Below are 57,671 nucleotides of genomic sequence, written 5' to 3' on the forward strand. Positions count from 1 at the left end.
TTTACCATGCTTAAAAGCGTCAAAATTTGGCTGATACTTTTACCGATAATACTTGTTATCGGAGTGATCCTTTATATGCAATCTTTCAATAACCAAAAGGAATTGGAAAATCAGCTGATCAGAAGTGTAGAAGCTTCTAAAAATGATATTTCTCGTGCCCTGTTAGATTACTACACCAGAGTGGATGCACACTTTTTAAGGGTTGGTTCTGCTGAGGCAGCAATTTATAAACTTGGAGAAAAAACAAAAACTGAGTCTAAAAAGCTTGCAAAGATTATCAGATTTGATCCTCACTTCTTCAATCCACGATTAATCAATCCAAATTCGGGTTTTATTAAATCCCTCACTTTCAAAAATGGATTAATTCTAAAAAATGGGTTAGTCATTAATATTGATAATCTTCATTCCGAATTCGATTTAAAGCAATTCAAAGAGACTTTTAAAATCTACACAACTACTAAGGAAGATATAAATACATCATTGGTGGTTGATTTAGAGATTCCTATATCTGAGCTTTTGCGTACTCAAAATACCAATAAAATTTTTGAGCATTTCTTTGTCACCTTTAATGATGGCACTATCCTTTACCCTCCAGAAGAGGCGGGAATCAAATTATTTTTACCCCAGGATGTAGAAATCGACAGTTTGGGTGTGACTAATTCAGGAACAGATATTTTGAAAATGAACTATTCTGGACGTAACACCCGAGGATATGTTTCACCTATTCCCATGGAAAATCAAAAGCTTTATGCTGTGGGATTGATCTCAGAAGAGAGCTATCAAAAAGTAGGAATGCGACTTGACTTTGGTAAACTGAGCTTGTTGATCTTATTCCTGCTGATTTTGATAGCACTCATTCCTATTTTGGGTGTGATGAATCTCTCTCCGGGAGATAATCTCACGCAGAGTAAAGTAACGCAGGTGGGGATCTCACTGCTTTGCTTGACCATTATCATAGGCTATTCCATGTCACAGTTTAAAAATGAGCCTAATCCAGTGGATGAACAAGCGACAATCGTTGATCAGTTGGAGAATGGCTTGAGTGAGACGCTAAGTGTATATAAAAACACCTTGGAAAAAATCACCAGTTATTCTCAACTTGACCACGTTCAAGCAAATTTCAATGAAGTAATTGCGTTCAAACCAAATGGATATGCGGATAAAATATTTTTTAAAACTGCTGATACTGCATTAAAACTCGTAGATTTTACTGACGTCAATTCAGCAATTGACCTAAATAAACGCGAGTATTTCACTTTTTATAAAGATCAAAAAAATCAAAAAGTCACTTTTCTAAATTCCCATTATAGTCGAACAGATGCTCAGCTGGAATCCGTTATTTCAAGAAATTTTGATATTGATTCCACAAAAACAGAAATAAAAGGCATCAATTCAATCACCTTCAAATTAAAAGCAGATTCTAGTTTTAGCAAGCAATATAGATTCTTGGTAATGAAAAAGGATGGGAAGATTCTGCTGAAAAGTGATAAAATATCCTCTCCGATTGCTAAACTTCAAGAAGGCATTAATCTGGAAAAATGGGCAGAAATCAGTTCATTAATGATCAACAATTCCAATTCCGATTCCCAAATCACCACTTATCTGTATTTCAATGGAAACTATTACGCAGGGATATTGAAGCGCGTTAAAACTTCTGAATTTGATGAAGATGTTTGGCTGCTTTTTTTAGTTGATGAGAATATCAGCTATGCTTTCGCTTCTCTGAGTTCTGCAGAGTCAATATCATTGTTGAGTTTTTATTTTTTAGGTTTGCTTTTTAGTCTTGTCATTCAGAAATATTCCAAAAGATCACTAGACAAGCAAGGAACCAAGGCCTTTTTATATTCTTGGCTCGAACCAAATTCCCTAAATCTCCCTCGCTTGAGCTATCTCACAATAGCATATATATTCTATGCTGCTGGGTTGGTTCTGGTGTACTATTTGGCGGATATCAGACATATGGATATGTTACTTTTGCTGATTTATTCCAGCTTCCTGATCTCCTTCGTCAATCTATCTACTTCTATCAGTTCCTTTACTTTTGATGACTTTACTGAATTCAGGGTTCAACGCTACTCGATGAGGGCGATTATCCTGGCAGGCGTTACTCTGGTTATTCTTTTTTATATAGTCTTTTTGAATTGGCAAATCATAAAACCAACACTCTTTCTAACCATTTTAGCATGTGGGATTATTGCAGGATGGTTTTTGATTGTTAAGCCAAAAGTTACTTTTGAAAGTCGTCCAAATAGCATCACTCTTCCTGCCTTTTTAGGGGTTTGGTTCCTAGTCATAGGCTTTATCCCAGGTTATTTCCTACAATCCAAAACTCAAATCTACGAACAAATCATCTGGGATACCCCCGCTAGCGGGATTGCCAGTAACACAAAAACAAATCAACCAGATTCATATTATAAAATGTATGAGATCGAGAGAAGAAAATTTCTCACATGGATTGCAGACCCTTTTGATCAAAAAATAGAAAATTTTATAGCTCCAGATCAAGGTGTTTTCAAAATGGCTATGAACAAAGCAGATATGAATAAACCCACTTTTGCTGGGTTAGTGTATAATGTGTTAATGATAATTACAATGCTTATTCTATTTATCCTTTTTGTAAACATCATTCAGAAAATCATTTTTTATCCATTTTTTAGTTTTCGGAAAAAACCCATTGATTTTTCCAAATCCAAACTATTCTTATGTTGCTCTCAATCAGGAGTTATCACAGAGATGATTGAGAAGGGGCTTAAAGATGTAAAAATTCAAACTATCAACCTCTTGGATGTCGACCTCTCAAAAAAAGATTTGCTAGATGATAGTAGTTCACATTTTCATTTACAAAATATTCACTGCTTAGAAAACCAATTAGCTGTAATCCCACTATTGAATACCCTCATCGATAAGGATAAGTCAATCATCATTAGTTCAGGCAAAAATTGGAATGAGCTTTTTATCTGTATCAAAGAAATCGAAAATAGGGTTATCTATGCAGAGACTTTTACAGAATTTGAATTCCATATTTTACCAATCAGGATAGCTGTTTTGAATTCTAAACCAAAATATATTCAAAACTTTCTGATGCATCGTGCTGAAAATGAAGATAGCATGCAAATGGAGATTGCTAAGTATGCAGACATTTGGTCTGAATTGAATTTCCAGGAAAAACTCATTTGTTACTCCTTTTCTTTGGAGAGATTTCTCAATAAATCCCGCAAAAATGGTGTGCAGGAATTAATAAGGAAAGGCATTTTGGTTCAATTGCCAGATCTTCATAAGCTGCAGGAGAATGTGCAGCAATCAACAGAAGTTGCCAAACATAACTCTGCTGAACAAGAGAATGAAACTAACCTAGAATGGCAGAAGTATGAGTTTTTCAGCAGGCTTTTTCAAACATATATTCTCACCCACGTAAGTAAGGAAGAGATAAAGAGTTTCCAGGATTTTGAAAGCAAAAATGGGAATTCGAAAATGATCCAAGTATCTGCAGTAAGTTTTGTACTGATTTGTTTTGCCTTGATTAGCATATTTGACAAAACTTTTCTTAACGAAATATATGCCTACCTAACCGGAACATTAGGATTGCTCGGTAGTTTATATGCAATTTTAAACAGAGGATTTTCTGGGTTTAAACTTGGCAAAAGTGATACTTCACCCTAGAATTAGACTGGCAGATAGCTTAGAAAGGATTGGTCGTCCATTTCAAATCTCCTTCACCGTATCCACCTGAGAGGCAATCCAAGCTGGTCTTGAAGATGCTAAAAAAGTGATTCCTACCATCGCCACGCTTATCCAGAGGAAGTCACTCCAAATCATTTTTACAGGATAAGCATCTACTACTGCGGAAGAAATCCCAAGCGAAACCAATCCAAAAGCTTGCTGCAACCAGCAAACCAAATAACCAAGAACTAGCCCAATCACTGCACCACTAAAAGCAATCAATGCTCCCTGTTTCAAGAAAATTCTTCTTATCAGTTTATCAGTAGCCCCCATAGCTTTTAGCACAGCTATATCTTTTTTCTTTTCGATCGCCAGCATACTCAGCGAAAAGAAAATATTGAAGGAGGCTATCGCCAAAATAAAGGTCAACGTGAGGAAGACGAACAATTTTTCCATCTTCACTGTACGGATAAGACCTGCGTGCTGCTCGTCTGCATTTTTAACCAAGAAATCATCGCCGAGATGCACCTCCAAGCGTCTATGAACTTCAGCATTGGAATAGCCTTTGGCTATTTTCACTTCAAGTGAAGTCCTTTTATCTCCATATTTCAGCAAGTCTCTGACAAATAAAAGTGGGGCAATCACGTATTCATCATCAAACTGCCGCTCACCTATACTGAAATACGCAACAGGATCTAGCATGCCAGATTCATAAAACTGAGAGGGGTCGATCGAGGCGGCACTTCGGGGAGCTTTTGGATAATAAATTTTCAGGGGGACATTGACATCGTCCAGATTCACCGAAAGAAAGAAACCAACACCCCTGCCTAAAATAGCAGCTGGATTCAGGGGTGTTCCCAACGTGGTATCACCCCAGAAATAGCCTCTGGAGAATCGCTCCTGATCCAGAAAATTATCGGAAACTCCTTTGATCCTGCCAATCATCTGGTTGCCATTGTAATCGAGCAATGCATTGTCTTCGATGATCTCCGTGAGAATCGCTACACCTTCTAGGTTTTTGATACTGTCAAGCCATTCTTCACTGGTCATAAAGCTTTTCCCTACCACAGCCTCTATTTTCAGCTCAGCATCGAAGCTAGCAAATAGGCCACGAATCAAATCCTCCAAGCCATTGAATACAGACATCACAATCACCAGCGCCATCGTGCCCACAGCAACTCCTATCATAGAAATTCTGGACAAAATGGTGATAAAATTCCGCTTCTTTTTGCTGCGAAAATATCTGGAGGCTATGAAAAAACTGAGATTCAATGATAGTTGGATTAATCCTCTTCTTCTTGGTCTTCCTCTTTGGGTGGAGCAGGTGGTATTGCCAAATTAGAAATCACCTTATCCATATACTGTGCATAGGCTGCAGAGTCATCTGGAAAAAAGGCTATTTCAGGGATCACACGAACCGATTTGCCAATTCGCTTGGCCAATTGATGTCTGATTTCCTTTTTGTGCTCATTGATGAGCTTATAAGTTGCTTCAGGATCAGCCAATAAAAAGCTTAGGTAAACTTTTGCCAAGCCCAGATCAGGACTCATCAAAACCCGCGTGATCGTCACCATAGCCCGTCCGACGAGGTGTTTTGATTCTTTTTGAAATATATCACCAAGCTCTTTTTGGATCAACTTGGAGTATTTTTGTTGTCTTTTACTTTCCATATGAAGTATTTGTGGTACAAATTTAGCGAAATAGTTGGGCAAGCTTTAATTTCGGGCAAAACCAACCAAACACTCTTCTCCCATTTACCTTGTTCAGCTTTTTTAAATTAAATGACCCCTTCAGGCTTATCGGCATAGGAATATACATTCTCCTGCTGACAATCGTCTATTTGACCCTTAATCCTTTCCCTATTACCAATCCTCAATTGATGTGGATGCTTCTGGGGGAGCGCTTGGGCCAAGGATATTTTTTGTATCAAGATATCATAGATGACAACGGACCTCTTTCGGCTGGATTCTTCACATTTATGGATTTGCTATTTGGGCGAAGCCTCTTTGCATACGAAATAGTAGGTAGATTATTAATATCCTTTCAGATACTGTATTGGAATTCCATTCTGATCAAGTTCAAGGCTTTTGATTTGAACACCTATCTGCCAGCAATCATCATGGCAGCACTATTTCACTTCTCGTTTGATTTACTCAGTTTGAGTCCAGCATTATTGGGAAGTACCTTCTTGATATTAGCGCTAGGACAGCTTTTTTCTCAAACAGTCCTACAGAAAGATACAAGTGAGTCCACCTTATTAATAGGAATTTATGCAGGTCTGGCCACGGGTTTTCATCCCAATTACATTGTCTTTTTACCTTATATGATTTTCACAGGAATTGCCATCAGTAGCTTTTCCTTCCGTCAATTGATGCTATCACTTGTGGGATACTTTTTGCCACTATTGTTGATTTCTGTATTCTATTTTTGGAATGACGGTCTGGAGGAAGCCATTCAAATATGGCCATTGACATTCCTGTCTGAGAAGTATGAATATCAGTCTCTTTTAAATTGGTTGTATCTTGGAATATTTCCATTATTACTGGCTGCGGCAGGTTATTTCATGGCTACAGTGCTACGTGGATCGACCATTAACCAGCAGAAGCAGCGGCAACTTATCCTCATTTGGCTACTTTTTTCGGTAGCTGAATTTTTCATTATCAAGAAGCAATCTTCATATCAACTGGTGATACTCATACCCGGACTCACGTATCTCATCACCCAGTTTTTCTTGAATACCAAAAAAGAGATTACATCGAAAATTGCCTTTTATCTTTTGGTTTTGGGCCTTCCGGCAGTTGCTTTTATGTACTGGCAGCAAAAGGTTACAGATTCGGAATACTTTGTAGCCAAAAGTGAAGCAAAATATTCAGGCGATATCCTGGTTTTGGGAGACAACCTCTCTCCTTATCTCAATGCCAGTCTAGGTGGTCCATTTCTTAATTATCGATTGAGTAAGCTTTATCTAGATCAAGATCGTGATTTGAGAGAAAAGGCAAGACTCTTCCAGATGCTTCAAAAACAAAAGCCTTCGATAGTTCTCGATCCAAATGGGGACTTCGAAAAATTACTCAAGCAATTTCCAGCTTTGGCGCACCAATACAATAAAACTTCATCGGGATTTTTTACTTTGAAAAAATAGAATTGATCAACTACTTTACACAAAAAAGGATAGGTGAACTGATATTTTAATCATTTGATTATCAGTTAAATAAACACTATTTTTAAGGGACAGTTTGTTTTTTTCTACACCTAATTAATTTTTTTATGGAATCGCTCAGCCAGTTGCCAGTAGAATTTTCATATACTGAAAAGACTCAGCTTAATATCAAATGTTCCGAAATATACCTTAAAAGCCAATTTATACTTTTGAGAGATTTTTGGGTAGAGAGTATCGTCAAAATTCTACATTTTTAACCAAGTAAACCATGGAGCGGCATTGCATCATCGGCGAACCCACGCTACTTTCCGAAGGACTTCAGCACTATCTTGAAATTTATAGAGAAGCAAACGTGAATCTAATATCCCTAGAGGATTTGAAAACCAAAGGAGTTGTCATTTTGACCGATGTACAGTTTCTATGGATAGGTGTGATTCAGGAAATCAAGTGGCTACTTAAACTCAGTCAAAAAATTGTCCGAAATCAACCTAAGATCAAATTATTTGTGTTTGGGGAATTTAAGGATCCGAGAAGCATCAAATCAATTTTCAAATCAGGTGCTTCAGGGTATCTTTTATCTAATTGCAGAACCCAAATTCTGAAAGAGGCAATTCACAAGGTCCATATGGGAATCCCTTTTCTGGATCCTCAATTGACGGAGATTTTTATTGACAACCTTCTTCAATCCCATCATTCGATTGCGTCTAAAAATCAATTGACCAAAAGGGAAAAGCAAATCCTCCAATTGATCGTGCAGGAATACACCACAAATGAAATAGCAAACAAACTTTTCATCAGTTTCTGTACTGTCGAAACCCATCGCCTGCATTTAATCCAGAAGATGGGAGTCCGGAATACTGCAGGATTAGTCCGAGAGGCTATTTCGTGCAACCTTGTCGACTGATATCCATGAATTCATGGAGTTTTCAAAATCCATGAATTCGTGGAATTTATTGCAGGAATTATTATTGAACTTTGACTAATCATTTCAATCATTACCTCAATGTCAATAAAATATTTGTTATCCATTTTCTTAGAAAAAGTGGAAAATCCTTCTATACTTTTGATGATTTAAGTTTTTCTTTCTCGGTTTCTTGAATTTACATGACTGTAAAGATCTAATATCCATTTCAAGTTTAAAAAATTGATTCCTTTTCAAGGATAATTCCAATCTAAGTTAATTTTAATTCATTTTGTTTTCAACTTCCCCTTGTCCTTAACACAATATTGTGATTAAGAAAAGCGAAGCTTTAATTTGATCTATTATTCATCGTTCAAAATATATATAATATATTTATCTCAAGCAGGATAACCCAAATAGGCAGTATAACTATGCTAAATACTACTAAATGATGAAAAAATTATTCAGGTTGGATTTTACTCTAGTAGCCATAATTGTCGAATGCGCCACGTGATACTGTACACACGAACTCTAAATTTTAATTCTTTTTTTGCACTTTGAGACAGAACATTAGAAAGCATGACATTAAGTAATCCCAAATCAAATTTGGAATAAAAAAGATAATTATCTTGAATCGGTTTAAAAATTTATTTTTAATGTTTGAAATCTAATTCAGTTATTTTAAGTACGAGATCAAACCCTTCTAAAATCCTTTAGATATATTTTACTACAACAACTACAAGAGCATCAATTATCCAAACCTATCTATTTGCATCTTTTTTTTCTAACCGGGGAATTATATAAAAATCACATTTCCCGTCCCATTTGAAAATGAAAGAACAGAGTTAGTTCCAGTTAATTTTTATGCTATATGAACATTTTCCATGAATAGTTCACTTCAACCACTGGTTTCCTGTATTATGCCCACTTTCAATCGACGGAAATTTGTTCCGTTTGCAGTTAAATATTTTTTAAGGCAGAATTATCCGAATAAGGAGCTCATTGTAATTGATGATGGTACTGATTCCATCGAAGATTTGATTCCGGATGAAAGTTCTATTCAATATTACCGTCTAAATAAAAAGATCACGCTGGGAGAAAAGCTTAACCTAGCCTGTGAGTATGCCAAAGGAGAGATCATAGCCCATTGGGATGATGATGATTGGTATGCTCCTACGAGAATTTCTTACCAGATCCATGAGCTCCAAAATAATGAAGCGGATGTCTGTGGAATCAACAACCTACTGTATCTTAACCTATCTACAAAAAATGCTTACCAATACATTTATCCCTCAGACCAAAGACCCTGGCTCATAGGTAGTTCACTCTGCTATTCCAAAGCGATATGGAAGCAAAATCACTTTGCTCCCATTAATGTTGGAATGGACGCATTATTTGTCTGGACCAGTCCTTCTCATCGGGTTCAAAATTTAGCAAATAAGGAGATATCCGTGCACATGATACATGAAGATAATGTAAGCCCAAAGAAGACGGGTGGCATCTGGTGGCATAGTTACCCGCTGGAAGAAATCCAGAATATCATGCAAGAAGATTGGCAATCTTACAGCAATGGTGCCTTTCATTCACCAGCTATAGCGGTAAAAGGAAAAGCAATTGAAGCAAGCAGTCTGCCAATGCCTACTGCTCAAAGCCTGCTGAAAAATGTTTATGCGTGTGCTGTCCACGAAAGTGAAGACTGCGTCATAGACATGGTACGCAATCTCCATTTTCATGACCCTGATTCAAGAATTATCCTTTACAACGGCGGATTAGATCAAAATCTTCTTAATAAAGGCTTTCCATACGAAGATCTTGGATGTGAGATTTTTCCGAATCCCGTTCCTTTACAACATGGGTATCTTCACAACTACGCTTTAAACTCGATGAAATTCGCCTTACAGCAGGCATCCTTCGACACTTTCACTATTGTGGATTCGGATCAACTAGCGATTAGGGATGGCTACACTAACCATATAAGCGACTATTTGAAGTCCCGAACGACAATTGGTTTGCTTTCCAATAAACCCGAAAAGATTTCAGTAAATGATACTGGCGTATGGACGGCTATCCAGGCATTCAATGAATTGGAACTTTGGAAACCTTTATTAAAGCAGTTTCATGATGGGGAAGAAAAGTTTGTTCATTGGAGCTTTTGGCCATCCACAGTCTTTACCGTAGATGCTGTTAAAGATCTATTAAAGCTTTTTGATCAAAATGTCCAACTTCAGCAAATCATGAAGAAGACCAAAATCTGGGCAACCGAGGAAATAGTCTTACCTACTCTAATACGATTATTAGGTTATGACATTGGTTTAAATCCTTGCGCTAATGATTTTGTAAGTTATCGAAAAGATTATTCGCTGCATGATTTAGAAAATGCCGAAAATAAAACTGATGCCTTTTGGATCCATCCTATTCAACGAAAATATGATGATCCATTGAGAAAACAAACCCGTCAAAAATCCAACCATTACATCCCTAAGGGTATGGAATTATTAAAGGAAACAAAAACTGTTGACCTGCCACTGATGCTACCTTTATTAGAGAATATCAGTAAGATTGAAGGCTGGCTGGCCGACAAAGAAGCAGATTTGCTCATTGCCTCCACTCTTAAGGCCTGCTGTTCTTTACATCCGCCACACATTATCGTGGAAATCGGCAGTTATCATGGTAAGTCCACCGTGGCAATAGGGACTGTAATCAAGGCGCTTTTTCCATCTGCCAAAGTTTTTGCTATTGATCCTCATGAAGGTATAGTGGGCGCCACAGATCAGGGGCTCCAAAAGGTAGCTCCTACATTGGAGAAGTTTAATCAGAACATCCATGAGGCAGGCTTAGAAGAGACTGTGATTTTAATAAAGGATTATTCGTTTAATATCGACTGGAAAGACCCGATCTCATTTTTATTTATTGACGGATTGCATGATTATCCCAATGTAGCGAGAGATTTTTGGAAGTATTCACCACATGTCCTCTCCGGGGGATTCATTGCATTTCATGATTATGCAGATTATTACCCCGGAGTAATGGCACTGGTGGATGAGGTACTACTATCAGGTAATTTTAGAAAGATCTGTCTTGCCGAAAGTTTAATGGTTATACAAAAAGTTAACTGATCAGAGGATGCTACGAACAGCATTGGAATTTCTAACTGAAGAATTAAACCTATACATGAAGGTAAAAGATCCTATCAATTTTGGAAATGTCGATTGTGTTATTCTATCAGGTTTAATGAATCCTGATGGAACATTTGCTATTCCTATGGATCAGGGAAATGATAGTTTTAAAGTCATCTTAACACTAATAAATCTGGAGGAAGACCGAATAGCTGAATCGCAGTTGAGCTACCAAAAAAAAAACGACAACTTTCAGGTGATCAATCCCCCGGTTAATATCAATGCACTTATTCTCTTTTCTGTTTACGCCACCAGTTACCCCACTGCTTTAAGACTTCTATCCAATGTCATTTCCTTTTTTCAATCCAATACAGTATTTACACCAGAAAAATATCCGCATCTAAATGCCAAGGTTGAAGAAGATAAACCATGGGAAAAACTAGAAAAACTGCTGGTTAATCTGTACGGAACGACTTTAGAACAACAAAACAACTTATGGGCAGCTCTTGGCGCGAAATATATGCCCAATGTGATTTATAAGATAAGAACCATGAGCTTTATTGACCATGAGCCAAAGATGCAGGCACCTCCTATTACCGAAATAAACATTTTTGAAAGCTAAAGACCACATTCATCTGTGACATATGACCATTAAAAGAATAGGCAAAACTAAACCATGATACAAATCAAATACAAGCTCCTGTATGAGATAGAAATACTTCATGGCTTTTACCGTACGGGTAGATGTCCCGATTTCACATTGGTGCCTACCCAAGCGTGTAAGTCCCTGCTAAATTCATTTGGCCTCCGCTTTTTACCTAATAAATTTGGAGGGCAGGTATACGCCAAGGTCAACATGGATGAAACCATAAAAAGCCCCCTCACTGACGGAAGTCATTTTTCCTTCTTAATGGTATTGAACAATCCTAATTTCGATAATTTTTCAGTACTGAATACCTTGAAGCCGAAAGGGAGCCACTACTACTTCAATAATTACACTAGTAATCTATCATTAGACTCCTCCCCATTGCTGGTGGCGAACAGTACGACTAAAGTGGTGTCAGATTCGGATTTGATGCCTTTTGTACTCCATAGCTTTTCATACAAGCATGAGAATACAGCTGGCGTACAAGACAGCTCACTCCTATTCACTGATAGCGGGGAGGAATTCGATCAGAGTCTTAACAATCACAATAATATATTCAATTTCAGCTACAATCTTATGAAGTCCAATGGAGGGAGGGCAAGACTTATTGTTGAGGAAGTAGAAAAAGCAGCGATGTATGTATTGTCACCGAATGATCTCCAAGATATATTTGGTATGATAGAAATATTCTACAAAGCCAGCTTGCCTACGGAATATCAATTTCAAAACAACAACCTCACTCTTTCATCAAAATCATACAAAATCTCTTTTGCCAATACGGCCACTCGATGGAGGTATATAATTAGCAAGAAATACAATAAAGCATTGACAACGGTAATTGTCGGAAAAACTAATGGAAACCCAATTCCTTTTACGGCAGTGCCCAACCCACCTGCGGATCAGTTCATCCTAGCCTCAAATCAGCCTGTTTCTTTGCAGGAAGATCCTGTTACAGGAATTCAATTACGCGATCAAGCCGATAAAGTACTCATAGCCAATCTTCCAAATCCACCATTAATGTTGGTTAAAACAGAAGGCTCTGAGACTTTCTCGGATATTCTTATAACTATTTAACCCGTTAAACTTCATATCATGGCAGATGTATTTAAAACCCCAGGGGTGTACATAAAAGAAATCCCCACCTTTCCACCTTCGGTAGCAGAAGTGGAAACCGCTATTCCCGCATTCATTGGATATACCGAAAAGGCGATATTCAATGGAAAAAGCCTTAACCTACAGCCAATTCGTATCACTTCACTTTTGGAATATGAGCAGTTGTTTGGTTTTGCACAGAAAGAAAAATCTATTACCGTTACCATCACAGATGTTAGCGATTCGGGCTCTGTTACCCGTACCATCAATGCGACAAGAGCTCCGACAATAAGTTCACGGTTTAAATTGTATTACGGTTTGCAAATGTATTTTGCAAATGGTGGCGGACCATGCTATATCGTTTCAGTTGGCGCCTATCCCGATGGTACTGCTTCTGACACCAATGTTACAAAAGACGCATTAACAGCTGGTTTGACAGCAATATCAAATGTTGATGAGCCTACGTTACTTGTTTTTCCAGATGGTACCGCTCTTGATTCATCAAATTATTATGCCTTAATAAATCAAGCTCTTTCGCAATGCTTTTTGCTACAAGATCGCTTTACCATAATAGATGTAAAACAAATTTCGGGTACTCCAAATGACATTAATAGTTCAGCTGATGATTTTAGGAATACCGCTACTCTGGGAAGCAATCTTAATTTAATGAAGTATGGAGCAGCCTATTTCCCATACATTGAAACAACGTTAAATTATCGATACGATGACACAGATATCAATGTAGCGTATTCAATCAACGGAACAACAGAAACTATTGAAACTGATGGAAGTCCGGATAATCTCAGTATGGCATCTATTCTTGCTCCACAAAATGGGATGAAAAATGCTATACGAAACGGCCTTAATTTGCAAAAACCTACGCCCAGTATACCTTCATCACCACCAGCTTCACCGGTTTTGACAGGCAATACAGAGTTGTACAACTTAATAAAACTACAATTGCAAAAGTTGACTATTACGATGCCTCCATCCTCAGCAGTAGCGGGTATTTATGCCGCCGTTGATAGTTCAAGAGGAGTTTGGAAAGCACCAGCAAACGTGACAATGGCCTATGTAAATGCAGCAAACTTAAAAATTTCTCATGAAGCCCAAATGTCTCTGAACGTGGATCCTACATCCGGTAAATCTATCAATGCAATCCGTTATTTTACAGGTAAAGGGGTGATGATATGGGGAGCAAGAACCTTAGCTGGAAACGACAATGAATGGCGTTATGTACCAGTGAGAAGGTTCTTCATTTTTGCGGAAGAATCTATTAAAAAAGGAACTGAATGGGTTGTTTTTGAACCAAATGATGCGAATACCTGGGTCCGTGTTCGAGCGATGATTGAAAACTTTTTGGTCAAGCAGTGGCGAGCGGGAGCATTGGCAGGAGCCAAACCAGAACATGCATTTTTTGTTCGCGTGGGCTTAGGCCAAACCATGACTTCGCTAGACATTCTGGAAGGCCGCATGAACATCGAAATAGGAATGGCCGTAGTCCGCCCGGCTGAATTTATCATTTTGAAATTCTCTCATAAACTTCAGGAATCATAACCTTTAAAATACCTAAAACAAAAAATCATGGCTACTTATCCATTACCCAAGTTTCACTTCCGAGTTGAGTGGGGAGGGTCTACCATTGGCTTCTCTGAAGTTAGCGGACTAAATATCGAAAATAAGGTAATTGAATACCGGGATGGCGCTTCTCCCGAGTTCAGTAAAATTAAAATGCCCGGCATGCGGGAGTTCAGCAACATCACCTTAAAAAGAGGTGTGTTTAAAGGAGATAATGAGTTTTTCGGCTGGCTTAATACCATCTCGTTAAATGCGGTTGAACGCAGGGACATTACCATCTCTTTATTAAACGAAAGTCACGAACCTACCGTGGTTTGGAAAATTAAGAATGCATTTCCGCTAAAAATTCAAAGTACTGATTTGAAAGCCGACGGAAGTGAGGTGGCTATAGAACAAATAGATATAGCTCATGAGGGCCTGGTAATTCAAAACGGTTAGTAATAGCAATTTTCAAAACTGCTTATATATGCCTCATCCCCGTCCCTTCTCCACAAGAGAATATCGCTTTGACTTTTAATCGTTTTTACCTTACATATTCTATTTTATGAGCTTGATAAGTGGTATAATCGACGGGTTAATTTATCCTCCACCAGGATTTCATTTTCTGGTAGTTATTGAAATGTTTCCGCAAACGCCGCAAGATATTCGATTCCAAAGCGTAACAGGGTTAAGTGTAACAATACCTACTGAAACCGTGGCTGAAGGTGGTGAAAACAGATTTAAGCATCAGTTTCCGGGAGTCCCGCAATTCAATAAATTGGTACTAAAGCGTGGCTTATTTCTGGGATCTTTTGTAAGTCACTGGGCCAGAAATAGTATCCAAAACTTTGAATTTGAACCCAAAAATGTGCTTATCAGCTTATTGAATGATAACCACATCCCACTTAACGTTTGGCACGTTTTCAATGCCTATCCCACCAAAATAGATATCTCAGAGTTTAATGCAGAGCAAAACACGCTGGTGGTAGAAACGCTTGAATTAACCTATCAATACTACAAACCGATGGGTTTAGATGATTTGATAGGCGGGGCAGTTGGGGCAGTTGCAGGTGCTATTGGTGGTGCAGTTTCAGGATCTATTAGCTTATAAAATATGCCAATTGTTATAAATGAAATTGAAGTGGCGGTTACCGTGGCAGACCATGTAGCAGAGGGTTCAACTACCGAAAACTCTTCCTCCAAAGAGGAAATAGTTAAGCTATGTGTAGAGCATGTTATGGCTATCCTAAACCAAAAAAATGAACGCTGATGATAGATATTTTAAGTAGTATATCGCCATTGAAAGCTGGAGAAAAGCTTAAGATTCAATCATGGGTTGATATTGAAAGAAATGGAAATCCAACCAGCACGTTCTCGGCGTTTATCAATCCGGATGAGATTTCGCTCAATTATAATGTTCTTACAGAAACCACCTCAGCCGCAGGTTCAACCGGTAATGCGGGAGCTTTTCTAGGAACTTCGCCATTTACGGTTACACTTAAATTTTTTCTGGACGGTACGAATGCTAACGGCGTAAAGCTGGATGTAAAGGCAAAAGTTATTGAATTTTACACCGCTACAGGGTATGATGGCAAAGGTCATCGAACTCGTTTTTTGCGCATTAACTGGCCTGGGCTGTTATGGTACAGAAGTAATCAGTTTGTGTTTGATTGTGTGCTCAAAACAGCTACGATCCAGTATAAATTGTTCAAATCAGATGGTACACCTCTTAGGGCGGTTATCAACGCCACTTTTATAGAAAAACGGAAACCGGCAGAAGTTCAGGCAGAGGTTGATGATCAATCTGCTGATTTAACACACATTCGGGTTGTTAAAGAAGGTGATAACTTGCCGAACTTAGTGCTGAGTATATATGGAGATTTTAAATACTACCTCGAGGTTGCCAAAGTAAATAAGCTCAAAAATTTCAGAGACCTAGTACCCGGGGATAAACTAATGTTTCCTCCTTTTAATACAGCGTAAAAATTATCCATGGCTGCAGAAAGAAGCATACCTGCCGTTGAAACCGTTGCGGAATTTAAGGTCTTGATAAACGGAAATGAACTCCCCAGATCGGTAAGTAAGCTGTCTATTAGTGTAATGAAGATGGTGAATAAAATTACCACGGCCACCATAATTATACTAGATGGAGAAGCTGCCACGGGCCAGTTTCCCTTGACGGACGGAGATTTATTTACACCTGGAAATAAAGTGGAGATTAGAGCCGGAGATTCTAACACAACAACAAGTATTTTTATAGGCTTAATTGTGAAGCAATCGCTAAAAGTCAGAAATGGCGCTGCTCCCAATTTAATTGTAGAATGTAAACACACAGTTGTTAAAACCACGCTGGGGCGAAACAACAAATATTTCCATGATTCAACAGATTCTCAAATTATTAGTCAGGTGTTGGAAGATGCCGGTTTTACAGAAGGTTTGGTTATAGCAGATACAACCGTTGTGCACAAAGAAATGGTGCAGTATAATAGTACCGATTGGGATTTCATAGTTAGTCGTGCCGAGGCGAACGGTCAGGTCGTATTAACTAATGATGATACGATTGTGACTCAGAAGCCAGAGGTAACCACCGACGATGCCAAGCTATCTTTATTGCACGGAGCCACCATTCTAGAGCTAGATGCTGAAATGGATAGTCGCAATCAATTTAGTTCTGTCAAAAGTAAAGCTTGGGATATGGCCAATCAGGAAATTGCAGAAACCAGTGCCGCTGAGCCGCAAAACTTGCTAGAAGAAGGGAGTTTTACCACTACAAATTTGGCGGCAGTAGTTGGTCCGGCTGAATTTGTATTAAGTCACGCAGGCGCCATTACTCCAGATGAACGGCAAGCGTGGGCAGATGCTCAGTTGCTAAAATCACGCTTATCAAAAATACGTGGCCGAATAAAATTTCAAGGAATAGCCACCATAAACCCCGGAGAGGTAGTAGAATTAAATGGCTTAGGTACCCGATTTAACGGAAAAGCTTTTGTAAGTGGTGTAAGACAAGATTATTCACAAGCGGAAGGCTGGAAAACCCAGGCACAATTTGGCCACAACCCCGATTGGTTTATTGAAGAAAATCACGTTACAGCTCCTAAAGCAGCAGGCTTATTGCCAGGAGTTATCGGTCTACATACGGGTATTGTTACTGATAATGAAGACCCGGAGGGAGAGCAACGAGTCCGTGTAAAAATGCCTTATGTAAATGCAGATGATGATGGGGTTTGGGCACGAATCGCGCTAGCCGATGCAGGTAATGAACGGGGAATGTTTTTCAGACCTGAGGTCGGTGATGAGGTAGTGCTTGGCTTTTTATATGACGATCCAAGGCAACCTTTAATTTTGGGCATGCTACATAGTTCAAATAAAGTCCCACCAATTAGCCCAACCAATGATAATTTTAAAAAAGGCTATACCTCCCGGGAAAAACTGAAACTCACGTATGATGATGAGATTAAAGAAATATTGATTGAAACGCCCGGCGAAAACAAGGTGTTTATAAGTGATGATAAAAAGGGGATAAGTTTAGAAGACCAAACCGGTCATAAAATTACTACCAAACCCGCGTCCATTACTATTAAGGATTCAAAAGATAACGAAATTACAATTGATGTAGATGGCGGCATAATCAAGATAAAAGCCAACTCGAAAGTAGTGGTAGATGCGCCCAAAATTGAATTAGTTGGCGGGGCAAGTCATCCCTTGGCATTTGGCGATGAGCTTCTATCGCACCTAAATAATATGAAAACCGCTTTTGATACGCACATGCACCCAGGCGAAACTGCATTGGGAATGCCGGTAAGCCCGGCGCCACCTGCTGCCCCCATGCCGCCGGCAACCCCTAGTTTATTATCTACAAAAGTAAAAACAGGTTAATTTATGGCTTTAATACCAGGAAAATACGGTCAATTGGGTGGTAGTATGGCAGAGGCCATTCAAACCGCCTTTAACAACCATTACAAAGAAATAATTGGCAAAAATCCACCTGCCTCCAACAAGCAATTCGAGCTATTATGCCTAGCCGTCGCCGAAGGTGTAATTAATCATTTAAAAGCACATCCCGAAGCATTTAAAGTTAAAACCAAATTTGAAGGATCAGTGATTTATGAAGGGGTGGTTACAATTGAGTAGATGACAACTTCTGAATGTTAAGTCGTAATTTCAAGATCTTGAGCCTTAAAATTTAAAGGTTTGATAGTTAGTCAACTACAACTCATAGCCCAACTCGTTAAATCCACTTACATCTTAAATCATCGGCTCGAAATCAAAAACCCCGCAGTCTGCGGACAGCTGCCTAATACATGGGAGCAGGTATAAAGTAGATAATCTGGTGATTTTGGATTTTGGCTTTAGTCAGAATGCCGCTTTTGGAATTAAGCAAAGTCATTGCTGATATAAACGCTATAACTCTACTCCTGTTTTTAGCTAATGTAGTGGGGTATTGTTTAGATGTTCAGCTTTCAATAGGGAGCTTACAGCTTTGAGCAATTAGGCATAATGTTTCAGTTTGGCGACTTGATATTTTTTACTTAAACTTTTTACTTAAAATTTCAACTTAATGGACATATCAGTACGCTCATTTCTGGGTAAGGGATGGGGATTTCCGCCTACATTTTCTAAACAAACCAACGAGGTTTTGATGACGAAGGACGAGGAGGATATCAATAAAAGCTTAGAAATTTTGCTGTCTACCACTATTGGCGAACGCTTTCTGCAGCCTTTGTATGGATGCAATCTCGAAAACTATGTGTTTGAGGTAATCAATCCATCCACAAAAACTGCTATTAAATTAACTGTTAAAAATGCTATCCTGCTTTTTGAGCCAAGAATTAAACTGATAACAGTTGAATTGCTGGAAGATTTTATTGACGAAGGCAGAATTGACATTTCGGTAGATTATGAGGTTGCCAATACCAATACCCGTTTTAATCTAGTGTATCCTTTTTACTTAAACGAAGCAAATAATAAATCGGCATGAGTACCAAAGCTATCGATTATAAAGTATTACTGAAACGTGATGGGCAAACCCAGCAACAGCGCATGCCACCATTGCTAGACCCAGCTCAGGTACCAATAGAAAATCGGAGTAAGGAAGAATTATATCGGTACGTACAGCAAATAGCAAAACAGATTAATTTTTTTGATGTAAACCCGGCAAATAAAAAGATCATTATAAACGGAACTTGGGATAATTTTTTTAACCTGACTTTTCAAGAATTTAGTGACTTAGCAGCCAGTTCATCTTTACCTCCACATCTTGCCCTATGGAGTAGTTTTATTGAATTATTGGTTCAGCCTAAAGCATTACTCAATTCGCTTACCAAGCACCATTTAGATTTTTATTACCAGCAAGTTTTAAATTTAGACAAGCATAACCCTGTTCCTGACAAAGCCCACGTTATTTTCGAACTTAAAAAAAATACTGAAAATACACTTCTTACCACGGGAGTTCCACTGTTGGCGGGAAAGGATAACACAAAAAAGAATCTCTATTATAAATTAACGCATGATATAGTGGTGAACTCTTCAAAAGTTTCACAGCTAAAGGCATTGTTTGTAAACCCAATTAACAAAAATTTTATACACCACGCGCCTATTGCCAATTCAGTGGATGGTGTAGGTGCTGTTCTGCCAACCGCAAACCCTAAATATGACGGCTTTGGCAGTGCTGAGTCACCAAAGGCACAAATAGGCTTTTGTCTGGCCAGCGGGGTATTATTAATGAAAGAAGGGGACCGCATGATCACCGTAAACTTAACGGTTAAATACTTGAACGAATCTTCAAAGAATGAGGCACTTACAGCTGGTATTTTTAAAGTGAGTATTACAGGTGAGAAAGGCTGGATAGGACCTAAGCTGACCTCGACAAGGATTACTTCTGTTGATAACCAACTTTATAAGTTGACTATAACTTTTAATATCAGTAAAGATGAACCCCCTGTAATTGCTTATAATAAAGCCTCTCACGGCAATAATTTCGATACCATACATCCGATTTTACAGATACTAATTAATAATGAAAAATCTGATTTTGGTTATCAGGATTTACTGAATGCAGAACTAATAGACGCCCTTATAGAAGTGGAAGTAGCTGGTATAACTTCACTAACTCTCGAAAACGATAACGGCACTCTTGATCCTAAAAAGCCTTTTACGCCGTTTGGGGATTTGTCTGATAAAAACTCCAACTTTTATATACAGCATGAAGAAACTTTCTCTAAGCGTTTAAAAGAGTTTTCTTTCAATGTAGAATGGAAAAATATTCCGGATTCAAATCTGGCTAACTATTTTAAAAACTATAATCTGTCGGGCAATGGTAACGGTGATTTTACCGCGATAGCAGCCTTTAAAGATGGTTTTTCATGGAAAGAACAATATCATCGGGTTAAGCTCTTTAACACCTCAGATGCTCAAGTCAAAACCACCTGGACATTTACTAATCCGGCATTCCCGGTATTGCTTCCGTTTTTTGTACTGCCTACGCTCCACACGCCCTATTTCCCTAACCCCGGCTTATCCATAAAACAGAATGTAAGCAGTAAAATGTCATATCTTTTTCCTGGTTTTTCTGCCCTACAACCAAAAGTTAATTTTGTAAAGGCAAAAACGACTTTCAGTTTGCTTACTTATCAGCCGATAATTTTGCAATTACTGAATGTTTATCAAGACATCCGGAAAGGGCAATTACGATTACGCTTAGACCATAGTTTTTTATTTAAAGATTATAGAGATAAATACACCAAAGAAATTTTAAGGTACAGTGCGGAAGGAGGGGACCTGAACCTTCCGGCTGAGCCCTTTGCGCCAGAAATGCAATCTATCAGCTTGAGGTATATAGCCACTACCGCTAAAATTAGTTTTAATGGCACTACGCTAAATGACTATTTAAGTGAAGAAATAGAATACTTTCACTACGGTGCCTTCGGCCAAATGCGAGAACATGCCTACACCCTCAGCAAGCAAAGTTTCTTGAGCAATAAGAAAGTGAAACTGGTGCCTCAATATACTGACGAAGGAGGTTTACTTATTGGTTTAAATGATATATACGCTGAAGATTCTCTCTGTATGTTATTTCAGTTAGCAGAGGGAAGTGCCAATCCGGAAAAACCGAAAGTAAAACTAAACTGGAGTGTGCTTTGTGATAATTATTGGAAAAACTTAGGGAATGAAGATTTTATATTTGATACTACAAATGATTTGTTAACTAGTGGGGTTATAAAAATTATTATCCCAAAGGAAGCAACTACAAGCAACACAATTTTACCAGAAAATTTATTGTGGCTTAAAGCGTCTATTCCGAAAGATAGCGATGGGGTTTGCAAACTGCTGGATGTGCAATCAAATGCGGCCATTGCAGTTTTTGATAATCAGGATAACGACCCTTCACACTTGCAAAATGCAAAGCCGTCGGGTTCTATAACCAAACTGAAAAATGAAATTGGAGCTATTAAAAAAGTAAATCAGCCTTATTCGAGTTTTGGTGGCAAAATGAAAGAAATTGATCAATCCTATTATATGCGGGTAAGTGAGCGGCTTCGTCATAAAGAAAGAAGTATCGCAATTTGGGATTATGAAAGGCTGATTTTACAACATTTCCCGATGGTTCATAAAGTAAAATGCATTAACCACGCAACTAATTCTTCATTTTATTCTCCTGGAAATGTTTTGATAGTGGTGGTTCCCGACTTAACCAATCGAAATGCTCTTGATCCGTTTAAGCCAAAAGTTGATAAAAACACACTAGACGAGATCTATGCTTTTTTAACACATCAATCTACAGCATGGGCTCAATTTCAGATCATAAACCCTATCTATGAACCTGTGCAAATATCTGTAGATATTAAACTGAAACGGGGCTTTGAATTTAATTACTACGAAAAAATCATCGACCAAAAGCTGCAGCAATTTCTATCACCATGGATAACAAATTCAAGCAGCGATATCCACTTCGGAGGAAAAGTAACCAAATCAATGGTGGTCAAGTTTTTAGAAGATCTAGAATTTGTTGACTATTTAACTTCCTTTTCACTATCCAAATTTTCTCCGAGCAATAATGCTTTTGGCAATAACCTAGAAGTTGCCGAAGCATCAAACCCTGCATCCATATTGGTATCAGCTATGCAACATATCATTAATAATGAATAGTTCTTGAGTTATGAACCATTCAAGAACTCATTGAAAAAACAAAACTGCGTCCCTGATATTTTCCATAGATGTGAAAATTTGATGCCCAGAATTTCTAACCAAAATTTCCCTATCTGCACTAAAATAAACCATGAGTGATGTCTTGACAATTTCCTCGAAAAAGCCTGAGCAAAGTGCTTTTGATTATGAAGCTTTAAGAAAGATTGGAATTAGCCATATTGAAAAAACTGCATCGGCTATTTGGACAGATTATAACATACATGATCCAGGAATTACGATGCTGGAATTGATGTGTTATGTGATTACCGATTTGAGTTATCGAAGCAATAACAGCATCCCAGACTTACTGGCAACACCGACCGATAGCAAAACCAATATTTTAAAACATTTCATTTCAGCTGCCCGCATTTTCCCGAATAAACCTGTAACAATTAACGATTACCGTAAGTTGATTATCGATATAGAAGGAGTCAAAAATGCTTGGTTAATCAAAAAAACAATTCCAATTATTGCAGATATCACGTGTAAAAAGCTTCGTTTTATACCTCCAGTAACCGGAAAATGGGAACCCGTAAATGTGCAAGGCTTTTACGATGTACTTTTAGAATTTGACACCAACGTTACCAAAGAACAAAAACTAAATATCAAGCAAATTACTCGGGAAGTAGTTCTTGAAAACCGAAACCTTTGCGAAGACTTTTTGGCAATTGAAGAAGTAACCAACCAACAGTTTAGGCTTTGTATTGAGCTGGAATTAAAACCAGAGGTAGATCCTTTTGAGGCAGTGGCTCAAATGCTTTTTAATATTCAACTTCATCTAACCCCTTTAATCAAATTTTACTGGCTTAAAAATTTACTGGATCAAGGGTATACCACAGATTTAATTTTTGAAGGACCACTGCTTACACATGGTTTCATAAAAGAAGAAGAATTAGTCGCGTCCAACCTAAAAACTGAACTTCACCTGTCTGATATTATGCAACAAATTTTAAATGTTACAGGCATCAGTAATATTCTAGACATCATTTTTAATGCGACGGATCAGGTTAAAGAAAGTCCTAATAAATGGATCATCCCAGTGGCATCCGGCAAACAACCAATCCTTAATATTCTTGAATGCAACATTCTGGTATATAAAAATGGCATACCGTTAAGGCCAGATAAAAATGTGATTAAAAATAGATTCGAGCGGTTGATGAGCGAACACATTATCGGGAATGACAAGGTACGCACCGAAGACATCAGTTTTGCCACCGGAAGCTTTTCAGATACAGGGAATTACTTTTCTATACAAAATCATTTCCCTAAAAATTATGGAATAAGCCATTGGGGGTTGCCTTCCGATGCTACTGATGAAAGAAAAGCACAAGCGAGGCAGTTACAAGGATACCTGTACTTTTTCGATCAGCAATTGGCAAACTATTTTTCGCAGCTATCGCACCTGCGTAATTTATTTTCAACAGAAGATGAAACGGCTACCTATTTCTCCGAGCTGGTTACTAGTTTTAGCCAAGCTGAGGGATTGTTTGCAAATAGTGACAGTATTCGCTCAATCATTCAGATTGCAGCAGAAAATAAAATCGATTTTTACAAACGTCGTAATTTATTTTTAGATCACTTACTCTCCAGGTTTTCAGAATCGTTTTTTGATTATGTGAACGTTCTTTACTCCGGCTTTACTTCAAATACCAAAGATGTAATTAGTCCGGCAGTTATAAATCAGGAAGATATTGTTAAGGATAAAATAAACTTTTTAAAAAACTATCCTGAATATAGTGGCAAGCGTTTTACAGCCTATCATTATGTCTCTGATCTAACCTGGGATACAGATAATATCAGCGGTTTAGAAAAAAGGCTTAAACGTTTATTGGGATTTGACAACATGAACAGGCGCAACCTGATAAATTTATTAACTACTATTCAACACGGTTTTAATGAGTTTAACAATGATCAGTACTGGTTCAGTATTAAGGATTATGGAAACAATAAAACATTATTGGAGGGAAGGATAAAATACTCTAGCAAAGAGGAGGCGTCATTTGATCTAGAAGATGCATTGACATTAATTTACGACTCGGCAAACCTGAGAAGCATTGAAAACGCAGATAGTACCTTTAGTAATCAAGTCTTAAAAGCAGGAGTTGTAATCGGAAGCAGTACAGAAATATATACGACTAAAGAAGATGCAGATGTCGATCGTTTATTATTAATTACATTGGTTACTGAGACTCGTGCTGAGGAAGGAATGTTTTTGATCGAACATCCTTTGCTTCTTCCCAGCCCAAGCTTAGAAAAACCTGAATCTCCCCCCGATTCGCCACCATCTTCCCCAATCGAACCTCCAGAATCGCCTTCAAAAGTAACCAAAGATTTTTTTCTGCCCATTTGTGTAGACGAAAGTTGCAGAGATTGCCAAGATAGGGATCCATATTCCTTCCGCATCAGTGTGATTTTGCCAGCCTATGCTCCTCGTTTTCTTAACCTCAGCTTCAGAACATATTGTGAACAAACGATCAGGATGGAATCACCAGCACACACTTTTGTTAAAATTTGTTGGGTAAGTAATGAACAGTTAGTAGAATTTCAGGATGCCTATAAAAATTGGCTGACACTAAAAGCCTCCGGTGCACTGGATTCTGATTATGTGAAATTAAATAGGTTCATTGAGATTTTCACTGCCTTGAAATCCGTGTATCCAGTGGCACGTCTCGAAGATTGTAAAAGTACGGAAGAGCGCACCCTCTTCTTATTAAATCAAAACGCATTAGGAACACTTAAAACATAAAAATCATGGGTAACGTACTAGACAGCATCAGTAAAGACAATACCCGCTTTACTATTTTTGAAAACAACCAGGTATTAACGGCGGATCAATTAAATGATTTATTTAATTATCTGGATGTGCAAACCCGGACAACTCGTACCCGGGCAATTGGGGTAGGTATCATATGCGGCCTTGAAATCGGTGTGCTTGAAAACAAGCGTCTTGTTCTATCAAAAGGTACTGCTATTACTACAGATGGCGACCTCCTTTCATTAGATTTTGATCAGGAGTTTGATCAGTATGAGGTATTTGAAGACCTAAATGCAAAGTACCCGTATTTTCAATTAGATACTAATCAACGGATTCCCTTATTCGAACTACGAAACAGTCAGCTGGTTGGCGCCGTGCCCGGGCTAGAATTGGCGTCGCTAGAAAACACGACTGGCACCACATTTAAAGATTATGTGGGTATACTGTACCTGGAGGATTATGACAATGATCCTGATTTATGCACCGGAACAGATTGTGATAATAAGGGCATCACTGCGGTTAAAGATATAAAAGTACTATTAGTGCATATAAACAATGTTCGCACGTTGCTACAAAGCATGCCTGCCATGAATAAAGACTACTTTAAACTAGAAGATATCTATATCCCGAGAGTAAAAGTGAGTATTGCGATCGATACTTTTAACGAGCTAAATGCCTCATTTAATAATGTGCTATCTATAAAAGACGACATTAAAGCTAAGTTGATTAAAGCCTATCAAACATGCCAAACCATCATAGAAGATCAGTTTGATAACGGCGATCCTACCACAGGCTGGAGCACTTTGCTCGATCAACATTTTACATCAGGGAGCAGTACATCAAGCCAATATGTTTATGATTTTGCCCGTGATATCAGCTATGCCTACAATGAAATGAGGGAAAGCTTATTTTCTGATGATATGCTATGCTGCCCAGATGTGGACTTGTTTCCAAAACACATACTATTAGGCTTGGTTAGGGATGCTAGTGTGAAAAACCCGATTGTACCTTTCGATATTAGAAATTCAACTCTAATTGATATATCTCCTATAGCATCCACCAATTTTTCTACGCTACTGCAACCAAAGCTTAGTTTACTTAGAAATATCCGTTTCAATCCCGGCACATTTATAAAAAGATTTAATAAGCGTCACATTGACCTGGAGTACCGCCATCACTTTTATGAATCGCCCATTCTAAACATTAACGATGAGGTAAATGAATTTACCAGATTTTGTTTCATGCGATTGCATAGCATGATCACAAACTTCAAAGTTCCGACTGTGGTCGAAGTCCAAAATTTAGTTAGAGGCCTAAAAATTACCCCAAGTTATTATGAAGATGCGGCATTAGGAGAGCGTAGCATTCCTTTTTATTATCGTGTTAACCCCAACTTGCCCATAAATTTATACTGGAATTTTAACGCAAATAATCGCAAAAAAGAAAACCAACTACTATCCTATCACTCAAACACGTATTCTGAAGTTAACCAAGCAACACTCAACCCATTAAACTTCAACATTTTGAAATATAACTTTTTCAGAATTGAAGGACATATCGGGTTTATTCGGGCCGATGTAGAAGCTGCATTGAATAAAGTGATTTTAGAAAACAATCTACCTATAAATATACAAGCAGTACAGGTTGAGAAAAAATTGGAGACCATACCGCCTAGGCCCTGGTTTTTTCCGCATTTATATATGTACGAAAAATCATTAAAAAGTACGTTTATAGACCGTTTGGATCACGCCGATTTGGTAAACGATAATTTGCGAGCCAAAGATCAAAGCATTCCGGTAACAGAATTTAAAACCGCCAAACAAAACGTGTTAGATAATGCTCGGGATATTGGCGATCCGCAATTTAATTTTATGAGTTACAGATCGGCAATAACCAATGTAATGAGCGCCACTACCAACGTAAAAGCGCAAACCAGTAAATATGCTTTTTCAAATACTGCCATACCACATGATTTTATTTTAAACGCAGATATTCTACGTAAAACAGATGTAATTTCGGGAATTTACCAGGAGACGGTGATCAAGAAGAAAACCGGACTGATGCTTGGGAATTTCATGAAAGATAACCCGGGTCTAGAACATAACGGGGGTGTAATGAGGGGCGGCACATTTATAATTGTTTACACAGCAGATGACCAACGGGTGGTAGCCGATTTTATGCTTCCTTATGCAAGTATTGATAAGGATGTAATTCCCAATCCGCCAGTTTATATGCCGCCTATCCCGTTGCCAACTGGTCCGCCAATTATACCGAGATTCCCGATTGAAGATATTTTTGAAATTAAACCGCATTACGTGAAAAATTTCGAAGACAAGATTGTTCCCTACGTTAAGGAAATAGATTTTGACACAAAACTAACCAATCGGTTTAATCCGAAAATTGCGGAAATTGAAAGTAAGTTTGATTTAAAGTTGGCTATTACGAATACTAAAGTGGATGGTATCAGTCCACAAATTGCTGGCTTCGATCAACGTCTAAAAGATAATTCTCAATTGTTTAACAGCGTGCTCACTAAGGATTTGCGAAATGTAGCTGTACCTAATATAGGCACTGTTTTCGGTGCCAAAAACCTGACTAACGAAGTAGAAAATTTCGCCAGAAATCGTAAAATCTTAGAAGAAATGCCATTAGATGCACCGGGACGTGATGTAATAGAAAAAACGGTTATAGAATCCGCTAATGATTTAACCGAAAAATTAAACGATCAGGCGGTGTTGGGTGATCAAGCGAATAGCATGGTTGTGAAAAGTATTCTGGCGGATGTACACAGCGGCACCAGCCTGGTACAAAATCTAGATTTAAAAGGCCAGGCTAACACCATAGCAGAACGGGCCAATACCATAAACAGAGGCTTTAAGTTTAACCGTTAACAATGAGTGGCGATGTAATAATCCGCAAGCAAAAGATTAATATCAAGGTGGGTAATAAAAAACTTGCGTTTGACTGCCAGCAAACGATTAATGAGCAGGTAAGTGATGAATTGGTAAAAATGTACGAACGGATTTTTCCCCAAACCACGCACCCAGACCAGTATATCGCCATTGATTCTATTAAGGTTGACTTGGGCGTAATTTCTGTTTATGATTTCCAGAACCGTTTTTATCAACTAATAGAGCAACAACTGCTGATTGAATTGCGAAAACAGTTTGAAAAGAGTCCCGAGCTTACCACCGTTTCTACTAGTTATACAGAACCGCCATTAGACGCTACGGAAAAAGAGGCTGAAACTATTCAATACAGTTCGGCCAGTGCGCAGGAAAGTGCTGCCCTAGTTTACTTTTTAGAAAAAGGTTTTTATCCTTGGTGGTATAAAAAAAGCAAAAGGAAAACGCCTGATGAAATTTTAAAAGGATTTGATGAAATACAACAAAGCAACTTTTTAATACAGATTTACGCAGCATCTAAAAAGCTCTCCGCTTATCATGAAGTCCAACTTATAAAGCGTCTATCCAATTATTTGAGTAATACAATTTATGAAACCTTACTAATAAGTTTAGTAGAGTTGCAGGCAGATGATCGTATTCGGAATAATTTGTTTTTGCTTTTAAATCAGAAGAACCAAATCAGCCAATACTTCCATATTCCTGTGAAGATATTTTACCAGGAGTTCATTCGATTTTTTCTTTTAAATCCAGAGCTGGAAAACGGAATCAAATCATTTTTAGCTAGTTTAAATCAAAGCTTCCCCTTAGCGCCTGAAGATTTAAAACCCCAAGCAAAATTTTTAGAAGGCTTAGATGAACATATACTTTCTATTTTAGAAAAGAAGTTGGACCCTTTTCCAGAATTACCTGCTAGAGTAAAAAAAAGCAAGTCTATTAATCTTGAAGACCCTGAAGGGATATATATTGAAAATGCTGGTTTGGTTCTTTTACACCCGTTTTTGCCAGTTTACTTCCAAAATTTAGGTTTAGTAAATGATGCTCGGCAATTTATATCCGAGGAAGCGAAAGTTAAAGCATCCATACTACTATACTATTTGCAAGAAGGCACTGCCGACTATAAAGAATGGGAAATGGCGCTTAATAAAATTTTATGCGGAATAGAAACAACCGAAGTAATTGAAAGCGAAATAGAACTATCAGAACAAGAAATAAAAGAATCAAAACTGCTTTTGCAAACCGTGGTTGGTTATTGGACAGCCCTGAAGGGCGCCAGTCCAGAATCTCTTCAAGAAACTTTCCTTAAACGGGAAGGTAAAATAACTTTTAAAGAAGATTTTTGGTTAATACAAGTAGAAAAAATGGGAGTGGATATACTTTTAGAGCGCCTGCCATGGGGAATAGGAACTATCAAACTGCCTTGGCTAAAAGAAATAATCTACGTAGAATGGTAAGCGAAATCCCTTCAATAAAAAGAGAAGCATATCACTTAAATGCGCTAGCTCTACTAGATGAAATCAGCTGGTTTGAAACAGTTATTCAGACTCGTCTAAAACTCCACTATAGACAAGAGGCCGAGGTAAATTCAATTTTTGAAATCCCTGCACCACAATTACTTAGTGAAGAATCTATTTATGCAGAGTTTGTTAGCTTTTACCAACTGTCTGTTTCTGAGCGCCTAATACTCATGTTAGCATTAGTACCACATGTAAGTCCGCAGATATTAGATGTTTTTCTCATCCAAAATTCTACTACCAATCGAGGTTTTACGGAATTTGGTGGCTTAAAAGGTGCTGCACATAGCGGCTTTATTCCCACAGCAGAAACAGCTTTATTTTTACTTTCAGGCAATGATTTGGGCAAACGTTTTAAAGCCCAGCAATTATTTGATGCTGAACATTTATTTAAAATTCACAATATCTTATATCTGGCACCATCTCCCGCCAATGAACCTATTTTTTGCGGTCAGCTTCTAATTAACGACGAGTATGTAGATTTATTTACAGCAGGAAAACTTCGTAAGCCGAACTTCAGCATGGATTTTCCGGCTAAAAGAATCACCTCTCCACTTGATTGGCAAGATTTAGTAGTAGAAGAGCATACCATGGATCAACTAAACGACATCATAATTTGGTTGGAACATGGCAGCAAGTTGATGAATGAGTGGGGAATGAAAAAACAACTAAAACCGGGTTACAAAGCGCTATTTCATGGCCCTCCCGGAACAGGTAAAACACTTACGGCTGGCCTATTTGGCAAATATGCCGGTTTGGATGTTTACCGGGTGGATCTTTCTATGGTGGTTTCTAAATACATTGGCGAAACCGAAAAGAATTTAGAAAAGGTTTTCGCAAAGGCTGAACATAAAAATTGGATTTTATTTTTTGATGAAGCTGATGCCCTCTTTGGAAAGAGAACATCGATTTCGGATGCACATGACAAATATGCCAACCAAGAAATAGCTTACCTCCTCCAACGGCTTGAAGATTACAACGGCCTGGTAATTTTATCATCCAATATGAGGAGCAACGTGGATGAAGCGTTTGGCCGACGGCTTCAATCTGTTATTCATTTCCCTGTACCAAAAGCCGAAGGACGTTTAAAATTATGGCGAAATACATTTAGTGATCAATCACAACTAGCAGTCGATTTAGACCTTACGGCCATAGCTGAAAAATATGAACTTGCAGGAGGTTCTATTATCAACGTAGTTCGATATGCATCCCTAATGGCAATCAGTCGAAAAGAAAGCGTGATACGCCAGTCTGATATTCTGACCGGAATTAGAAAAGAATTGAGAAAAGAAGGAAAAACGGTATAACAATCTAGCTCCCTCCATTTTTTAATCGGTGTCGAGGGGGATGAACCTTTTCACTAAAAAATCAATATTATGCCAAAGCTTGTATTTGCATCCTCTGGAGATAAAACAGCAACATCAACAACTAGTGATATAAGGACTTCCATGTCAAAAGATCCTTTGAAAACTGATGAATCTCCATCTCCTTTTACTATACAAACAAAACTAACTGTTGGCTCTAAGGATGATCCGCTCGAAGAAGAAGCAGATAATATGGCAAATCAGGTTATGCGAATGCCTGAAAATTCCTTTATCCAAAGAAAGTGTCACGAATGCGAAAAGGAAGATCAAGTACATAGAACTCGCTTAACCGATTCGATAACACCTCAAATTCAGGCAAAGGGGGATGGCAATTTTTCCGTTAATGAAGCCTCCGCCAGTTCCATTAAGGCTACTTTAGGATCAGGATCACGACTTGATAAGCATACAAACAACTTCATGAGTGAGCGGTTTGGGCATAATTTCAATGATGTAAAAATTCACAACGATAGCCGGTCCGCCCAGTTAAGTAATGATCTACATGCAAAAGCATTTACAATAGGAAAAGATATTTACTTTAACCAAAACAAATATAATCCAGCCTCCGAAAATGGCAAACATTTATTGGCACATGAGTTAACCCATACAATACAACAAAGAAATAAGGCAATGAGAGTACAAAAACTAGATCTTTCATTGCATACTTTCAGTAAAGGCTCTTGTGGCGAACGCAATGTTCAGTGGGTATTTGCACTAAGCAATGCCGCACCAGATGACGGTTACTTAGTACAGCATATCAGATCATTAGAAACGATGGCAGCTTGCCCCTCTGATATAAGTTACACTGAATTAGCACCCAAATTAGAATTCTGGGAGGCATGGAAAGTAAAAAAAGGTGATAAACTTGATTGGACAACTGTCCGGGACGCTTGGACAGATGGGAGCACCCGACCTGGCCAACCAAATACCAGTGGCACACAAACCTCATTGGGAACTATTAAATTTTTTACAAAAGCAGTAACCGGAGATTTAGGCGATTATGGCGTGGCTCCTGTAGGCAATCCTGCCTGGGGACCAGGTAAAGTACCATTAAGTGGCGATTTAACTTCTACCGCAACACAACCATCCTGGTTTTCTGGAGCAGCTACCGAAGGGCCATCAAACCGTTGGGCAAGTTCTTGGTGGAATTGTTGCGGAGAAGAAAGTAAACACTTTAGCAAAGTTGAGTCTAAACCGTAATGACTACAGAACAAGAAAAAATGAGGAATTTGATCGGGAAGCTACCGTCTTGGGGAAATGGTGATTTTACGGAACAAGAATGGAAGGCTTATTTGCAATGCGCCAATTATATCCAGCGAGTTGAAAAACACGACGTTATACAACTTCTGGAAATTATTGAACACAAATACACAAGCCAACCTGATAGTGATAAGATTCAATCCAAGTTGTTTATCCTTTTAAGGATCTTGTTTGATATTCCGTTAAGTGGCAATGTTACTTCAAGAAAATCATTCAAAGGTTGGGAAAACTGGCCTGCGGAAAACGAATCTGGCGAAGTTAATTTAAGCTGGCCAGTTACCTGGAAAAATAACCAACCGCACCTTGAAAGTAACTACGAGGGATCGTTAGGAAAATCATATGCATCGGTAAAAGAATATACGTATTTTCAAAATTTATATAACTACAGAAATATAGCTGATAAACTACATTCGGATTAACATACATATTTTGTAAATATAAAGATGAAAGCAGATGCTATTACCGAACACGCACGATACTCTCGTGTCCGTGTCCCAGAACAAGGTCAGGAAACAAATCATCTATTAAATAGAACGGCGAATCGCTTACCTATCCAAGCCAAATTAACAGTAGGTGCCGTCGAAGATACTCTCGAGCAAGAAGCAGATGCCATGGCAGACAAGGTAATGCGAATGCCTCATCAAACCTTCGTTCAGCGTAAATGTGCTAATTGCGAAGCCGAAAAAAAGGTGCAAAAGAAAGCATCAGTTAATGGAATTGCGTCTACACTCCAAAGCGGAACAGGATCGGCGGTAAATCAATCAACTGCTGATGCTATAACATCATCGGCAGGTGGAGGAAATAGAATGGATGCCGAAACAAATAGTTTTATGAGCAAACGTTTCGGCAATGATTTTAGTGAGGTGAAAATACATGCAGACACTGAATCTGTTAACATGAACCGGGATTTAAATGCCCGGGCGTTTACCGTAGGGCGGGATATATATTTTAATGAAGGCGAATATCAGCCCACATCGGCACAGGGAAGAAAACTATTGGCTCATGAATTAACACACACTATTCAGCAAGGGCAAGGCACAGTGGGACAGGTGCAAAGAACCCCCGCTGCAACGCTGGCCGCACAACGGCGAACCATCATAAGCAATGCCCGGGCTCGTGCTTTTCATCGGGTTAACGTGGCATATTTAAATATTAATGGTACGTCACCCCACTTTAACCAATCTGAAGAAATGGCCAGAGTACAGGGTCTAATTGCTCCAGATATAGTGAATTTTGAACAAATTGTAGAAATTGTTGGCTCTATGATGACTAAGCTAAGTTCTGATAGCAACATAGAAATTGGGCCGGAAATTAGTCAGTGTACCGGCGAAATGGGCTGGGAGGCATACGTTACCGGAAACCGATTGCCTATACATTTATGTAACCGATTCTTCACGCAAAGCCCTGAACAGCAAACCAGAACATTAATTCATGAAGCTGCACACGCTGCTGGAATTGGAGAAGCAAGTGGAGAAAGCTATTTCATTCTTTTTGATTGTGGTGCTTCAACAGCGGATAATTGGTTAGTGGCCGATGCTTGGGCCAGATATATCCATTGTGTAAGTGGACAAACTCCAGATTAATCTTCCATTTTTTTTCACTTTCTATTTAGTTAACGATTTTAAAGATATCCTTTTTGGCCTATTCATCAAAAAAAGATGTCCCTGAAAACATTTTAAGATCCCCAAAATATAATTCAATTCCTTCTCCTTTAATGATCCCCTTGGCGGGATATTCTCATTAATCCTACTCAAAAGTGAAAGAAGCTGTTGTTTCAGAACCTGCTGTTAGTTCAGCCGCCTCGGCTCAGCAACAAAGTTTGCAGCAAACAGATTTTTTACCTGCGGACGCTTCTACCGGTTTATTTTTCCAAACAAAGTTAACTGTAGGATCGCCGGATGATCCGCTCGAAAAAGAAGCAGATGATACCGCTGCAAGCATCATGCGAATGCCGGAAAACTCGTTCATTCAGCGTAAATGTGCAAACTGTGCGGAAGATGAAAAAATCCACAAAAAAGAAATAACTGTTGCCGAACAGAAAGTACAGCGTGAAGAAGCCACGGAGCAAACCCCAGAAAGTGCACCACCCACACCACTTCCCTTTCACTTAATCCGGCCTGAAGATCTGCAACTTCGCCAGCCTTCACTACCCCCCGTCAGACTTTTTCCTACCAACGGTTTATCATTAGGGGTTCCGCCGCTTACAGTGCCAGACTCTACTACAGGAGGTTCGCCAACTGCAAAGATTGATTGGTTTGCCATGAATCGCCCGTTTTCTAATCGTGGTGTTGGTCAATTAACGAGTTCGGATGCCCGGGCAATTGAAGCACATTGGAATTATTCCTTTGGGTTTTTCCGATCTATAGGTGCCACACCCCCCCATGCCATTTTCTTCTCTAACATGTTGGTGCCGATGGCCATAGACTCTTCTTTACAGCGAGACTATTCTACCTGGTGGGAGCGTACGGATCGTGAGTTAGGCACCTCTTCCAAAATTTTAAGTCCTACTATTATTCGTTTTGATTTGGATAATCTTTTTGGCACGATACGCCCTTTTTGGGACCCCTCGAATCCGTACTTAATTCAGCGAAAAAGTGAAGCGACTACAACGGGAATTGCCAGTGAAAGCACTAGTAATTTAATAAATGCTTCAAAAAGTGGTGGTAGCCAAATTCCTGATCAAACTAAAACCTTTATGGAAACCAGATTTGGTTATGATTTTTCGGATGTTAGGATACATTCAGGGAACGATGCAACTACCATGTCTCGTGATTTAAATGCCAAAGCGTTTACGGTAAGCAACCATATATATTTTAATCAAGGTAATTTTTCGCCGAATACATCCGAAGGAAAACAATTATTGGCTCATGAATTGACCCATACTTTACAACAAGGAGGAAGTGCTGTTAAAAAGAAATCCCTATCGAAAGATACTTCTGAAAAGCACGTCAACCTTGGTCAATCATTCATTCAACGGAAATTTCAAACACAAAATACTGTTACACCGTCCGAATCGAAAACCACAGCAGAGAATGAAATTCAACCGAAAAAGCTTTTCAGTCAAACTAAAAACTTTCATAATAGCCTGGATGCTAGTGCGCCTCCTGATGATCCGCAAGGATTTACAGGTGCTACGACCACACAACGTGTTCAAACCAAAGCGGAAGTCACTACTGATTTCTCAACCGATGTTGTTCAATCCAACTCCCGGATAACGGATGTTCGAATAAAACAAAATCCAGAATACACATTCATCCAAAGAAAATGCGCTGGCTGTGAGCAGGACGAAAAAATACAACGAAAAGAATCACACCGCAACTTTTTAATTCCGGCTTCTAAACCAGCTAATAACCAATATGCAAATGAGCTCGTAAAAGCACCTTTGAAATCACCTACAATCATTCAACGAGGTGTTTTAGGTGATGCCTGGGATGCCACAGGCGGAAGAGCGGTCTCGGCCATTGGAGGTGCTGCTACGACTGTATATGATGCGGCTGGAAATGCCATTTCTCATGCAGTTGAATGGGTAGAAGATCAAGCGGAAAGCATCATTAATCGAATTGCTCCAGGTTTAATCGATTTCCTACGTGGAGATATCATTCAGAATATTAAAGATTCACTTGCAAGAGCCGTTGATGCCGCTACCGGTGGTTTGTTTAGCAGACTACAGGCTGAAGGTCTACAGGGCGTTTTGGAAGATTTTATAAGTAGTATTATCGAAACCGTAACCGGAGCTGTAGAAGGTGGATGCAATGCATTTGCGATTTTAGCTCGTAAGGTGTTGGATTTTATCAGGGCACTTGGTGGTGCTGCGTTACAACGGATTGTAGCCTTTTTTAGGCGTGTTGGTGGACTACTCTCCTCTTTCTGGAATAATTTCGCTCTACCTATTTGGGATGCGATTAAGTCATTTGCCGGAACAGTTTGGGATTGGATTACCCGCACCGCAGCCTGGTTATGGGATTTAATAGCTCCTATCCGTAATGCTGTTGCCCGGGCATGGAACTGGCTGATGAGGCAATTTGGTATTGCATGGCGAGCAGGAGGCTCTGTTTTAGATTGGTTAAAAAATAAAGCTCAACAAGCCTGGAATTGGTTAATGGACGTTATTGAACCGATTAAAACCCCCTTAATGATTATAGGGGGAATTTTAGTAATGCTTTCGCCGCTAGGGCCAATAGTGGCAATTGGGGCTGGCGCATACGCTATTTATCGAGGAGTTCAATGGGTTCGCGAAAACTGGAACAACGAAGTCTTTGTGCGCTTTCGCAATTATTTAAAAGAACATGTATTTGATGTAATTGGAAGTGCCATAGAATCGCTTAAAAACTCGGTAGTTGGTGCGTTTAGCTGGCTTGCAAGTACTATATTATCCTTGCAGACACCCGTTGTTAGATTGCTCGAAAATATAGGTGCGTTTGCCCTTTTTAGGATTGTTAGAAGTGGCATTCAAACCTTTGCAAACCTCATTACACGTGCTGTAAATTGGGCTGGAGCACGGCTTGCCGAAATAGGTCACCATATTATAAATGTAGCTCGAGACATTTGGGAGTTTATTCGTCCGTACGCTATCATTATAGCCAAAATTACAATCCTGACCCTCAATCCGTGGTTGTTGCCACCGGTTTTAGCCGCTTGGGCTTGGCGTATTCTGCCAGATTGCTTCAAACCACCAATTATTGATTTTGTAATTGGCATCATGGTTAGCGTGCTAAGATCTATGCCTAATTTTAAAATGTTCGGCGAATCCTGGCCGGTGGCAAAGCAACACATTATTGAACATCTTCAAGTAGCGTTGAATTCTGCCGAAGAAGAGAAAATACGTATGAGCAACCGAATTGCAGAAATGGTTTCTGAGCTAGATTTAGAACTTATCAGCAACCAGATTGAAGCGGTAAGGCAATCCCCTACATATCTTGACTTGGAATTACAAGCTGAGCTTCTAGGAATTAATGGTACTCAAGCGTTACCCTTTGAAAACAGTAGTACACTAAGTGAGCAGGTTCCGGCATTGGCAGAAGCTGGTACGGATGGTGCTACCGCCGATCTTCTTTCAAGATCTACATATTCATCATCAGACATTGAAGTAGAAGAAGTAGGTATGCTGCATTTGGAACCCGAAGTTCAGCAACAACTTTTAGCATCTCCGAACGGGGAAATTATCATGGATGATCAGGCACATGATGGAAACCGTACTATCCGTGCCTTGCTGGGTGATCTTACTTCTACCGAAGAATCGGAACCTGAAACGGCTCCAAGTGCTGATTTTGCAGCGACTACCGCACTAAGCGCAACCGCACCAGTTGAGCCCGCACGGCCATTAACTCAGGAGGAACTGACAGAACAGCAACTTGGCGAAATGATTCGTACTTCAGATGAAAGTTCAGCAACAGCGGCCTGTGAAGAAAGTAATCAACCTGATACAGGTGGTCAAATTCCTGATGAGTTAAAAATTGGTCCGCTTACCGAAAGGCAAAGAGCCCAATACATGCGCAGCCAAATGTGGAACTCTGTAAAAAAATGGTTCCGTTGTAATTGGCATTGGGTGGTGCCTTCAGCCATCCTGGCCATTATTGCCTTAATAGCCCTGGAAATTGTATCTGGAGGAACGGTTACCATAGCATTCGAAGTTATTGGCGCTATTATGATGGGAGTAGCAGCCGTGAAGGCAGTCGCCTCGATTGCACAATTTGGTGTTAATTCATTACTGGGTCAAATAACTGCGGCAGCAAGAAATTTTGCAAATGCAATGGCGGTGCTGGCTATTGAACTCGTGATGGCACTAACTTTTGGGCTCGGTGATACCGTTCGCTCTACGCAACGTGGACTCCAGTCTGCCTGGCGAATTGCTTCAGGAACGGGAAGAGCTGTAGGAAGAGGAGTAGCCAGAGGTGCCAGAGCGGTTGGCCGTGCAGGACGAGCGTTAGTACGCGGAGAAGTAAGGCAGGCAGGATCCATATTAAGAACGGCCGCTCGTGGCTATGTAAGACGTGGCCGGGTAGTGATGGCCGGCGTTGGCAGACGATTCGGAGCAGGATATAAAAACTTGAGGCAATTGGCCAGAGCTCTTTACGAACGGGTGCGGTTTAGAAGGTTTAAATTAAGCCACGAAGGACGAATGTTTCAGCTCTGGGGAGAAATTAATCCATGGGTATTATTGGCAAACGGCACCTTAACGTTTATTACTGAAGATGAAGCACGAGCTTTAACAAATGTGCGCCGAGGCCGGGCATTGGTTGGCAGGGAGGTACATTTACCTCAGGGTTCGGGAGTAATTGTTGATGCTTCCAGATCTGCTAATGAAGCTTCTAATCTAGCTAGTTTACTCCGCGGAAATGCTGCTTCAGGAGGAGAAATCGCTTTTAATCGGGCATTCTATCAATCGCTAATTGATTCTGGTCAGGTTGGTGCTCGAAATGTTTACGAGGTTTTTGGAGAAGTTTTAATACAGCGTTCGGCCGGTTTGAGCAGAATGGTTACCGAGGGCACTGCTTCTCGGTCGCAATTGCAGGCGGTTTTTAGAAACGTTTTGGCGAATGGTGATGAAGGAGCTTTAAACATCATGGCTCGAAATCTTGAAAAAGTAAGCCAGCACGTTCCACCAGGATCAAATTTATCACGTTTGTTATCTGAACTTGCCCATCCGCAAAGAAATAAGTTTGTTGGCGGTGAGTTCACTTTGAATTTTATTGCAGCCCAAAGTGATGATTTTATCCGTTCGATACGTAATTTCGAAGAAATGGCAACCATTGCCGGAAATATCAGAAGGTATGATATGGTTACCAATACACTAAGATTTGAATTTAAAAATTGGGGTGACTTTAGAAATATGGCCTCACTAATTGACCAAATCGTATTTGATTTTAGACTTTTAGGGGGTGATATGAGTACAATGCGTTATGTGTTTTCATCAAGATTAGGATCACATGCCGGGATAATAACAGAAATTACTACGAGGTTGAACTCGATAAGACGGATTAGTGCCACAGAGCGGAGGCAAATATTAGACTTGATACAAAATATGGTTATCGTTCATTAATATGCAAGATTACAAACAGCTTCTATTTACTAATGAACGGGTTTTACCGTATCAGACGAGAGATTTAAATTACCCATTGAGCGATAAAATAATAGCGGAGGATGTTGTAGGTCTCCCAAAGATCACTGATGATTATCTCATTTATTCCAACACGAAAAAAGAAGTAGTTATTCTTTCATATAAATCTGCCGAAGCATGTACCATTTCATTACCGTCAAATAAAAAAAAAATCGATAACAGTGACCTGCAATTAGTCGTTTCCGATGATCATGTATTGGTTTACTTACACGGAAAGGTTTATACCATAAGCATTCACCAAAAAATAATCATAGATGAGACAAGTATTTTTTGCACAGGTTTAGATACTGCTGGATATTTGTACCGCAATCAAATCACCTACAATCCCGGTATAAATAAGTTCGGACTGTTTGATCTAGCCACAAAAGAATCTATATGGACGACAACCCTAAGTAATTATTGTGTGAAAACTTGTGGTAACGATAAAACAGTGATTATTCAGGATGGATTATTTTTAATCCATGCTTATGATAAGAATAACGGCCGTGAATGTTGGACATTCGATCTTAAAAGTCAGCTCAATGAAGACATGAAGTATTTTATGGGTATCAATTCTGTCATGGCTTTACAAGATGATCAGCTAATTTTCGGTTGTAATGATCGCTTGTTCTGTATAGACTCACAAACCGGAAAAAGTATCTGGTCGAAGGCTTTCAAAGGCTTTTCAGCTGCGAACATGTCGGTGTATGAAAATGGAATTATATCATCAGTATCGGCTACTGCTTATTATGAAATTGAAACGAAAACAGGCAATATCTCCTCCTACTTAGATATCAACCAAATTACCAGGGACTTAAATGTATCCTTGTTTACTAAACCCATTTTGACTGCAAATCAAGTGATTGTTTTTTCTGCTATGAACAGTCGTTTGTTCATTTTTTACAGAAGAGACTTCAAACTCGCATATCAATCAGAAGTTTATAACGTTAAGGACAATAACAGATACCAACCAGCAATATCTTCCGGACTAACACCAGTGCTAAAAAATCAATCACTTTTCACTTTGGACATGGATGGGGTATTTCGTGAATACAATAGTTAGGTTTTATTAAGTGGTAGTAAGCCTTGTATGTTTAATCACTTCTGTTTTAAAATACAGCGTCTAATCTTTAACGGTTCTCGTAAAATCAAAGCAATTCCAGTGATAGCCAATCTTTTGTAATGTTATCACTATTTCCCCATTATGTTATTCTTTTGTAAGCAAACGGGGTGACATGCTTAAATGAAGCATAAAATCCAGAAAAAGCGGCGTTCAATCCTGGCAGACAGTTTTTTACTTCGGTTTCATTAGCCAAAGGCAACGCTTCTTCGCCAAGCCATAAATTATTATCCCAACCAAAAAAGCCCATCTTGTTCTCGCAAGATGGGCTTTACTTTTACTTAAATAGAAAAAACCCGACTAGGACTAAAATGCTGGAATACCCGTAATCCGTACAGCAGTCGGATTTAAATCCACTGCACTATTTTTTGAATTAGAAATCCAACACATCTTCCTTAATTTCCAATATAGAAATCCAATTTCCCTATCAGGTTACCTGCTTCTGCCTCGAAACTTTTACTAAACAGCCTTCCTCAAAAACCAATGAAAAAGCGCGTGCTACCCCTTCTTCTTCTTACTTTTTTTGCCTGGTCTTGTAGCCCAAAAAGACCCAAAGAAATGGAAAGCATTTCCCAACGGGACTCCGTATTTACCACTCCACTGGGAGTGAGCTATGTGATCCCGGAGCCAAGCGAAAAAGCTTTGGCACAATATCGACAAGCAAAAACAGCCTCCGAAGCAAATCCCGAAGATGTAGAAGCGCTGATCTGGTATGGTCGTCGCACAGCCTATCTAGGGCAATACCGAGAGGCTATTTCCATTTATTCCAAAGGGATTGAGAAATTTCCAAACGAAGCTCGACTCTACAGGCATAGAGGACATCGCTACATAAGTCTACGGGAATACAAAAAGGCAATTGAAGACCTAGAACAGGCCTCCCTTTTGATCGAGGGCACTGAAAATGAATTGGAGCCAGATGGCATGCCCAATGCCCAAAACATTCCCGTAAGTACCCTGAATGGTAATATTTGGTATCACCTCGGGCTAGCCTATTACTTGGATCATCAGTATGAAAAGGCGTATGAAGCATATATCCAATGCCGCGAAAGTGGCGATCTTTATGATAATATCGTCTCCAGTACACATTGGCTGTATATGATCCAGCAGCGACTCAGCAATTCTGCAAAAGCAGATTCCCTTTTAGCTCCCATCAATCGAGACTCCACAGTAATCGAAAACCAGAGCTATGCTGATCTTTGTCATTTGTATAAGGGCTGGATTCCGGTGGACTCGCTGATCACGGAAGGTGCAGGCAGCCCCTCCAATGATGCCGTTCGCTATGGCGTAGCCAACTGGTATTTATACCACGGAGATTCTGCCCTAGCTAAGCAAATAATGGAAGATCTGGTGAACGAAAAAGCCTTTTCATCTTTTGGCTATCTCGCTGCCGAAAGTGATTTGATTCGGTATTTTGGGAAAAAATAGAAGGTCTATTATATTCAATTGGGATCTTAAGTGCGAAATCTTTCGACCCAATGGATGTAAAATGAAAAGTAAAAACTATGTTAGCTATGTGGCTTTGTGGTGAAAACACCCGTTATGGCGAACCCTAATTTTCTCAATTGTCGTCTCTACCTACAGCAGACAGCTTTTCGACCAAAACTGGTAATGTGTTGGATTCTCTTGATTATGGGCAGGGCCCACGGCCTTTACTTCAACTCAAGCCCCTTGACCCAGCTCAGCGCTTCGGGTTCAGCTTCAAAGATTTTGTAGGGCACAGGTTGCTTTTGGAATGAAAAGATCATTTTTAGAATTCCGCGAATGGCTATGTTAGGGATGACATAGGCAGTTCCAGCACAAAAGGTTTGCATCAGTTCCTCATTTTCCTTCAACCAATCTGCCTGCATCTTTTGATGGGAAAGCTTGGGAATACATGCATTGGATGCATCGAATATTATCGCTAAGTTTTTTTCGTGCCTATAGCAAGCCTTGGTTTGATCGAGGTAGGATTGAAAGTTCTGATCCGTGCTTTTACTTCCGGTAAATACAATTCTTACAATTGGAAAAGAAGATTCGTCGATGATTGCGTAAGGTTCCATAGTTGAGAAAACAAGATTTAGATCAAAGAGTTTCATGCGATAGGATGGTTATTACACTGCAAAGGTCAGAGAGATTTATCTGAGTGCTCGCTGCATATGATTGACAATGATTAACGGGGTTGTGTGATATAGGCTATATTTATTATGTGGTTCAAAAAAATACTGTCCACCCGTTTTGGCGAATCTCACTAATCGACTCTTCTATAAACTGAGAACCCCATCGTGATCTCACAAGATGTGCTTTTTGAACCCTGCATCTGAAATCCGTCACCGGTCAACATTTTTAAGTTTCAAGCAACCTTACTCACACAATCTGGTGTCTTCCACCTTCGAAGTCGGCAGTAAGAAATGTTTCATCTAAGGTCTCCGCCAACTCATAGGAGATAAATAGAGCAAGAAGTGCAAGAACATTTACATTATTATGCTAACAGGAAAGTTCGGCAAGCTCTTCGTTCCAGCAAAGCACAGCGGAAGGCTCTCTGATTTCATGTTTTTTTTAATTTCCTCACGCTCACTCTTTTGATACACTAAGAAACTTCTTTAACAAATACCGGAGGAAACTTGTCCACTTTCCATCCAAAAGGCTAAAATTTGAAAATGACAGTTCAAGTCATCCATTCGAGTAAAACCTACCTTACTTCACCTTTTTTAACAGCTAAAATTCCTCTTTTTTTTAAAAGCTGGCGTTACATTTACCTATGATTAAATTCAATTTCAAACTGTTGGCAGGGTTAGGCATTGGCGTGATGGTAATGGGATGTAACTCCTCTTCCTTAATCACTTCCCCGCCAATAAGTTATCAAAGCAACAGTCCCAAACTAGCTGAACTGACAGAAAAGGAAGCCAAACACTGGGGACATTTAGATTTACAAAAAGACACGATTCCGGGAATGAGCGTAGATCGGGCCTATGCCGAACTTCTGAAAAAGAGAAAAGGCGAGCAGGTTATCGTAGCGGTTATTGATTCCGGGATTGACTTGGATCATGAAGACATCAAAAATGTACTTTGGACGAATCTAGGAGAAAAGCCGGGAGACGGAATCGATAACGACGGCAATGGCTATATTGATGATATCCATGGCTATAATTTCCTCGGAGAATCCTATAACGAGCAAATGGAAATGGCTCGGATTATCCGATTAAAAATTGGAGACGAAGCCTACCAACAAGCTGCCCAATCAAAATTAGATGAGAAGTTTTCTGAAGCCAAATCAGCGCTACCTCAACTCAAGCAAATTGACCAGTTAATTAGCATGGCTGATCAAAATATGCAAAAAGCTTTGGGTAAAGAAGTCTATTCGCTTGCTGACTTGGAAGGCTATCAGCCCAAAAATGCACAAGAAGAGAGAACAGTCGGAATGCTCGCTCAGGTAATTAGTATGGGACAGGAAGTTCCCCTCGCTATCAAAGATCTGCAAGATGGAATCAAGTATTATGGCGAACAGCTCAAATACAATTTGAACGTGGACTTCAATGGACGTATTCCGGTAGGAGACGATCCTTATAACTTTGCCGATACTAACTATGGCAATGGAAATCCAGCAGCCATAGACCCGGAAGAAAGTCATGGTTCGCATGTGGCAGGGATCATTGCCGCTACTCGTAACAATAAAAAAGGGGTAGATGGCGTCGCAAAAAATGTCAAAATCATGTCTATTCGGGCTGTCCCAAATGGAGATGAATACGATAAAGATATTGCTCTCGCCATCCGATATGCTGCAGATAACGGAGCTAAAGTGATCAATGCCAGTTTTGGAAAAGGGTTTTCCCCAAATTCAGAATGGGTACATGAGGCCTTGAACTATGCCGCTTCCAAGGATGTCCTGTTTGTTCATGCTGCAGGGAATGACGGGATTGATCTGGACTCTCCGGAGAACCTTACCTTCCCGAATGACCAACCCGCCTCAAACTCAAAAGAATTGGCCAACAACTACCTTACTGTGGGAGCATTGACGTCAGTTTACGGATCAGACATGATTGCGGTATTTTCCAATTATGGAAAAGAGAATGTGGACATCTTTGCTCCCGGAGACGAGATTTATTCCACTATGCCTAATGATTCTTATGAATTTCAGGGAGGCACTTCTATGGCAGCTCCGGCAGTCACTGGTTTAGCTGCTATGATAAGATCATATTTCCCAAGTTTGAGTGCTGCTCAAGTGAAGAAAATCATCCTAGAGTCTGGAATTTCGCCTGCTCTCAAGGTTCAGGTAGGCGGGCCAGATGGGGAGGAAAAATCTTTTTCGGAAATTTCTAAATCCGGCAAAATAGCAAACTTGTATAATGCACTGATCTTGGCAAGTCAAGTTTCTAATGGAAATGTGAGTTTGTAATTATTTCATTCAGGTAAATAACCTTCCATTTGATTCCAAATCATGCCCATTAAAAAAGCCCATCCTGTTCTCACAAGATGGGCTTTTTTGTTAGCATCGGTCACCCGACATCAAACACCTGACAAGCTATCAGCTACAGGCAATTTTACTCACACGATTCTGGTGTCTTCCGCCTTCGAACTCGGTAGTAAGGAAAGTCTCTGCTAGCTTTTCTGCCAGTTCATAGGAGATAAATCGAGCTGGAAGTGCCAAAACATTTGCATTGTTATGCTGCCTAGACAAAGCCGCCAATTCCTCATTCCAGCAAAGTGCAGCACGGATTCCCTGATGCTTATTGGCGGTAATTGCTACACCATTTCCACTTCCACAGATCACGATCCCAAGGTCATATTCACCAGCTTCTAAAGCTAAACTCAAGGGGTGAACGTAATCAGGATAATCTACCGAAGCGTCGGAAAAAGGGCCGAAGTCTTTTACTTCGTAACCTAGAGATTCTAGTTTGCTAATCATTTTGGCTTTGTATTCAAAACCTGCATGATCTCCTCCTATTGCTATTTTCTTTGTCATAAGTATTTTTTTCAAAAGACCGAAGCGGGAAGACAGGAGACCGAAGTAACCCCTTGTTTCCAACTACATCTCAATCTATTTTCTCCAATCTCTTGATTCTTAAGTCTTACTACTAACGTCTTACCTTAAAGCGCATCATTAACCTCTTCCTTAGCTTTTTTAATCGCTCTCTTCTTTTCCAATCTCTTCGCAATTTGAATTCCAGCTTCATACAAAACCAGTATCGGCATGGCAATCAAGATCTGGCTGATCACATCCGGAGGTGTGATAATAGCTGACAATACCAAGATTACGACTATTGCGTGTCTTCGGTATGATCTAAGCATTCCTGAAGTCACCAATCCTGACATCGCCAAGAAATAAACCACTACAGGAAGCTGGAACATAATTGCTGATGCAAGGACCAACATCGTCAGCGTAGAAATATAAGATGTGATGTCAAATTCATTAAGAATCGACGGATCAAGTTGATAGTTTGAAAGGAAATTGATCGAAAGAGGAGATAGGATAAAGTATCCAAATCCAGCTCCCATGAAGAACAACAAACTCACAAAGAAGACCGCTCCTCTTGCTGCATTCTTTTCCTGATCATATAATCCCGGACTGATAAATCGCCATACTTCCCAGAATACGAATGGAAACGAAGCAATGAATCCCACCACAAAACTCGAAGTCATGTGCATGGTAAACTGACCTGTCATTTGCCTACTTTGAATCGTGAACGGCAGCTCGTCTATACAAAGTGCAGGCAGTCCTACATAATCACTGAGTTCACACAGCCATCTATAGGTTACAAAGTCAACCTTGGAGGGCCCAAGAATAACGACGCCGAATACAAAGCTTTTGGCCAAAAAGGCCGCAACGGATAAAATCAGAATAGCTGCTACTGAACGAAGCAAATGCCAGCGTAATGACTCTAAATGGTCCAAAAAGGACATTCCTCCTTCTTCTTCCTCTTCTTCTTGGTATTGATCTAATGCCACGGGTAGTGTCTAAAATTCTAGTACAATGGAAACTCATTCATCCAGGCATTTACTTCGCTTCGGATGCTTGCCAATTCGGCTTCATTATCATGATTTGTCAAAGCTCTGTCGATCAAGCTGACTATTTTCACCATGTCATCTTCTTTCAAACCACGAGTAGTTACAGCAGCTGTCCCTATTCTCATTCCAGAGGTAACAAACGGAGATTTGGTATCAAACGGAACCATGTTTTTATTGATGGTAATATCCACTTTCCCAAGGGTCTGTTCTGCAATTTTGCCGGTAAGGTCTTTATTTCTAAGATCGATAAGCATCATGTGGTTGTCTGTTCCTCCTGAGATAATTTGATAACCGAGACTTACGAACTGATCTGCCATTACGGATGCATTCTTTTTCACCTGAACCACATAATGCATGTATTCGTCAGATAGACACTCTTGGAAAGCAATAGCTTTAGCAGCAATAATATGCTCCAAAGGACCACCTTGAGTGCCTGGGAACACACCCATATCCAGCAAGGAAGACATCTTTTTGATTTCTCCTTTTGGAGTAGTCAATCCCCATGGATTATCAAAATCTTCCCGCATCATGATCAATCCACCTCTTGGACCTCTAAGGGTCTTGTGCGTGGTAGTAGTTACGATATGGCAATGATCTAGCGGATCATTCAAAAGTCCTTTTGCAATCAATCCAGATGGGTGAGAAATATCTGCTAAAAGTATTGCTCCTACTTGGTCGGCAATCTCTCTCAATCTTGCATAATCCCAATCTCTTGAATACGCTGAAGCACCACAGATAATCAATTTTGGAGAGACTTCTAATGCTTTTTCTTCAAGCTTAGCGTAGTCAATTCTTCCTGTCTCTTCCTCTACTCCGTAGAAATGTGGTTCATAAAGCTTACCGGAGAAATTCACCGGAGAACCATGTGTCAAGTGGCCACCATGAGAAAGGTCAAATCCCAAAATCGGATCACCTGCTTTCAAACATGCCAAAAACACAGCAGCATTGGCCTGTGCACCGGAGTGAGGCTGCACATTGGCCCAAGTAGCGCCGAAAAGCTCCTTTGCGCGGTCAATAGCCAATTGCTCGATCTTATCCACTACTTCACAACCACCATAGTAGCGCTTGCCTGGAAGACCTTCTGCATATTTGTTAGTCAGCACGCTTCCCGCGGCTTCCATTACTTGTTTGCTGGTGAAGTTTTCGGAAGCAATCAATTCTATGCCTCTCTTTTGTCTGTCTTCTTCTTCGTTGATCAGGTCGAAAACAAGCGTATCTCTTTTCATAATCAGGGGTTTGAAAGCAAATTCTTACGGAACGGTAGCCAGATGGCCTACCTGCAAATGTGCCCAAAAATAGTCTGAAAGTACCGATTATCCAATCCAAAATTAGGATTGGGATTTTCAATCCTAAGGAATTGCTATTTTTGACTGATGATTGATTTCAAATACCACCCTGAAAGCTATTTTACTGAAGAAACCACCTCTGTTTTATTAGTAAAACTGAACTATCCCGAAAGTCAATGGGGAGAGCAAATCAGTATTTATGCGCATTTGTTGGAGAGAAAGATCCAGTTTGAAGCGGTTGATTTCTACGGAAATGAATACATCCTCTATCCTTCATCGAGCTATGACACGCTGAGTATGGAAGAAATGGTCTATCTATTGGAGGGAATGCAAGTGAATACGGATGCGATGGAAGGTAATATGGAATTGATCCTGGACGGAATTCCAGAAGTCGAAAGTGACTTCTACCCTGAGCTGGGGAAGTATTTTGATGAAAAGAGGAAAAATTTCGGTTTGGATTAGAAATCGAGCAGGGCCTGTTTTTGTCCAGAAATTTGATGTGTGCGAAACCAATACTCGTACGTTTCGAAATCCAAGCATTCGCTAAATTCGCTTCCCTGAAACATGATTTTCTTCAAACAGCTTACAGGAAGCCAGGATTTTAACTTTATGGATTGCTCATTTGAGAGCTGAGAAAGCTGAATCCATTTTCCGCCATTGATAAAAATAGGTATAAGTTTAGTCATAGAAATACTGTTATTTGGATCAAAAATATACTGATTATCAGCATCGTACAATTAAAGAAAATTATTTTTATGTTAATAAACTTACGTTTTACATGAAAGCAGCATGACAGGATCTATCATCGCTTTTTTATGTCTTTTGCTTGGGCTATTTCTGCAGAAACAACCAAATCTCCCACTAGAAAAAATAACCAAATGGGTCAATTCCTATCTGCTAAACATTGTCCTTCCAGCGCTGGCACTTCTTTATATTCCTCAAATAGAACCCGGCTGGGATTTACTCCTGCCCATTTCATCGGCTTGGTTCACCTTCCTTTTGTCCTGGCTTATTTTTGGGATGCTGGGCAAACTTTTAAAGTGGGATAATCAGACTACTGGATGCTTAGTGATCGTCGCAGGGTTAGCCAACACGTCTTTTTTAGGATTCCCGGTAGTGGAAGGACTGTATGGTAAAGAAGGGTTGCCGATAGCGCTCCTTATTGATCAAGGAGGTTCTTTTTTGCTTGTCTCTTCACTTTCACTTATAGTCGGCTCTATTTATTCTCATAAAGAAGGAAACCTGAGCGAGATTCCGCTAAAAATCCTAAAATTTCCACCTTTCAGCTTTCTATTGGCAACTATAGCCATGAGTATTTTGGGATGGAGAACACCAGAATTTCTCATTCCTATAGTTTCTTTGATCGGCAAAACGATGGCGCCCATGGCCATTTTTGCTATTGGCCTGAAGTTCTCACTAGACTTCGATTCACTAAGCTCGAAGTACTATTGGTTTGGAATGGGCTATCGGCTCTTGCTCGCGCCCTTGATGGTTTGGCTGATTTATAGAAATTTTCTCCCAGAAAACAGCCTGGAATTTAAAGTATCTGTCCTCGAAAGTGGAATGGCACCTATGATCACAGGTTCTATTGTCGCTATCCAATATGATCTCAGGCCAAAACTGGCCACACTTCTTGCTGGCTTGGGAATCCCAATCTCACTCTTGACTATTATGATTTGGTATTATTTCCTTGGCTGATTAAGCCCAAGCCTTTTTCAAGTCATTGAGAATTTCCTCATGGATTTTCTCATTGGTAGCCAAAATCTGTCTGCCAAATATAAAGTCCCTTCCGCCAGAAAAATCTGTTACTTTTCCACCTGCTTCCTCTACGATCAAAGTGCCCGCGGCTACATCGTAAGAATTCAGATTGTATTCAAAAAACCCCTCCACTCTGCCGGAAGCAACATAGCAAAGATCAACGGCGGCACTACCAAATCTACGGGCTCCATGGGAAGACTTCATCAACGATTTCAATGCAGCTAGGTATTTGTCAATCAAATCGAAATTGTAGTATGGAAAACCCGTAGCTATCAGCGATGCAGAAAGTGTCTGTGCAGCACTAACACGAATTCTTGTGTCGTTGCAAAATGCTCCGCCACCTTTCATCGCATAGAAGCATTCATGAAGATTCACTTCATAGACGACACCAAGTATTACCTCTTCACGCTCCATCAACGCTATACTCACACAAAAAATAGGCACACCATGAACAAAATTAGTCGTGCCGTCTAAGGGATCAATCACCCAGTTGAATACTTCTGCTTTAGTAGTATTGGTACCTTCTTCTGTGATAAAGCCAGCCTCAGGCAATATTTGAGACAGTTTATTCACGATGATCTTCTCTGCTTCCGTGTCAACATAGGAAACTAAGTCATTGAAGCCTTTGTGCTCCACCCGATCTAGATTGAAGTGCTGTCTTTCCCTACGGATAAAGGCGCCAGCTTCCTTGGCTATTTCTTGCGTTTTCTCAAGAAGCAGTTTAAGTTTTTCAGTTGAGATCATAAAAATTGGTTGTTCATATTAAGCTTTGGGATTCTTACCTGCCACAGTAAGGACGATTTCACCCTTTAGTGTATTGGTCTGATAATATTCTATTAACTCGGCTAGCGTGCCTCGAACGTTCTCCTCGTGGAGCTTAGTGAGTTCTCTGGACACGCAAGCTTGCCGGTCTGCACCAAAAGCCTCTGCTAGCTGCCCAAGCGTTTTCAAAAGACGATGTGGTGATTCATAAAATATGATGGTTCTCACTTCTTCTATCAGCCCATCTATTCTTGTCTTCTTGCCTTTTTTGTGTGGCAAAAATCCTTCGAATACAAATCGATCATTTGGAAGTCCACTATTCACCAAGGCAGGAACAAAGGCGGTGGCTCCTGGAAGACACTGCACATCCAATCCAGCTGCAAGAACTTCTCTTACCAACAGAAAACCCGGATCTGAAATAGCTGGTGTCCCTGCATCACTGATCAATGCAAAAACTTCTCCCCTATTCATTCGCTCCACTAGTTTTTCCACGGTTTTATGCTCGTTGAAAATATGGTAGCTCTGAAGTGGTCGGGAGATTTCCAGATGTTTTAGTAATTGCCCGCTGGTGCGAGTATCTTCTGCGAGGATCACATCTGCAGTTTTCAGCACTTCAATAGCTCGAAGCGTAATATCCTTCAGATTACCAATAGGAGTAGGTACTAGAAACAAGTTCGGGGATTTTTCACTCATGCACGCAACTCATCAATAGCCTTTGCCAGGTCATGATCCTTCTTGGTCACCTTATTTCCGGAATCATGCGTAGTCAATTCGATTTCTACTGTATTGTAAACATTACTCCAGTTGGGATGATGCTGTGCAGCCTCAGCCAAAAATGCCACTCGGGTCATGAAGGCGAAAGCTTCCTGAAAATTCTTGAATTTGAAAGTTTGCTTTAGTTTGTTATTTTCTTCTGTCCACATAAGTCAATGAGTTTAAAGTGAGATTAATCCTTCTATTTCGGCAGCTTGCTCATAAATCTTGATGATCTCATCTGCATTTTGCATCATAGCCTGAGCGGTGGTGCTCACATATTTCCCTCCAGAACTCTCCTTGGTAGTTATTTCATGTTTGGGAAATAGAGCAGCTACCTCGTTTTCTTTTCCATTAGGAACTATAAATTTAAACATATAAAGCTGTGGAAACTCTCCACTGGCTTCTAATTTCTCCTTGAAGTATTCTTTGTCGAATTCCTTTTTGGCCATATCAACTGATGATCTACAAATTACATTTCGAATGTAAACAAAGAACCCATGCTGGGTAGCATGGGTTCCGAATCTAGATTCTATTAAAAGAATTTATATCGATAGTCCTTGACACCTGCCAGTTCCTGCAGAGCCATCATGACCGAATATGTCGTTCGCTGAGAAGCATTTTGGGTCAATTGCCCTTGGTAAGCAGAATAGTCACCAATTTCAGCTGCTGGTGTCAAGGCATTCAATTTACCCACGATCACGCCCACATCCTCGCGAATTGGCTGGGTAAGCTCACCTTGCTTCACTCCGAAGATAGCTCCGATAGCACGTGGGGCGAAACCAACACCTGGAATTACGTTAGCACTAAGTTTCAAATCAGGAATCTGATTTACTGAAGCGGCATCAGGATAGACAGCTTTCATATCTTCTAGAGAAGTCTTCCCAGCAAGTTTCGATTGGATGACCTCAGCCTTTTTCTCATTTCTGACCTGAGCTTCAACTTGCTCTTTCACGTCTGCCAATTTCACATCGCCTTCGTCTCTCTTGCTGACTAGTGTTGCTACTACATAGGAATTGTCTAGTTCAAAAACTGGAGAAACTTCACCAGTGGAAGTCCCATCTGCAAATGCCCAGCGAATCACTTCTCTCGCATTTTGTAGATTGTTGATATTTCTAGCATTAGCGTCTACATTATTAGCTTGTAGAACTCTATAATTATCAGTTGTCGCGTTTTCAGTGAATTCATTTCTGTTGCCAGCATTAGCTGCAAATGCGTCAGCGTTTCTGAAAGCTTCATTTCTAGTAACATCACTTGCTACCAATTCCACTTCTAAAGCAGCAACTTTAGTATAAGTGCTCTTAGGCATTTCAGTTACTGTAATAATGTGGTAGCCATATTCTGTTTCTACCAAATTAGGAAGTAAACCAGTGGATTTTGCAGCGTAAGCAGCGTCTGCGAATTCAGTCACGAAGTCTGCCTTAGCAAACCAACCCAAATCGCCACCAGTCTGAGCAGTACCATCCTGACCGTATTGTCTAGCAGCCACCTCAAAGTTTCCGTCTGCTTTTACTTCAGCAAGTACTGTTTCAGCCTGAGCTTTTACAGCAGCTTTAGCAGCATCGTCCATTCCTTCTGTGCTGAATAGAATATGGGAAGCTTTCAATCTTGGTGTACCCTCATATTGATCAGAGATCTTATATGACACATAAGTAGAGTTGGCTGTGATAAAAGGGCCATAAGTCTGACCAGCTTCAATTTCAGAAACATTGTTAGTGAAATCAGCTGGGAGTTTATCGCCTGGTCTGATAGACAAATAAGGAGCTTGCCCATCAGAGTTTCTCAAAACAAACAGAGAATCATTCTCTGTGGTCTTCAACTCTTCAGTCAATTCATTGATTTGAGAAATAACCTCTGCAGAATCTATTCCGCTTGGCTGAATGCTAAAGCTTACATACTCAAAACTAGCAGCATTTCCAGATTTGAATTTGTCCTTGTTTTTAGTCAAATACGTCTGCATATCACTATCCGACACAGTTACATCCGCATCAGATACCGCATAGAAAGGAACAAATAGAATAGAAGCATCTGCGATAGTATTCGCTGCTTTATATTCTTCCTTAGCTTCAGCCTGCGTAGCAAACTCAGAAGTCGCTAGCATGTTGTCATATTTGATTCTCAATCTAGAGTCAGCAAAAAGCTGCTCTTGCTGATTCCAATATGCCTGCTGAGCTGGATCTGCTGTTTCGAGCGATTGAAGGAAAGTTACCAACTGAGTTTTGTCAAACTGACCAGTCTCTGGATTAACCAATTGCTGACGTAATTCTGGAACAATGTTTTTGCCCTGAACCATATCAACCAATTCGGCATCCGAAATAGTCAAGCCCAATTTCTCATATTCTTCTTTGAACACACGCTCCACAATCATAGACTGCCAAGCTTGCTCTCTGATCGAATACATTTCTACTTCAGAAGGAACTCTGCCAGTTCGCTGCTGATTAGCAACTTTGTATTCTTCTACTCGGGCGATATACTCTTCGTAGGTGATATCTTCACCTGCGATCTCGCCTACGATATTTTGACTCGAACTGAGAAGTGTGGAATTTGGACTTAATAAATCTCCTCCAAGGAGGAATAAAATCAATCCGCCGGCAATTACGCCGATCAATAGACCTGTCCTTTGTCTAATTTGTTTAATTAACGCCATTATTGTTACTACGCTTTTTTAGAGTGTCGCAAAATAATAGCATTACTAACGAAATTCAAAATATATTATGAATCAAACGCTTAACTAGAAAATTCCTGAGCTGTTGATTTTCAAGCGAACAGTCTCAATTCTATGCTCTAGCTTGGTCACTACAGTAAAAGTGTAAGACTCAAAAGTCACCGATTCTCCTTTCTTCGGGAGGTTCTCAGTAAGTGAAAGAACCATCCCAGATAGGGTCTCAAAGTCTCCAATCGGCAATTCCCAGCCATATTTATCATTGAGGTAATCAATTTCGTGGCGCGCACTCAGCAAATATTCCTGATCAGAAATTTTCTGTTCGATCAAATCATCACTGTCATATTCATCCTCGATTTCTCCAAAAATCTCTTCAATAATATCTTCCATAGAAACTATGCCTGAAGTCCCTCCAAACTCATCAACTACCAATGCAAGGCTTTTTCGCTCCTGAATAAATTGGATCAACAACTCATTTGCTAAGGCGGATTCTGGCGCAATAATGATCGGAGTGAGGATTTCTTCGATAGTTTTAGGCTTCTTAAATAGCTCTAATTGGTGGCAATAGCCGATGACATCATCGATGGATTCCCGATAAACGATGACCTTAGAATGTCCACTTTCTTCAAATACTTGTTTTAGTTCTTCGATGGTATCATCCACTTCCACGGAGACAATGTCCGTTCGAGGTACCATACATTCTCGCACCCTTACAGTTTTAAACTCCACGGCATTGTCAAAAATCTTCGTGTCTATCTCCACATGGCCATCTTCTTTTCCTTTGTGAATATGATTCTGAACGAAGCTATTCAGATCAGTCACCGTGAAGACGGCCTTGTCCTCACTATATTCTAAACGGAGTATTTTGGTGATGAAAAATCTCGAAAGTCCTACTACTGCCCAAACTACCGGGTAAAAAAGAACATAAATGATCCAAAAAGGCAAAGCAAAAAAGGTCAACATACTGTTTGGATTCAGCAAAAATAGACTTTTCGGCAAAAACTCAGCTGTGATCAAAACTACAAAAGTAGAAATCAAAGTCTGTAAAACCAGGACTATAGCATCATTATTGAGCCCATCCGGCAGCCACATTTTCAGCGGGCCTTCCATTAGGTAAGCCATGAAAATACCATAGAGTACCAGCATGATGGTATTGCCCAAGAGCGTAGTCCCAATGAACTGACCCGGGCGCTGTACAAACACACTGAGTATCCTCCCCGTCATATCACCCTGCTTATTCTGAAGTTCTATCTGAAGCTTATTAGCAGAAATATATGCAATCTCCATCCCTGAAAAAAAGGCAGAAAACACTAACGTGATGATCACATAAATCAAATAACTTATTTCCATTCTTAGCGTTTTTTGCCCGTTTTGGTCTTTTTCTTAGGTAAAGGGGGTTCTTCGGGCTTTTTCATTTTTCGATACTGGAACCAAAATAATAAGGCTACAGCAAACATAAAAATCGCATAGGAAGCTTGCACTCCTTGGGTGACCGTCTGATGGATGCCAACAATGATGAGGGCAAGCGAAAGCGATAGTAATAATGCGTCAACTAATTTCATTCTGAATAAATTGGGGAGAACAGAAAGAGCAGGTTCCAATTCTATTTTTCAAGAGGTTTGTTTTTATTAGATTCATTTACTCCTTCGCCAGGCATCAAAATACGGCTATCCCTAGGGTTTTTAAGCGTGTAGTTGGTGAAAGTTTCATCAGCTTCAAGTCCCATACCATTGAAAAGTGTTTCCCCATCTTGAACGGTTACAAATTTCTCTGTGTATATGATTTTCTTCCTTTGATCCCAAAAAAGTTCTTCCGATTGCAGTTTCTGATCTTTAATCAAATTGCGAACTTGCACATTTCCTTCCCCCCGGAAGATATTTTCCTGGTTTAGCAAATAGCCCCGATCTGCTCTGATCGTTGTACTCAATTGACCGTCTTTTTCAAAAATCTGAATTTCTACTCCCTCAGGAAACTCCATATTCCCATTGGCAAATTCTAGTTGCTTAGGAGCTTTCAGGTCAAACCGCACTATAGCCGAATCACTTTGGAGCAAATGTATATTTACAGTCATTTTCATAGGTCCGTCGTAAACCTTCAGAGCCGAGGCATCCGCATCTTCCCTACATGAGCTGGTCACTGCAATAATGAAAAGCAATAAGAATGAAAATAAACTAGTCTTCACAGCTCAAAGATACTTGAAAATTGTTTTATGCCTATAAATGAAAAAAGGCAGCCCGAAGACTGCCTTTTTTGAATCTAAATATTGATTAATCTCTGGTAGCCAAAGTTACTGTCTCACCTATCCAGCAGCCAGTACTAAGTGTCTGACCTACTTGCATTCCTTCAGTAAAAACTTCCTCTTTGGATGGGAACTGAGATCTTGCCTGTGCCATTCCTTTAGAATCTCCAGCTTTCTGGTATGCATTGTATGCGGCTATGAAAATAGCTCTATCCTTAATCATACTTACTCCGCCTTTACAATCATTTGTCGAGTTCATGTACATGCCCCCGATCATGGAGTAGATGTCAGAAGTTTTGGAAGGATCTAAGTTAGCAACTTCCTTAGCTGCAGTTCTTGCAGCAGATTTCTTTCCCTGCTTCGCATAGATCTTGGCAAGTTCCATCTGAGCATCTGCTTTCTGTGTATCGTTCTCAGCAAGTGTCAACGCTTGATTCCACATTCCTTCAGCTTTATCAGAATTATCTTCTTGCATGTATCTCATGGCGATCACCTGAGAAGTAGAGAAAGAAGGCTCTTTTGCATGCTTGATCTCTAGTGCTTGCAAGAATGCATTTGAAGAAAAGCATTTGTATTGAACTGAGTACTTAAAGATCTGGTCAGCTAATACTTCATTGGTAGGATCAGCAGCTAATTTTGGACCCATTGTATTCTCGATGAAATCGCAATCGATTAGCTCCATAGCAACCAATAGCTGCTCAAGTGTTCCTTTTTGACTAGTAACGTCTTTTCCTTCAGCAGCGGCCTCATCAAGCATTTTGTTGATTTTGTCATGAATAGCCAGAATCTCCTCGCCTGTATATGCTTGGTGATACGCATAATTTCTATAAATTAAATCGAAGTATGCTGCGGTCAATTGGTAATTGATCGTACCATTGAGCTCCAACGCTTTTTCAAAATCAGCAATAGGACCAACCAACTTATCTTTGTTGCCTTTGTAGTACTGGTAGCCGTAGTAAGCCTTATTTTCTATCCACTCTTTCTCATTATTGTAGATCTCGCCTCTTTTATTATAGATGGCAATCACGGAATCCTGATAAATTCCTTTTTGAGCCTCATCTGTAGAAGCTTTTGCGGCTGCGTCATAGATTAGTACTCCATTCTGGTAGATAGACTCATTCAGGTCAGGTACATTGACAAGTAGCCAGTTCAATGGATGAGTAGCTTCGATAAACTGCTCAGCGCCCATGTAGTCTGTATAAGCCGCGTTTAGTTCCCTTGCCTTAGCCTCTTGAACTGGGTCAGTAGGGAACTTAAATTCTTGAGCTTGAACCATTCCGGTAAAAAGCAGGGCAGCTAGTCCTAAGATTGTAGATTTAATTTTCATTTTCATAATGGTTTAATTCGGCACAATTTAATCTTCATGTCTAAATCCGAATTATGAGTACCGGATTTAACCATTTTGATTTGTATGGTTTGGTTAATTATTATTCAAAAACTCGTTTGTAGAACCAACTATTATCATTCAGTGACAACCCTAGGGTGAAGTTAACATAACTCTCTCGGATGAGGCCATTGTTAGTAGTTCCTCTCTGTCCGACTTTCACAGCGAAGTTCAGTAACGAAAGTTGATTTACAGGAAGAGAAGCTCCAAAGTTAATGCCAAGATCATTGATGTTAGTCGAGTTCAGGTAATATGGTGTCTGCTGGTATTCCAATCCTATTCGGTAAGTACCTCGCTTTAGACCATTATCTATAGCAAGATAATCAGGTACAATTTGGAATCCCAGACCTATCTTGATAGCCTCCTTCAATTGCAACGGGTCATCCAGCAAAGATCTATACTTTTTGAAGTCTTGATATTGGCCTTCTAGACCGATCACAAACTTGTTGTTTTTTTCATAAGAAACCCCGAATCCGTAACGATCAGGGATATAAATGCTTCCTGGTTCATCATTTGCGAT

General features: G+C 39.7%; 46 protein-coding genes and 1 pseudogene (1 of these 47 only partly in view). 28 read left to right on the forward strand and 19 right to left on the reverse strand.

All coding sequences use genetic code 11. From position 1 onward, the window contains the following. Window positions 1-6: 6 nt before the first annotated feature. Window positions 7-3,660, forward strand: a complete 3,654-nt coding sequence (locus tag BVH04_RS11830; RefSeq protein ID WP_086541678.1) for a hypothetical protein — start codon at window positions 7-9, stop codon at window positions 3,658-3,660. 42 nt (window positions 3,661-3,702) lie between these two features. On the opposite strand, the gene BVH04_RS11835 is transcribed toward BVH04_RS11830, so the two are convergent. Both BVH04_RS11835 and rbfA read right to left on the reverse strand, forming a co-directional pair. Beyond that, window positions 3,703-4,932: an FtsX-like permease family protein gene (locus BVH04_RS11835; protein ID WP_205635844.1), complete on the reverse strand. Its 1,230-nt coding sequence runs from the start codon at window positions 4,930-4,932 to the stop codon at window positions 3,703-3,705. Between the two features lie 11 nt (window positions 4,933-4,943). Continuing rightward, entirely contained in the window at window positions 4,944-5,330 is a 387-nt protein-coding gene (gene rbfA / locus BVH04_RS11840) for a 30S ribosome-binding factor RbfA (RefSeq protein WP_086541680.1), read from the reverse strand. 209 nt (window positions 5,331-5,539) lie between these two features. Here rbfA and BVH04_RS11845 point away from each other — a divergent pair, with 209 nt between their 5' ends. The 23 genes from BVH04_RS11845 (at window position 5,540) to BVH04_RS11950 (ending at window position 40,268) form a co-directional block, all read left to right on the forward strand. Further along, window positions 5,540-6,802, forward strand: a complete 1,263-nt coding sequence (locus BVH04_RS11845; RefSeq protein ID WP_116116535.1) for a hypothetical protein — start codon at window positions 5,540-5,542, stop codon at window positions 6,800-6,802. A gap of 286 nt (window positions 6,803-7,088) precedes the next feature. Next, window positions 7,089-7,724, forward strand: a complete 636-nt coding sequence (locus tag BVH04_RS26485; protein ID WP_086541682.1) for a LuxR C-terminal-related transcriptional regulator — start codon at window positions 7,089-7,091, stop codon at window positions 7,722-7,724. Window positions 7,725-8,605: 881 nt separating this feature from the next. Next, window positions 8,606-10,837, forward strand: a complete 2,232-nt coding sequence (locus BVH04_RS11855; RefSeq protein WP_086541683.1) for a glycosyltransferase — start codon at window positions 8,606-8,608, stop codon at window positions 10,835-10,837. A gap of 55 nt (window positions 10,838-10,892) precedes the next feature. Continuing rightward, complete coding sequence (locus tag BVH04_RS11860; protein ID WP_169714417.1) at window positions 10,893-11,459, forward strand: DUF4255 domain-containing protein; 567 nt, start codon at window positions 10,893-10,895, stop codon at window positions 11,457-11,459. Window positions 11,460-11,513: 54 nt separating this feature from the next. Next, window positions 11,514-12,557 carry a hypothetical protein gene (locus tag BVH04_RS11865; protein WP_140160579.1) on the forward strand — a complete coding sequence of 348 codons (1,044 nt, stop codon included), beginning with the start codon at window positions 11,514-11,516 and terminating at the stop codon, window positions 12,555-12,557. Between the two features lie 18 nt (window positions 12,558-12,575). Next, window positions 12,576-14,132, forward strand: a complete 1,557-nt coding sequence (locus BVH04_RS11870) for a phage tail sheath family protein (RefSeq protein WP_086541686.1) — start codon at window positions 12,576-12,578, stop codon at window positions 14,130-14,132. A gap of 27 nt (window positions 14,133-14,159) precedes the next feature. Further along, a complete protein-coding gene (locus tag BVH04_RS11875; protein ID WP_086541687.1) occupies window positions 14,160-14,591 on the forward strand; it encodes a phage tail protein in 432 nt (143 codons plus the stop codon). A gap of 106 nt (window positions 14,592-14,697) precedes the next feature. Next, window positions 14,698-15,243 (forward strand): phage tail protein, encoded by a 546-nt coding sequence (locus BVH04_RS11880; RefSeq protein ID WP_086541688.1) that lies wholly within the window; start codon window positions 14,698-14,700, stop codon window positions 15,241-15,243. 3 nt (window positions 15,244-15,246) lie between these two features. After that, on the forward strand, window positions 15,247-15,402 hold the full coding sequence (locus BVH04_RS25450) for a DUF5908 family protein (RefSeq protein ID WP_169714418.1): 156 nt from the start codon (window positions 15,247-15,249) through the stop codon (window positions 15,400-15,402). Next, window positions 15,402-16,115, forward strand: a complete 714-nt coding sequence (locus tag BVH04_RS11885; RefSeq protein ID WP_140160580.1) for a CIS tube protein — start codon at window positions 15,402-15,404, stop codon at window positions 16,113-16,115. The genes BVH04_RS25450 and BVH04_RS11885 overlap by 1 nt, the downstream gene beginning before the upstream one ends. 9 nt (window positions 16,116-16,124) lie before the next feature. Beyond that, window positions 16,125-18,008: a type VI secretion system tip protein VgrG gene (vgrG, locus tag BVH04_RS11890; RefSeq protein ID WP_086541690.1), complete on the forward strand. Its 1,884-nt coding sequence runs from the start codon at window positions 16,125-16,127 to the stop codon at window positions 18,006-18,008. 3 nt (window positions 18,009-18,011) lie between these two features. Further along, window positions 18,012-18,263 carry a hypothetical protein gene (locus BVH04_RS11895; protein ID WP_086541691.1) on the forward strand — a complete coding sequence of 84 codons (252 nt, stop codon included), beginning with the start codon at window positions 18,012-18,014 and terminating at the stop codon, window positions 18,261-18,263. Window positions 18,264-18,690: 427 nt separating this feature from the next. Beyond that, window positions 18,691-19,110: a GPW/gp25 family protein gene (locus tag BVH04_RS11900; RefSeq protein ID WP_086541692.1), complete on the forward strand. Its 420-nt coding sequence runs from the start codon at window positions 18,691-18,693 to the stop codon at window positions 19,108-19,110. Continuing rightward, entirely contained in the window at window positions 19,107-22,277 is a 3,171-nt protein-coding gene (locus BVH04_RS11905; RefSeq protein ID WP_086541693.1) for a baseplate J/gp47 family protein, read from the forward strand. Before BVH04_RS11900 ends, BVH04_RS11905 begins: the two co-directional genes overlap by 4 nt. A 130-nt stretch (window positions 22,278-22,407) precedes the next feature. Further along, the gene (locus BVH04_RS11910) at window positions 22,408-25,062 is read left to right on the forward strand and encodes a hypothetical protein (RefSeq protein ID WP_086541694.1); all 2,655 of its coding nucleotides are present in this window, start codon (window positions 22,408-22,410) and stop codon (window positions 25,060-25,062) included. Window positions 25,063-25,067: 5 nt separating this feature from the next. Further along, window positions 25,068-27,962: a hypothetical protein gene (locus tag BVH04_RS11915; RefSeq protein ID WP_086541695.1), complete on the forward strand. Its 2,895-nt coding sequence runs from the start codon at window positions 25,068-25,070 to the stop codon at window positions 27,960-27,962. A 2-nt stretch (window positions 27,963-27,964) separates the two neighbouring features. Then, window positions 27,965-29,428 carry a contractile injection system tape measure protein gene (locus BVH04_RS11920; protein ID WP_086541696.1) on the forward strand — a complete coding sequence of 488 codons (1,464 nt, stop codon included), beginning with the start codon at window positions 27,965-27,967 and terminating at the stop codon, window positions 29,426-29,428. Then, window positions 29,422-30,795, forward strand: coding sequence for an ATP-binding protein (locus BVH04_RS11925; protein ID WP_086541697.1), 1,374 nt, complete (start codon window positions 29,422-29,424; stop codon window positions 30,793-30,795). Before BVH04_RS11920 ends, BVH04_RS11925 begins: the two co-directional genes overlap by 7 nt. A gap of 69 nt (window positions 30,796-30,864) precedes the next feature. Then, the gene (locus BVH04_RS11930; protein ID WP_086541698.1) at window positions 30,865-32,049 is read left to right on the forward strand and encodes an eCIS core domain-containing protein; all 1,185 of its coding nucleotides are present in this window, start codon (window positions 30,865-30,867) and stop codon (window positions 32,047-32,049) included. Next, window positions 32,049-32,528, forward strand: a complete 480-nt coding sequence (locus BVH04_RS11935; RefSeq protein WP_086541699.1) for a hypothetical protein — start codon at window positions 32,049-32,051, stop codon at window positions 32,526-32,528. The genes BVH04_RS11930 and BVH04_RS11935 overlap by 1 nt, the downstream gene beginning before the upstream one ends. Before the next feature lie 24 nt (window positions 32,529-32,552). Further along, entirely contained in the window at window positions 32,553-33,692 is a 1,140-nt protein-coding gene (locus tag BVH04_RS11940; RefSeq protein ID WP_086541700.1) for an eCIS core domain-containing protein, read from the forward strand. A 173-nt stretch (window positions 33,693-33,865) separates the two neighbouring features. Continuing rightward, on the forward strand, window positions 33,866-39,148 hold the full coding sequence (locus BVH04_RS11945; protein ID WP_086541701.1) for an eCIS core domain-containing protein: 5,283 nt from the start codon (window positions 33,866-33,868) through the stop codon (window positions 39,146-39,148). A 1-nt stretch (window position 39,149) separates the two neighbouring features. Continuing rightward, window positions 39,150-40,268, forward strand: a complete 1,119-nt coding sequence (locus tag BVH04_RS11950) for an outer membrane protein assembly factor BamB family protein (RefSeq protein WP_086541702.1) — start codon at window positions 39,150-39,152, stop codon at window positions 40,266-40,268. Window positions 40,269-40,407: 139 nt separating this feature from the next. Here BVH04_RS11950 and BVH04_RS25455 read toward each other — a convergent pair whose 3' ends face one another. After that, window positions 40,408-40,575, reverse strand: coding sequence for a hypothetical protein (locus BVH04_RS25455; RefSeq protein WP_169714419.1), 168 nt, complete (start codon window positions 40,573-40,575; stop codon window positions 40,408-40,410). 233 nt (window positions 40,576-40,808) lie between these two features. Here BVH04_RS25455 and BVH04_RS11955 point away from each other — a divergent pair, with 233 nt between their 5' ends. Then, a complete protein-coding gene (locus BVH04_RS11955; protein WP_086541703.1) occupies window positions 40,809-41,750 on the forward strand; it encodes a tetratricopeptide repeat protein in 942 nt (313 codons plus the stop codon). A 224-nt stretch (window positions 41,751-41,974) separates the two neighbouring features. On the opposite strand, the gene BVH04_RS11960 is transcribed toward BVH04_RS11955, so the two are convergent. Beyond that, window positions 41,975-42,400 (reverse strand): STAS/SEC14 domain-containing protein, encoded by a 426-nt coding sequence (locus BVH04_RS11960; protein ID WP_240510909.1) that lies wholly within the window; start codon window positions 42,398-42,400, stop codon window positions 41,975-41,977. A gap of 268 nt (window positions 42,401-42,668) precedes the next feature. Further along, window positions 42,669-42,776: pseudogene (locus BVH04_RS26115) on the reverse strand (ribose-5-phosphate isomerase); the annotation flags it as partial. A gap of 286 nt (window positions 42,777-43,062) precedes the next feature. On the opposite strand from BVH04_RS26115, the gene BVH04_RS11970 reads away from it, so the two are divergent. Continuing rightward, window positions 43,063-44,697, forward strand: coding sequence for a S8 family peptidase (locus BVH04_RS11970; RefSeq protein WP_086541704.1), 1,635 nt, complete (start codon window positions 43,063-43,065; stop codon window positions 44,695-44,697). A gap of 129 nt (window positions 44,698-44,826) precedes the next feature. Here the strand turns inward: BVH04_RS11970 and rpiB are convergent, their stop codons facing one another. The 3 genes from rpiB to BVH04_RS11985 form a co-directional block, all read right to left on the reverse strand. Next, window positions 44,827-45,264 carry a ribose 5-phosphate isomerase B gene (gene rpiB, locus BVH04_RS11975; RefSeq protein ID WP_086541705.1) on the reverse strand — a complete coding sequence of 146 codons (438 nt, stop codon included), beginning with the start codon at window positions 45,262-45,264 and terminating at the stop codon, window positions 44,827-44,829. 125 nt (window positions 45,265-45,389) lie between these two features. Further along, entirely contained in the window at window positions 45,390-46,247 is an 858-nt protein-coding gene (gene tatC, locus BVH04_RS11980) for a twin-arginine translocase subunit TatC (RefSeq protein WP_086541706.1), read from the reverse strand. A gap of 17 nt (window positions 46,248-46,264) precedes the next feature. Beyond that, window positions 46,265-47,533, reverse strand: coding sequence for a serine hydroxymethyltransferase (locus BVH04_RS11985; RefSeq protein WP_086541707.1), 1,269 nt, complete (start codon window positions 47,531-47,533; stop codon window positions 46,265-46,267). Between the two features lie 147 nt (window positions 47,534-47,680). Between BVH04_RS11985 and BVH04_RS11990 the strand changes: the two genes are divergently transcribed. After that, on the forward strand, window positions 47,681-48,055 hold the full coding sequence (locus tag BVH04_RS11990) for a UDP-glucuronosyltransferase (RefSeq protein WP_086541708.1): 375 nt from the start codon (window positions 47,681-47,683) through the stop codon (window positions 48,053-48,055). On the opposite strand, the gene BVH04_RS11995 is transcribed toward BVH04_RS11990, so the two are convergent. Continuing rightward, on the reverse strand, window positions 48,052-48,279 hold the full coding sequence (locus BVH04_RS11995; RefSeq protein WP_086541753.1) for a hypothetical protein: 228 nt from the start codon (window positions 48,277-48,279) through the stop codon (window positions 48,052-48,054). The genes BVH04_RS11990 and BVH04_RS11995 overlap by 4 nt on opposite strands. Window positions 48,280-48,382: 103 nt before the next feature. On the opposite strand from BVH04_RS11995, the gene BVH04_RS12000 reads away from it, so the two are divergent. Further along, entirely contained in the window at window positions 48,383-49,291 is a 909-nt protein-coding gene (locus BVH04_RS12000; RefSeq protein WP_086541709.1) for an AEC family transporter, read from the forward strand. Here the strand turns inward: BVH04_RS12000 and BVH04_RS12005 are convergent, their stop codons facing one another. From BVH04_RS12005 to BVH04_RS12050, 10 genes are all read right to left on the reverse strand, one after another. After that, window positions 49,292-50,095 (reverse strand): inositol monophosphatase family protein, encoded by an 804-nt coding sequence (locus BVH04_RS12005; RefSeq protein ID WP_086541710.1) that lies wholly within the window; start codon window positions 50,093-50,095, stop codon window positions 49,292-49,294. An 18-nt stretch (window positions 50,096-50,113) separates the two neighbouring features. Beyond that, window positions 50,114-50,806, reverse strand: a complete 693-nt coding sequence (gene rsmI / locus BVH04_RS12010) for a 16S rRNA (cytidine(1402)-2'-O)-methyltransferase (protein WP_086541711.1) — start codon at window positions 50,804-50,806, stop codon at window positions 50,114-50,116. Next, window positions 50,803-51,036: a 4a-hydroxytetrahydrobiopterin dehydratase gene (locus BVH04_RS12015; RefSeq protein ID WP_086541712.1), complete on the reverse strand. Its 234-nt coding sequence runs from the start codon at window positions 51,034-51,036 to the stop codon at window positions 50,803-50,805. The genes rsmI and BVH04_RS12015 overlap by 4 nt, the downstream gene beginning before the upstream one ends. A 12-nt stretch (window positions 51,037-51,048) precedes the next feature. Then, window positions 51,049-51,318: a DUF493 family protein gene (locus BVH04_RS12020; RefSeq protein ID WP_086541713.1), complete on the reverse strand. Its 270-nt coding sequence runs from the start codon at window positions 51,316-51,318 to the stop codon at window positions 51,049-51,051. Window positions 51,319-51,401: 83 nt separating this feature from the next. Then, a complete protein-coding gene (locus BVH04_RS12025) occupies window positions 51,402-53,513 on the reverse strand; it encodes a peptidylprolyl isomerase (protein WP_086541714.1) in 2,112 nt (703 codons plus the stop codon). 84 nt (window positions 53,514-53,597) lie between these two features. Then, the gene (locus BVH04_RS12030) at window positions 53,598-54,878 is read right to left on the reverse strand and encodes a hemolysin family protein (protein WP_086541715.1); all 1,281 of its coding nucleotides are present in this window, start codon (window positions 54,876-54,878) and stop codon (window positions 53,598-53,600) included. Window positions 54,879-54,880: 2 nt separating this feature from the next. Then, window positions 54,881-55,090, reverse strand: coding sequence for a hypothetical protein (locus BVH04_RS12035; RefSeq protein WP_086541716.1), 210 nt, complete (start codon window positions 55,088-55,090; stop codon window positions 54,881-54,883). 41 nt (window positions 55,091-55,131) lie between these two features. After that, window positions 55,132-55,710, reverse strand: a complete 579-nt coding sequence (gene lptC, locus BVH04_RS12040; RefSeq protein ID WP_086541717.1) for an LPS export ABC transporter periplasmic protein LptC — start codon at window positions 55,708-55,710, stop codon at window positions 55,132-55,134. A gap of 85 nt (window positions 55,711-55,795) precedes the next feature. Further along, a complete protein-coding gene (locus BVH04_RS12045; RefSeq protein WP_086541754.1) occupies window positions 55,796-57,094 on the reverse strand; it encodes a tetratricopeptide repeat protein in 1,299 nt (432 codons plus the stop codon). Between the two features lie 100 nt (window positions 57,095-57,194). Next, window positions 57,195-57,671, reverse strand: the 3' portion of a protein-coding gene (locus BVH04_RS12050) for a hypothetical protein (RefSeq protein ID WP_086541718.1). Its footprint extends 807 nt past the window's final position; the window shows 477 of its 1,284 coding nt (coding positions 808-1,284); its start codon lies off the right edge, out of view; the stop codon is at window positions 57,195-57,197.

This window comes from Algoriphagus antarcticus, from assembly GCF_002150685.1.
GTDB lineage: Bacteria > Bacteroidota > Bacteroidia > Cytophagales > Cyclobacteriaceae > Algoriphagus > Algoriphagus antarcticus.

Excerpts from the sequence above, each read along its gene's own strand:
- vgrG (WP_086541690.1), top strand. The coding sequence starts at position 16,125 with ATGGCTGCAGAAAGAAGCATACCTGCCGTTGAAACCGTTGCGGAATTT.
- BVH04_RS11845 (WP_116116535.1), top strand. The coding sequence starts at position 5,540 with ATGTGGATGCTTCTGGGGGAGCGCTTGGGCCAAGGATATTTTTTGTAT.
- BVH04_RS12015 (WP_086541712.1), bottom strand. The coding sequence starts at position 51,036 with ATGTGGACAGAAGAAAATAACAAACTAAAGCAAACTTTCAAATTCAAG.
- BVH04_RS11990 (WP_086541708.1), top strand. The coding sequence starts at position 47,681 with ATGATTGATTTCAAATACCACCCTGAAAGCTATTTTACTGAAGAAACC.
- rpiB (WP_086541705.1), bottom strand. The coding sequence starts at position 45,264 with ATGACAAAGAAAATAGCAATAGGAGGAGATCATGCAGGTTTTGAATAC.
- BVH04_RS12005 (WP_086541710.1), bottom strand. The coding sequence starts at position 50,095 with ATGATCTCAACTGAAAAACTTAAACTGCTTCTTGAGAAAACGCAAGAA.
- BVH04_RS12035 (WP_086541716.1), bottom strand. The coding sequence starts at position 55,090 with ATGAAATTAGTTGACGCATTATTACTATCGCTTTCGCTTGCCCTCATC.
- BVH04_RS12020 (WP_086541713.1), bottom strand. The coding sequence starts at position 51,318 with ATGGCCAAAAAGGAATTCGACAAAGAATACTTCAAGGAGAAATTAGAA.
- BVH04_RS11935 (WP_086541699.1), top strand. The coding sequence starts at position 32,049 with ATGACTACAGAACAAGAAAAAATGAGGAATTTGATCGGGAAGCTACCG.
- BVH04_RS11895 (WP_086541691.1), top strand. The coding sequence starts at position 18,012 with ATGGCTTTAATACCAGGAAAATACGGTCAATTGGGTGGTAGTATGGCA.
- BVH04_RS12025 (WP_086541714.1), bottom strand. The coding sequence starts at position 53,513 with ATGGCGTTAATTAAACAAATTAGACAAAGGACAGGTCTATTGATCGGC.
- BVH04_RS25450 (WP_169714418.1), top strand. The coding sequence starts at position 15,247 with ATGCCAATTGTTATAAATGAAATTGAAGTGGCGGTTACCGTGGCAGAC.
- BVH04_RS11955 (WP_086541703.1), top strand. The coding sequence starts at position 40,809 with ATGAAAAAGCGCGTGCTACCCCTTCTTCTTCTTACTTTTTTTGCCTGG.
- rbfA (WP_086541680.1), bottom strand. The coding sequence starts at position 5,330 with ATGGAAAGTAAAAGACAACAAAAATACTCCAAGTTGATCCAAAAAGAG.
- BVH04_RS11970 (WP_086541704.1), top strand. The coding sequence starts at position 43,063 with ATGATTAAATTCAATTTCAAACTGTTGGCAGGGTTAGGCATTGGCGTG.
- BVH04_RS11830 (WP_086541678.1), top strand. The coding sequence starts at position 7 with ATGCTTAAAAGCGTCAAAATTTGGCTGATACTTTTACCGATAATACTT.
- BVH04_RS11910 (WP_086541694.1), top strand. The coding sequence starts at position 22,408 with ATGAGTGATGTCTTGACAATTTCCTCGAAAAAGCCTGAGCAAAGTGCT.
- BVH04_RS11940 (WP_086541700.1), top strand. The coding sequence starts at position 32,553 with ATGAAAGCAGATGCTATTACCGAACACGCACGATACTCTCGTGTCCGT.
- BVH04_RS12000 (WP_086541709.1), top strand. The coding sequence starts at position 48,383 with ATGACAGGATCTATCATCGCTTTTTTATGTCTTTTGCTTGGGCTATTT.
- BVH04_RS11925 (WP_086541697.1), top strand. The coding sequence starts at position 29,422 with ATGGTAAGCGAAATCCCTTCAATAAAAAGAGAAGCATATCACTTAAAT.
- BVH04_RS11905 (WP_086541693.1), top strand. The coding sequence starts at position 19,107 with ATGAGTACCAAAGCTATCGATTATAAAGTATTACTGAAACGTGATGGG.
- BVH04_RS11880 (WP_086541688.1), top strand. The coding sequence starts at position 14,698 with ATGAGCTTGATAAGTGGTATAATCGACGGGTTAATTTATCCTCCACCA.
- BVH04_RS11915 (WP_086541695.1), top strand. The coding sequence starts at position 25,068 with ATGGGTAACGTACTAGACAGCATCAGTAAAGACAATACCCGCTTTACT.
- BVH04_RS25455 (WP_169714419.1), bottom strand. The coding sequence starts at position 40,575 with ATGGGCTTTTTTGGTTGGGATAATAATTTATGGCTTGGCGAAGAAGCG.
- BVH04_RS12045 (WP_086541754.1), bottom strand. The coding sequence starts at position 57,094 with ATGAAAATTAAATCTACAATCTTAGGACTAGCTGCCCTGCTTTTTACC.
- BVH04_RS11855 (WP_086541683.1), top strand. The coding sequence starts at position 8,606 with ATGAATAGTTCACTTCAACCACTGGTTTCCTGTATTATGCCCACTTTC.
- BVH04_RS11995 (WP_086541753.1), bottom strand. The coding sequence starts at position 48,279 with ATGACTAAACTTATACCTATTTTTATCAATGGCGGAAAATGGATTCAG.
- BVH04_RS11885 (WP_140160580.1), top strand. The coding sequence starts at position 15,402 with ATGATAGATATTTTAAGTAGTATATCGCCATTGAAAGCTGGAGAAAAG.
- BVH04_RS11950 (WP_086541702.1), top strand. The coding sequence starts at position 39,150 with ATGCAAGATTACAAACAGCTTCTATTTACTAATGAACGGGTTTTACCG.
- BVH04_RS26485 (WP_086541682.1), top strand. The coding sequence starts at position 7,089 with ATGGAGCGGCATTGCATCATCGGCGAACCCACGCTACTTTCCGAAGGA.
- BVH04_RS11870 (WP_086541686.1), top strand. The coding sequence starts at position 12,576 with ATGGCAGATGTATTTAAAACCCCAGGGGTGTACATAAAAGAAATCCCC.
- BVH04_RS12030 (WP_086541715.1), bottom strand. The coding sequence starts at position 54,878 with ATGGAAATAAGTTATTTGATTTATGTGATCATCACGTTAGTGTTTTCT.
- BVH04_RS11865 (WP_140160579.1), top strand. The coding sequence starts at position 11,514 with ATGATACAAATCAAATACAAGCTCCTGTATGAGATAGAAATACTTCAT.
- BVH04_RS11860 (WP_169714417.1), top strand. The coding sequence starts at position 10,893 with ATGAAGGTAAAAGATCCTATCAATTTTGGAAATGTCGATTGTGTTATT.
- BVH04_RS11960 (WP_240510909.1), bottom strand. The coding sequence starts at position 42,400 with ATGAAACTCTTTGATCTAAATCTTGTTTTCTCAACTATGGAACCTTAC.
- BVH04_RS11900 (WP_086541692.1), top strand. The coding sequence starts at position 18,691 with ATGGACATATCAGTACGCTCATTTCTGGGTAAGGGATGGGGATTTCCG.
- rsmI (WP_086541711.1), bottom strand. The coding sequence starts at position 50,806 with ATGAGTGAAAAATCCCCGAACTTGTTTCTAGTACCTACTCCTATTGGT.
- BVH04_RS11985 (WP_086541707.1), bottom strand. The coding sequence starts at position 47,533 with ATGAAAAGAGATACGCTTGTTTTCGACCTGATCAACGAAGAAGAAGAC.
- BVH04_RS11920 (WP_086541696.1), top strand. The coding sequence starts at position 27,965 with ATGAGTGGCGATGTAATAATCCGCAAGCAAAAGATTAATATCAAGGTG.
- BVH04_RS11930 (WP_086541698.1), top strand. The coding sequence starts at position 30,865 with ATGCCAAAGCTTGTATTTGCATCCTCTGGAGATAAAACAGCAACATCA.
- BVH04_RS11875 (WP_086541687.1), top strand. The coding sequence starts at position 14,160 with ATGGCTACTTATCCATTACCCAAGTTTCACTTCCGAGTTGAGTGGGGA.